The following is a 54,344-nucleotide window of genomic DNA, read 5'->3' as shown; positions in this document are numbered from 1 at the left end:
ACACAGTAGATCAACTCACACAACCCATCGACCCACACCACAACCCACACCACAACCCACACCACCACACCCCACATAAAACAAAACCACACAACACTCAACAAGAAGATGCATTCGGTCACATTGAGTTCTTTGATCCAAGCCAACCGGTTTTGATGGTCTGCAATCGCCAACTCGCATGGGTCGATACGTCGTGCGTAACGCAGATGTCAGACCGCATCGGCCAACTCGTCTTCGAGTTGGGCCCAAGTGGTGCGCTATGCAGGCAATGCGCCCATGTGTGGTATCAGACTATGGGCCCTCCCCGCCGATAGCATGCTCAATGTGTACCACTTGGGCAGCCATCGCGATCGCCACGCCGATTGCAGCCCGGCGCTGATGCATATAGATTCGGTTGTGGTGAAGTCGGTGGGTCAGGCACCGCCAGCTCGGTAGTGACAGTGATAAAGCTTTGCCGCAGGATAAAACTACCGGTCATCATATGGCGGCGTACTAGTACACCAAATCGCTGAGGGCCACTCGATTCTGCGGGTCAAGAATCAGGTCAGTCCATAGTGTCCGCAAGATAACCAACTGCTCGCCGACGCTGGCTGGCAAGTTCTACACCACAGGCCCCGAGCTTTTCTTTAAACCAGCCTACCCTCGCGCATAGCCGGAACCTCCTGCCTGAAAACACATAAACTGTGGCAGCAACATTTGGCAAGTGTGGCGGGATGGTGGTTAGGCAGTACCAGCACCGCAGTAGTCAACTCCAGTTGGTTCGTGCAGCCTGCTAAGAATACCAGCAGACTAAGGCTCGGGCAGTCAGCTGCCCAATCTGCTCGGCTGAAGCTATCGTAAAACTATAAACCCTATCGTATCGGGTGGCCAAGACAGTGTGCTCGAAGACGATTGATTCCAACCTACACAGTTCAAAATGACTGGCAAAGCTCACCATTCAGTTCGGACTCTCGGTGACGCTGTCGGCAACTGGTTGTGACGACCCCGACCTTCGAGCGGACAGTCATAGCACCCGAAGTTAGGCAGCTAAGCGCAGGAGTGAACTGAGGGCGCAGAGCCTCGGCCAAGGCGGCGGCCCTAATGATTCAGGTAAGCACGTCTTCAAACAGCAGCAGCTGGTCGTCGGGGCCGGTCAGCGGAACCCGCCAGTCGGATATGCGTCAGTGCACCCTACTGATTCTGCGTCCGGCGGTCATTGACTGTGTTGATCAGCGCCACCCCCAACAGCCACGAGGGTGTGTTACCCAAGATACCGATAGAGGACCAGAACAATCTGTTCCGGGTCGTTTGCCTGGTCTCCCAGTAGCCTGATCCGACGCCACTCAACATATCCAGGCTTTTCAGTTCGGCACCGTCGGGTCAACAGTCCCCGCGACTCTCGTAGCCGCACATGGTTGCTTGCCAGATAGCCAACGCTTGGGAACCGCTAGTTTCGTCTTTATCCATCTCAAGCCAGAGCATCGAGGTGTTCAACAGCCCCCGTGGTAAGTAGTCACGTACCCACGGTTCGACCGTGCCGGTGCCGAGTTCCTCTCCGACGATGAGCGCTCCGGCCCGGTGCGCTTTCAACGTGACGATGCTCATTGTCGCTTCGTCGATGCTCAATCATCGTTTCATGGTCTTAGCGCACGTAGGTACTTTGGGTTGGCGGTGCCTCTCAGGGATCACCACAGCCGGAACAACCTGATGATGTGGTCGATACGTACCCACCGGCATGGCGTAGTACAGCGCTGAATCAGCGCACGTAACGGTCAATACTCCAAGCTCATCTAAACCGATTGGGTCGCCATGGTAGCTGCAACCAGTTTTGGCCGAGTCGATTGAATTGTATCTAGATAGCATGCTTGTCTTTACGTCCCACGTAAGTATTCTTTACAGTGCTAATATATCGAACTATTCAGGTGTACGCCTACAGTCAGGTAGTGTATGACGCCCAACGCGGTATTTCGTTTCGCACTACATGCGACTATGCCGTGGCGAGTTGCTCGTCAAGCTGCCATTGCGCCCAGCGGTGGAAATCGACGGTATTGGAATGTCTTTCAACGAGACGAGGACACCGGCACTGGCCGGATGTTGCAGGTACCTCGGTCGACAGTGCCATTCGCTGCTGTAACGTTCGGCTAACGCGCACCGGGTGGCGAAGTTGTTACGGTTTACAAAAGGTGGCGTATGCCATCTGCTAGCCTGCTAACTGCGGTACTCAATGCAGCTAAGTTATAAGTTAGGAGCGCCGCCCGCTTTGCCATTCATGCGCTGTCACAATTGATAGTGTCGAGTAGGCTGGTGCTTTGCTGAAATACGGTCCGCAGTTCCCGTACTTGGTCGCAATTCTTCAGGCCGGGGAATTTCGGGATCGTTTCGACGCGAATTATGAAGATGCCAATGTGACCAATACGAATATACAGCGTATTCAAGAAGCGTTGCGAAGTCGGCAGATACGGTAACGGTTCCATGCGACTTGTTGGAGTGGGCCGCGTGCAAAGGATTGACCAGCACATAGTAAGCACCGTGCTGGGGTATCGGCTACACTCCGCGGTCTCTCATACCGGTGAGATCATCGATACCTCACGATTGCCTAGATTGCACACTAGTGGAGCCGTGTGCTGCTAGACCCCACGTCCGGCAGGTGTCAAGCTGCTCTGGCAGACCGACCCAGTTCTGTGTCACGATGAGCGCTGTGCTGGTTTGGGGATCGCTGGGACGTAGCTGCACGCGGTGGTAGTACAACGACAAGTTCGTGGGCGTTACGAAGCTTGCCTCGCCGATCCAGCGTCCGTCCAGGTCAAAAGGTGCAGTGAAGTTGTCGACCTGCTGTCGCCCGCCCTGTTTCGTGCTGTCTTCGAGCTGCACTCGCACATTGGTTGGGAGCGTCGTGGTTCACATGCACCCAGAATCGCATTTGCACATCGGCGTAGGCTGACGATCGTGGCCAGCATCGAATGTGCTCAATAGGACCTCAAATACGTGGTCAGAGCGGTGTTGCGTTCCTTCACTCGGTGTCGTCTGCCACACCGAGGGTGACAAGCGCATCTGCCAACGCCATCTCAGCTGATGTGCACTTGACTGCCGGTCCAGTTCGCATATGTGGTTGCACTGCTAAACCGCCTGGTGAGTCCGGGCGAGCAAAAGCGCGAAAGCTAAGCTATGCCTTCAGTCTTGTATCCCGGACGCACCCCATGACGGCTCGGCTCGTCCACTTGCCCCCAGTTGGCTTGGGATGGTCTAGCCTACGATTATTTTGCAGGTCAGCGAGGTGGAGACCGAAATGGACGCTCAATCAGGACGAGCTAACTATCCACGGCTACCTTGCTGGAAGGGCGCGAAAATCCAGTTGGGGATCTCCAATGGGAAACAGAGAAGGCGGTAATTTAGCAGTTGCTTTGGCAACCGTCCACTCCAACTTTTGGTGCGATCCCGTCAACCGGCAGGGTTCAAGAATGCCTCCGATGGGTGGATAGACCACACCATGGCCAAGTATGTGCAGGTGATTTACCGTTATCGATATGATCAGCGCATCGCCCTAAACCCGGGTCAATATGCAGGCGTTTTTTTAGACCAGAAGGTGATTTAACGTGGCTGAAGAGAGCCGCGGGCCGTGGGGGTCGGGGTACGGCCTCGGCTTGTCGACACGGACCCAGGTGACGGGTTATCAGTTCCTTGCCCGCCGAACTGCAATGGCGTTGACGCGCTGGTGCGTTCGCATGGAGGTGGAACCAGGTCGCCGCCAAACACTAGCGGTGGTGGCGTCGGTTTCCGCGGCGTTGGTGGGTTGCCTGGGAGCGCTGTTGTGGTCGTTTATCAGTCCATCTGGCCAGCTGAATGAGTCGCCGATCATCGCAGACCGTGACTCCGGTGCATTATACGTCCGGGTGGGTGACAGGTTGTACCCCGCTTTGAATCTGGCGTCCGCGCGGCTGATCACTGGGCGGCCGGACAATCCGCACCTGGTTCGGTCCAGCCAGATCGCCACGCTGCCGCACGGACCGCTGGTGGGCATCCCAGGCGCACCAGCGGAGTTCTCGCCTCAAACCCCGCAGACGTCGTCATGGCTGGTATGTGACACGGTGGCCACCTCGACTGGAGTTGGGGCACCGTCAGGGGTGACGGTCACCTTAATCGACGGATCCCCGGACCTGTCCGGCCATCGGCGGGTGTTGAACAGTTCGGACGCGGTAGTGCTGAACTATGGCGGGGATGCGTGGGTTATTCGGCAGGGACGCCGGTCACGCATCGACGCCATGAATCGGTCGGTGCTGTTGCCACTAGGTTTGACACCTGAGCAAGTCAGTCTAGCGCGCCCAATGAGCCGTGCGTTGTTCGACGCGTTGTCGGTGGGACCTGAGTTGGTGGTGCCGGACGTGCCAAACGTAGGCAATCCAGCTTCATTTCCGGGAGCTCCGGGTCCAGTGGGTACGGTGATCGTTACGCCGCAAATCAGTGGTCCGCAACAGTATTCGCTGGTGTTGGCTGACGGCGTGGAGACGCTCTCCCCACTGGTTGCCCAGATCATGCAGAACGCCGGTAACCCGGGGAGCACCAAACCGATCACCGTTGAGCCATCTGCGTTAGCAAAGATGCCGGTGGTCAACAAGCTAGATCTGTCTGCTTACCCAGATACCCCGCTGCAGGTGGTAGACCTCCGAGAGAATCCATCGACTTGCTGGTGGTGGGAACGGATCGCCGGTGAGAGTCGGTCTCGTGTTCAGGTGATAACCGGGCCAACTATTCCGATCAGTTCAGCCGACGTAAATAAGGTGGTGCCGTTAGTGAAGGCGGATACGACTGGATGCGAAGCCGACCAGGTCTACTTCGGTCCTAACTATGCGAACTTTATCGCGGTCACCGGTAACAATCCGGCGGCACAAACAACAGAATCGCTATGGTGGATCACGCGGGCAGGAGCTCGGTTTGGGGTGGACGACACCAAAGACGTGCGCGACGCATTGGGTTTGACCGGGACGCCAAGCTTGGCGCCCTGGGTGGCGCTGCGACTATTGCCGCAAGGCCCGATGTTGTCCCAAGGGGATGCATTGGTACAACACGACACGCTACCGATGGACATGACCCCTGCAGAGTTGGTGGTACCGAAGTGAAACGTGGCTTTGCGCGGCCGACGCCGGAAAAAGCTCCGGTTATCAAGCCGGAAAACATCGTTCTGCCAACACCGTTGAGTATTCCACCACCAGAGGGCAAGCCCTGGTGGATGATTGTGGTGGGCGTCGTAGTGATCGGCCTGGTGTGCGGCATGGTCGCCATGACCTTCGCCAGCGGTTCAAGGGTGTTCGGGGGCGCCGGCTCGATTTTCCCGCTCTTCATGATCGGCGGCGTCTCGATGATGATGTTCAGCGGCCGAATGGGCGGGCAGCAGCAAATGAGTCGGCCGAAGCTGGACGCGATGCGCGCTCAGTTCATGTTGATGCTGGACATACTACGTGAGACCGCGAGCGAGTCGGCCGACAGCATGGACGCCAGTTACCGGTGGTTCCATCCGGCGCCCACCACGTTGGCCGCTGCCGTGGGATCGTCTCGAATGTGGGAGCGCAAGCCTGACGGCAAGGACTTCCACTTCTGCGTTGTGCGAGTCGGTGTGGGCATGACGCGTCCCGAGGTTACCTGGGGTGAACCGCAGAATATGCCGACCGACATCGAACTAGAGCCGGTGACAGGGAAGGCGCTGCAGGAGTTCGGGCGCTATCAAAGCGTTGTCTACAACTTGCCGAAAATGGTTTCCCTGCTCGTGGAACCCTGGTATGCACTAACTGGGGACCGTGAGCAGACACTGGGATTGATGCGGTCAATCATCTGTCAGCTGGCGTTCTCGCACGGTCCTGACCACGTGCGGATGGTAGTTGTCAGTTCCGATTTGGAGCAGTGGGACTGGGTAAAGTGGCTGCCGCATTTCGGTGATCCCCGGCGTCAAGACGCGGCAGGGAACGCGCGGATGGTGTACAGCTCTGTGCGAGAATTCGCCGCGGAGCAAGCCGAATTGTTCGCCGGCCGCGGAGCGTTTACGCCTCGGCGCGCCAGTTCGTCGGCGCAAACCCCGACACCTCACCACCTGATCGTCGCGGACGTCGTCGACCCGCAGTGGGATTACGTGATTAGCGCCGAAGGTGTCGACGGGGTGACGTTTTTCGACCTGACCGGCTCTTCGATGTGGACAGCAGTCCCGGAGCGGACGTTGCGATTCGATGAAAGAGGTGTGATCGATGCACTGCCTCGTGACCGTGATACCTGGGTGGTGATCGACGACAAGCCTTGGTTTTTTGCCTTAACCGACCGCCTCAGCGTCGCCGAAGCAGAAGAGTTTGCACAAAGGTTGGCACGCTGGCGGCTGGCCGAAGCCTACGAAGAGATCGGCCAGCGCGTGGCTCACATCGGGGCTCGAGACATCTTATCTTATTATGGAATTGACGATCCAGCCGCGATTGACTTTGATGCGCTGTGGAACGGCCGTACCGATACTATGGGCAGGTCACGGTTGCGGGTACCGTTTGGCAATCGATCCGACAACGGTGAGCTGCTGTTTTTGGATATGAAATCGCTCGATGAAGGCGGCGATGGTCCGCATGGGGTGATGTCGGGTACAACTGGTTCGGGCAAATCGACGCTAGTGCGAACAGTGATCGAATCGCTGATGCTTGCTCATCCGCCGGAGGAGTTGCAGTTCGTGTTAGCCGATCTCAAAGGTGGGTCGGCGGTCAAGCCGTTCGCCGGCGTGCCGCACGTATCCCGGATCATCACCGACCTTGAAGAAGACCAAGTGCTTATGGAGCGCTTCTTGGACGCGCTGTGGGGCGAAATCGCTCGCCGTAAAGCAGTCTGCGACAGCGCCGGTGTAGACGACGCCAAGGAATACAACTCGGTGCGAGCCAGGATGCGGGCGCGTGGCCAGGATATGCCGGCGCTGCCGATGCTCGTGGTCGTCATCGACGAGTTCTACGAATGGTTCCGCATCATGCCGACGGCGGTCGACGTGCTCGACTCGATCGGACGGCAGGGCCGCGCTTACTGGATCCATCTGATGATGGCGTCGCAGACCATCGAGAGCCGAGCTGAAAAACTCATGGAGAACATGGGCTACCGTTTGGTGTTGAAAGCACGTACCGCCGGCGCGGCACAGGCGGCCGGCGTGCCGAACGCGGTGAACCTGCCGGCGCAGGCTGGTCTAGGGTATTTCCGAAAGAGCCTCGAGGATATCATTCGTTTCCAGGCTGAATTCCTGTGGCGAGACTACTTCCGCGGTGTCACCATCGACGGTGAGGAACAACCAGTGTTGGTGCACAACATTGACTACATTCAACCGCAATTGTTTACTAATTCGTTCACACCGCTCGAGGTGAGTGTAGGAGGACCCGAGGTTGATGCGGGGGCTGCCTTTACGAACGGCGAGATGTTCGACGAGGAAGGCGCTGAGGAAGAAGCCGAAGGAGGGGTTAGGACGCCCAAAATCGGTACGGTGATTATCGATCAGCTTCGCAGGATCGACTTTGAGCCCTACCGGTTGTGGCAGCCCCCGCTGACTCAGCCTGTCGCCATCGACGACTTGGTCAACCGGTTTTTAGGTCACTCCTGGCACCAGAATTACGGCTCGTCCGGGAGTCTTGTGTTCCCCATCGGGATCATTGACCGACCTTTCAAGCATGACCAGCCGCCGTGGACGGTCGACACCTCCGGACCTGGCGCCAACGTGTTGATCCTGGGGGCCGGCGGTTCAGGTAAAACCACTGCGCTGCAGACACTTATCTGTTCGGCCGCACTGACCCATACCCCTGAGCAGGTTCAGTTCTACTGTCTAGGCTATAGCAGCACCGCATTGACCACGGTGGCGCACTTGCCTCACGTCGGTGAGGTAGCCGGTCCTACGGATCCTTACGGTGTGCGTCGTACTGTAGCCGAACTGCTGGCATTGGTTCGCGATCGCAAACGTACCTTTCTCGAACACGGGATTGCCTCGATGGAGGTGTTTCGGCGTCGCAGGTTCGGCGGTGAGCTGGGCCCGGTGCCCAACGATGGGTTCGGTGATGTCTACCTGGTGATCGACAACTACCGGGCGCTGGCCGAGGAAAACGAAGTACTGATCGAGCAGGTGAACCAGATTATCAACCAGGGCCCCTCGTTCGGTGTGCACGTGGTCGTCACTGCCGATCGCGAATCAGAGCTGCGGCCTCCGGTGCGTAGCGGCTTCGGTTCCCGAGTCGAGTTGCGCTTGGCCGCTGTGGAAGACGCCAAGTCGGTACGTTCCCGGTTTGCTAAGGACGTTCCAGTCAAGCCGGGACGTGGCATGGTCGCAGTAAACTATGTCCGACTCGATAGCGATCCACAGGCGGGCTTGCACACGTTGGTTGCCCGGCCAGCGTTGGCCAACACACCCGACAATGTTTTCGAGTCCGACAGTGTGGCCGTAACGGTCAGCCGACTGACGAGCACCCAGGCCCCACCGGTGCGCCGGTTGCCAGCCCGGTTCGGCGTGGAGCAAGTGCGCGAGCTGGCCGCCCGGGATACCCGTCAAGGGGTTGGTGTAAGCGGAATCGCTTGGGCAATATCGGAATTGGACTTGCAGCCGGTTTATCTGAACTTCGCCGAGAATGCACATTTGATGATTACGGGTCGCCGCGAATGTGGGCGGACCACAACGCTAGCGACCGTCATGTCCGAAATCGGCCGGCTCTACGCGCCGGGAGGTACCAGCGCGCCGACAACGTCAAAACGCTCTGCGCAGGTATGGTTGATCGACCCACGTCGCCAGCTGCTGACCGCGTTGGGCTCGGACTATATGGAGAGGTTCGCCTACAACCTCGACGGCGTATCGGCTATGGTGGGTGAGTTGGCGGCGCTTTTGGCCAGCCGTGAACCGCCGCCTGGTCTGTCTGCGGAAGAGCTACTGTCGCGGTCGTGGTGGAGCGGCCCAGAGATCTTCTTGATCATCGATGATATCCAACAACTGCCGCCAGGTTTCGATTCGCCGTTGCATAAGGTTGTTCCCTGGGTGACCCGGGCCAGTGATGTCGGCCTGCATGTCATTGTCACCCGTACATTCGGAGGCTGGTCTTCGGCGGGCAGCGACCCGATGTTGCGGGCTCTGCATCAGGCAAACGCGCCATTGTTGGTGATGGATGCCGATCCCGATGAGGGCTTCATCCGTGGCAAGATGAAAGGCGGTCCGTTGCCCCGCGGCCGAGGCTTGTTGATGGCCGAAGATACCGGTGTGTTCGTGCAGGTGGCGGCGATCGAGGTGCGCCGATAATATGCGTAAGTTGCGTCGTCTTGGTTAGTGTGTTTGCGTCACCTGGGAGCCGACTAACTCCAGCGCAGCGGCAATGCTTTAGGTGCGCAGAACTTCGAGGAGAATTGAATTTTGGGCGGGAAACTCGGAACCAGTTCGAACTCGGATATTTTTCATTCAGCAATTGATCACGAGGATCAGTTCTAGATGCGCTAAATGTGACACCATGAATCGGTACGATCCACCGCTAAACCCTAAACCCTAAACCCTGGGTGCCTGTGTACTTTTCCGTCTATAGCTAACTCGTCGGTGCCGGCGCGGTTGATCGCAGCCATGCACAACCGTGCCGGTTAGCCTGGCAGCAGTGCTATTCCGCCAACGTTGATGAATTTGGTGGTAACGTTGGGAACCAATGCATCCAAAGGTGCGAGTCGGATGGTCGCTTCGATAAATACCCTGATCTGCTTATGTTTATCGCGAAACGTCACGCGCAGCCTTGGTCTGCGCAAGTTCGAGCAGGGAGAAACTCACGGCCGTCGTCACAGTGTCCAGCCCAGCTAGTATCAACAGGCGGCTCAAGCTCAACGCCTCGATCTCGCTGAGCGGGTCGTCGCCGATGAGAACCTGCGACAATATGTCCGACTCCCGGATTTTGCTTACGTTCGGCAATTGCGTTCACGAGATACTCGAGCAGTTCTCACTGTGCAGCGATGTTGGATTTGGAAGGAAGGGCTTGTTCGATGTGTCGATGACGGCGTCTTTTAAGACAATCAGGCTATCACGATCTTGCACTGGTAGCCTGTCAAGAACAAGGAACAGCTGAATAGGGGCCAGATTCGCGAAATCGGCCCCTGCCTCATACTCACCCCGGTCGGCGATGGCATTGATCATGGCAACTGTGTGGCTGTGCAATGCCGGCAGTGCTTTAATTTAAGGCGGCCGGACTGAAGTAAGGCTGCAAGATCTTTCGATACCTTGTGTGCTCCGGGCAGGTCGAATGTCAGCGGAAGCACCGGCAGCGGATTTCCGGGGGCAATATCGGTGGGGTTGGGCAATGCGGCCTCGATCGCGCGTCTGTCAGGATGGAGCGGCCCACTGCCGGGGCACATGCGGTTGCTCTGTTACCAATAAGCACCATCAGCGCTGTTCCGGAGTCCGGCGGGGCCAGAAACTTGCTGGCCAGTATGGGCCGCTGGCGTGGCCGGCTCTGGTCCCTGATACGGATTCCGCTTCACCGCTCTGGCTCGTCTACCCTTCGCCGGATAATTGTGTAAGCCCAACATCGATAATTGCTGCGGACAATTGGCCCGATAAAGTCACCTGCGTGTTCTCATTCGTTTTCCGGATTTTTGCTTCTGTCGACGGCTTAGTGGTCGGGTATAGCGCTGCTATATCAACGCTGAGTCCCTAGGTACACCGCTTGGTACCCATCCGTTAAGGTCGTTGCTGGACGGTACTGCCGCGCGTTAATCAGTGGTCCTATGGCTACTGGAGTGTTGTAACCGCCGCTACCTTAAGTGCGCTAGCCAGCGTGCTTTTGGTTGCTCGTAACGCGATTTTTCACAGGTTTAGTCTTAATCATCTTGAGTCGACCACAAACCACAAACAAGGTCAGCTGCTGTTACTGCGGCGTTACCGAAGGTGAATTCGTGGTGTCGTCCCGTGAACAGTTGTGAACAGGTGGACTCGAAAACAGCTTCTGGCTAGCTAGTCATCTATTCTCAGCGGATAGCGGTTGCTGAGAATGTCTATGAGTATCTGTGAGGAGGACCAACTATGCCGTTTGTGACTACACAGCCCGAGGCTTTGGCTGCGGCCGCCGGAAATCTACGGGCTATCGGTACGGTCATGAGCGTTCAGAACGCTGCTGCGGCAGCCCCAACAACGGGTGTAGTACCAGCAGCCGCCGATGAAGTGTCGGTGTTGACTGCGGCTCAGTTTGCCGCGCACGCCCAGGTGTACCAGGCGGTTAGTGCTTTGGCAGCGCAGATTCACGAGTCGCTCGTGACAAACTTGAGTACCAATTCCGTCTCTTACGCTGCTACCGAAGCCGCCAATGCGGCCGCTGCCAGGTGACCCGGCTGGCAATTGGAGGATTTGGAAAGGACTGCCCCAGACGTGGGCTTTAAGGCAACTTGTGAGCTGCCGATGATCTCGAGACTGTGTGGGCGGACGGTCAACGCATCCCAGAGAATCACGAGGGCTTAATCAACTCGGACACCGCGGTCAGGGTCTATTCTGCATTTCGCCGCGGTACAACGCCCGGAGGTTGTCGGCTGAAATAAATTAAGGAGGATCATTCTTAAACATATGGGTCGGCAGCTGCGCAGCGCGTAGTCGATCCGGTCACTGCCGTCCATCACAACAACAACTTAAACTAATTTCATTAATTAATTTGGAAAATAGCCGATATGGCACTATGTTTTATGATCGACCCACACGCAATGCGGGACATGGCGGGCCGATTTGAGATGCACGCCTAAACGGTCGAGTACGAGGCCAGCAAGGTGTGGGCGTTGTTGCTGAACATCGCAGGTGTGGGCTGGAGTGGGACCGTGCAGGCGAAGTCCTAAAGCGCCATGGGGCAGATGAATCAGGCATTTTACAATATCGTGAACATGCTGCACGGGGTGCGTGACGCCAGCAACTACGAGCAGCAAGAGTATGCCTCGCAGCAGACCGTCGGTAGTTAGCGTTGAAAGCCGCGGCTGCGTACCCTTTTGCCATTAGGAGAACACTGATATGATCAGTTATTAGTTCGTCGACGTTGACGCCCATGGTGCTGCTATCCGGGCTCAAGCCACATCAATGGAAGTCAAGTGCCAGGCCATAATTCCGTGGTGTGCTTGCTGCCGGGAACTTTTGGGGTTGTGCTGGTTTGGCGGCCTGCGAAGAGTTCATCACACAGTGAAGTTGTAACTTCGAGGTGATTTACGAGCAGGCCAATGTCCACGGATAAAAGTTGCAGGCTGCCAGTAGCGGTATGGCCAGCACCGATAGCGTCGTCGGCGTTAGCTGGGCCTAAACATCCATCCCCAGGCGCGGCAGCACACCACCGTCGGCGTGCTGCAATGTCCGACCACGTCGACCCCCGAGGTACTTTATGGACCAACAGAGCACCCACACCGATATCACTGTTAACGTTAATGGGTTCTGGATGCTCCAGGCACTCCTGGACATTCGACATGTTGCGCCGGAGTTGCGATGCCGGCCGTTTGTATCGACAGACTCCAACGGCTGGCTGAATGAACACCCCGGGATGGCGGTTATGCGTGAACAGGGCGTCGTTGTCAATAACGAGGTCAATGAGCATGTCGCAGCTCGAATGCGGGTGCTCGCTGCACCCGACCTGGAAGTCGTTGCTTTGCTGTCGCGGGGAAAGTTGCTCTATGGAGTTGTCGACGATGAGAATCAGCCGCCGGGTTCGCGTGATATCCCCGACAACGAGTTCCGGGTGGTGTTGGCGCGTCGTGGCCTGCACTGGGTGTCGGCGGTTCGGGTTGGCAACGACATTACCGTGGACGACGTCGTCATCGCGGACAGCACGTCGATCACTTCTCTAGTGATGGATGGCATGGAATCGATTCACCACGCGGATCCAGCGGTGATTAACGCGGTCAATGTACCTCTGGAAGAAATGTTGGAAGCGACAAAGTTGTGGCAGGACTCGGGTTTTAACGCGTTCTCCGGCGGAGATCTACGGCGTATGGGCATCAGCGCCGCTACAGTGGCCGCGCTGGGCCAGGCGCTGTCGGATCCCGCGGCCGAGGCCGCGGTGTATGCGCGACAGTACCGTGACGATGCCAAGGGCCCCAGCACTTCGGCGCTATCGCTAAAGGATGGTTCCAGTGGACGTATCGCACTCTATCAACAAGCGCGGACGGCGGGTTCGGGTGAGGCGTGGCTAGCAATCTGCCCGGCCACACCACAGCTAGTGCAGGTGGGTGTAAAGACCGTGTTGGACACGTTGCCGTACGGCGACTGGAAAACTCACAGCAGAGTCTGATGTCTGATGCGAAATGTAAGATGCTACAACGTTTTTGACTAGCGTATGCGGTCAAGCAGTAAACCGTGCATATTATCGTTATGAGCGGCAGCAAAGTTGAAAAAGTAGTGTGACGACAGCCACTAACCGCGAGGCGAGGTATATGGGTTCGGAATTGGTCGTGTTGTATCTCCCGGGGAGTCATGGCGCTTCAATTCGTGCAGGTGCACAGCACCCGTGCGCCCAGAGGTGCTGGATATCGTATTCACCACACCAGGGGGGTGCAGAACTATGACCGCGGTAGCTGACGTGTCACAGACCGACGTCGAGGGTGTTTCGTCGCCTCGAGCGGTCGTAGTTGGCATCATGGCCGGCGAGGGTACCCAGGTCAGTGTTCTGCTTGATGCCAACGCCCCAGTGTCGGTGATGACCGACCCACTGCTGAAAGTAGTCAACAGTCGGTTACGTGAGCTTGGCGAAGGTACGCTTAAGCCCACTGAGCGCGGCAGATGGGCATTGTGCCTGATTGACGGCACGCCTTTACGGCCCACGCAATCACTGACCGAGCAAGATGTTTACGACGGCGACCGGCTGTGGATTCGGTTCATCGCCGACACCGAGCGTCTATCCCAGGTGATCGAGCACATTTCCACCGCGGTCGCGGCAAATCTCAGCAAGCGGTTTGCCGCGATTGACTCGATTGTTGCCGTGCAGGTCGGCGCGTCGATGGTGGCAACAGGCGTGTTGGCTTCGTCAGCTTTGCTGGGCTGGTGGCGTTGGCGCCACGATTCTTGGTTATCGGTCATCTACGCCGCGGTGATCGCGTTGTTGATATTGGCAGTGTCCACGCTGGTGCTAATGCGGGCCACTACTCGCCAAGATCGACGCGCTGGTGACATTATGCTACTGAGTGGGATTGCGCCAGTGACTGTGGCTGCAGCGGCCGCGCCGCCCGGCCCGGTGGGGTCCCCACATGCGGTATTGGGCTTCGGTGTGATAGCTATTGCTGCGATGCTGGCCCTGCGGTTCACCGGTCGCCAACTTGGTACTTACACCGCTATTAGCACTATTTGCGTGGTTGCGGCGATCATGAGCTTGGCGCGGATGGTCGCGATGACCAGCGCGGTGACATTGCTTTCCTGCGCGGTGCTGGCCTGCGTGTTGCTTTACCACTGTGCCCCAGCTCTGTCCCGTCGCTTGGCCGGCATTCGGCTGCCGGTGTTCCCGTCAGCCACCAGCCGGTGGGTGTTTGAAGCGCGGCCCGATCTGCCCACCACGGTAGTGCACACCGACGGTGGCCCGCCAGTACTGGAGGGGCCGGCGTCAGTGCGTGATGTGCTGCTGCAAGCCGAGCGTGCCAGGTCCTATTTGTCGGGTTTGCTCCTGGGGTTGGGTGTGTTGCTGGTGGTTTCGCTCACCGCGTTGAGTAACCCCCACACCGGGCAGCGTTGGCTGCCGCTGTTGCTAGCTGGGTTTAACTCGGGTTTCCTGCTACTGCGAGGCCGCTCGTATGTCGACCGCTGGCAAGCGATCACGTTGGCCGCGACGGCGGTACTCATCGTCGCTGCGGTGGTGCTGCGGTACGCGCTAGTGTTGTCATCGCCGTTGGCGGTGTCACTCGGGGCGGCGATATTAGTTCTGCTTCCTGCCGCAGGGCTAACAGCTGCTGCGGTCGTACCCAATACGATCTATAGCCCGCTGTTCCGCAAGTTGGTGGAATGGATTGAATATTTGTGCCTTATGCCCATTTTCCCGTTAGCATTGTGGTTGATGGATGTCTATGCCGCGATCCGGTACCGGTAGTAAGAAGGCGCGACGCAGACACGCGCCTCGCGCGCTCGTCGCAACAGCGTTATTTACTTCCGGTGCGTTTACTGGATTGCCGCCGGTGTATGCGATTTCGCCTCCGACGATTGATCCAAGCGCGATGCCGCCGGACGGTCCACCCGGACCGGCCGCGCCGATGAAGCAGAACTCTTACTGCACCGAGGTTGGGGTTCTGGCCGGCACTGACTTTCGGCTACCGCCAAAGTATATGGATATGCTGAATATGTCCGACGCATGGGAATTCAGTCGCGGTGGTGGGCAGAAGGTCGCCGTCATCGACACTGGTGTGACTCCTCACCCTAGGCTCCCACACCTGATCGGCGGTGGTGACTATGTGATGGCGGGGGGCGATGGGCTGTCAGATTGCGACGCTCACGGCACTATCGTGGCGTCGGTGATCGGCGCGGCGCCGGCAACCGGCGTGCCCGTGCCTGTGGCACCGCGCAGGCCTGTCACTATTCCCACCACCGAGAAGCCGCCACCGCCGCAGACCGTGACCTTGTCGCCACTGCCTCAGACCGTGACAGTCATTCCCACCCCGCCGCTCTCAGAAGAGGGTCCGCCACCCCCGGGTGTGCCGTTGCCACCACCTCCACCTGGTCAGCCGGCTCCATCAGGCAGCCGGGGCGGCGGCACGGTGAAAATACCCAGCTACTCGGGTGGCCGACAGGTAGTTGTCATCGACAACCCGGCCAACCCACGCCCACGTGACCCGGCGCCTGCGTCACACCCCGATCCATATAGTGGGATCGCCCCAGATGTCGACGTTATCTCGATCCGCCAGTCAAGCCAGGCCTTTGGTCTTAAGGACCCGTATACCGGCGACGAAGATCCGCAAACATCGCAAAAAATTGACTACGTTCAGACCATGGCGCGGGCAATAGTGCATGCCGCCAACATGGGCGCCACGGTGATCAACATCTCCGATGTGACGTGTATGAGTGCGCGCAACGCCATCGACCAACGTGCGCTGGGGGCAGCTGTTCATTATGCGGCCGTCGATAAGAACGTCGTCATTGTGGCTGCTGCCGGTGACAGCAATAAGAAGGACTGTAAGCAGAACCCGCTGTTTGATCCTTTGCAGCCGAATGATCCCCGCGACTGGAACGGTGTTACTACAGTGGTCACGCCCTCCTGGTTCAGTGAGTACGTGCTGACCGTTGGTGCAGTCGATTCGAATGGTCAGCCGCTGAACCAAAGGAGCATTGCTGGACCCTGGGTGTCGATCGCGGCGCCAGGAACTGACATCATCAGCCTTTCACCGCGTGATGATGGCCTGATCAATGCAATTAACGGTCCAGACAATATATTGCTGGTGCCGGCTGGTACTAGTTTTTCGGCTGCGATTGTGGCAGGGGTAGTAGCGCTCGTGCGCGGAAGATACCCTCAGCTCACATCCTACCAGGTTATAAACCGGTTAATTCACACGGCTAGGCCCCCGGCTCGCGGGGTGGATAATCAGATCGGTTATGGTATTGTCGACCCATTGGCCGCGTTGACTTGGGACGTACCCGAAGGTCCGGCAAAGCCGCTGCCGCAGCTGTCGTCACCGCTGAGCCTGCCCAAGCCCCCTGCTCACCGCAATATGGTGCCTGTGTGGGTGGCTGCCGGAGGACTGACCGCAGCAGTACTGGTAGGCGGCGCGGCGTTCGGTACAGCGGTGCTGGTGCAGCGAACGCGGAAGCTGCGATGAAAGCGGAGCGGTAATGCAGGCTCAGCGCAGGTTGGGTTTGGCTTTGCCGTGGCCGCGTGTCACGACGGTGTTTGTGGTCGATATTGTCGTCTTGGTGTTGGCGAGCCATATTCCGGAGTCATGGCAGGCCGGTCAGCATGTCGCGTGGTGGGTAGGCGTAGGAATTGCCGTCGTGATCATGGTGCTTGCGTTGGTCAGTTACCACGGCATCACATTGGCGTCGGGTTTGGCCACGTGGATATGGGATTGGTCTGCCGATCTGGCTGTCGTACTGCCAGCGGGATGTACGCCCGCGATCGATCATCAGCGCCGTTTCGGACGCAATGTGGTTGGGGTGCGTGAGTACAAAGGCCGGCTTGTCACAGTGATCGCGTTGGACGCTAGTGAAGACAGTCCATCGGGGCGATATCGGCACCGGACAGCGTCGGCAAGTTTGTCGGTACAAGCCGTTGCCAATGGGCTGCGGCAGTTCGATATTTACCTCGATGGCATCGACATTGTCTCTGTGAAGATACGTCACGGTGACAGTGTGGTGCGTCCTACAGCGCCCGGTGGCCGGGAACCCGAAGAGTGGGGGCTGGTGGTGAGTGAGCGCCCACCCACTTATCAACGCTGTACCTGGTTGGTGTTGCGGATGAACCCGCAGCGCAACGTTGCCGCGGTAGCCGCTCGGGATTCGCTAGCGTCGACGTTGGTAGCGGCCACTGAGCGACTTGCTCAAGATCTGGACGGGCAAGACTGTGCGGCCCGGCCGTTGACTGCCGGCGAGTTGGCTGCGGTTGACGGTGCCGTGCTGGCCGATTTGGAACCAACGTGTAGTCGCCCGGGATGGCGCCATATCAAGTACTTCCATGGATTCGTAACTAGCTTCTGGGTTACACCGTCGGACATCGATTCCGAGACACTGACTGGGCTGTGGCTGTCTGACTTCCCCGGCATCGTGGCTACCGTGATCACGATCCGTATCACCAGTCGCGGCTGTCGGCCTCAATTGTCGGCGTGGGTGCGTTACCACAGCGAGAACCGATTGCCTAAGGAGGCATGGAGAGGACTCAACCGCCTGACTGGTCGTCAGTTAGCCGCGGTGCGTGCTAGCCTGCCGGCGCCGGCGACCCGACCGGTATTGGTCGTGCCCAGCCGAGAGTTGAACGACTATGATGGGCTGGTGCTGCCGGTGGGGGAGATGCGGGAAGGCCCTGCAAGTTTACCTGCAGGGCAATGACGCGTCCACAGTCAACTACCGAAGACACCCGCAACGCCATGGTTGCCGGCCTGCTGGCGTCGGGGATCTCCGTTAACGGACTGCAACCCAGCCACAACCCGCAGGTTGCGTTGCAGATGTTCAAGACGGCCACCACACTTGATCCAGGGATGTGCGATGCCTGGCAGGCGCGAATATTGGCAGGTGATCAGAGCATCGAGGTGCTGGCCGGCGCATGGAATTCAGTCAGGACGTTTGGCTGGGAGACACGTCGCCTTGGGGTCACCGATTTGCAGTTTCGTCCAGAAGTCTCCGACGGGTTGTTTTTGCGACTAGCGGTGACCAGTGTGGAATCGCTAGCTTGCGCTTACGCTGCTGTGCTCGCTGAGGCGAAACACTACGAGGAGGCAGCCAAACTGCTCGACGGTGTCGAGCCGCGGCATCCTTTCGACACCGAGCTAGTCAGCTACGTGCGGGGGGTGCTGTATTTCCGAACAAAACGTTGGCCGGATGTGCTTACCCAATTTCCCGAGGGCAAGCAATGGCGCCACCCCGAGTTGAAGTCCGCAGGCGCGGCAATGGCCACTTCGGCGCTGGCGTCGCTAGGGGTTTTTGAAGAGGCGTTCCGGCGTGGCCAGGAGGCCATCGAGGGGGACCGTGTGCCCGGCGCGACCAATATCACCTTGTATATCCAGGGCATGTGCTTACGACACGTCGGTCGTGAGGACGAGGCTGTCGAACTGTTGCGCAGAGTCTATTCACGGGACGCGAAATTCGCTCCAGCTCGAGAAGCGTTGGATAACAACAGCTTTCGTCTAGTATTGACCGATCCAGAAACAATTGAAGCCCGCACTGATCCGTGGGATCCAGACAGCGCTCCGACCCGTGCACAGACCGAGGCCGCTCGGCACGCTGAGATGGCCGCAAAGTATTTGGCTGAAGGGGATGCTGAGCTCAACGCGATGTTGGGCATGAAACAAGCCAAGCGGGAAATCAAACTCATCAAGTCGACGACAAAGGTGAACTTGGCCCGCGTCAAAATGGGTTTGCCGGTATCGGTGACATCGCGTCATACCTTGTTGCTTGGGCCTCCCGGTACTGGGAAAACCTCGTTAGCGCGCGCTTTCACCAAGCAGCTGTGCGGATTGACCGTGCTCCGTAAGCCGCTCGTGGTCGAAACAAGCCGCACTAAGCTGCTGGGTAGGTATATGGCTGATGCGGAGAAAAACACCGAACAGATGCTCGAGGGTGCATTAGGCGGGGCAGTCTTCTTCGACGAGATGCACACTCTACACGAAAAGGGGTACACCCAAGGAGACCCCTATGGCAATGCGATTATCAACACGCTGCTGTTGTATATGGAAAACCATCGCGACGAGCTGGTGGTGTTCGGTGCGGGCTACGCCAAGGCAATGGAAAAAATGCTCGAGGTGAATCAAGGGCTCCGAAGGCGGTTTTCGACGGTGATCGAGTTCTTCAGTTACACCCCCGAGGAATTGATTGCGCTGACCCAACTGATGGGCCAGGAGAACGAAGACGTCATTACCGAGCAGGAGGCGCAAGTACTATTGCCATCCTACACCAAGTTCTATCTTGATGAGACCTATTCCGAAGACGGAGATTTAATCCGTGGTATCGATATGCTCGGCAATGCCGGCTTCGTGCGTAATGTGGTGGAGAAGGCCCGCGACCACCGTAGTTTCCGCCTCGACGACGAAGACCTTGATGCGGTGCTGGCTAGCGATCTCACTGAATTTAGCGAAGATCAACTACTGAGGTTCAAGAAGTTGACCAGTGTCGATCTAGCCGAAGGCCTCAGTGCGGCGGTGGCCGAAAACAAGTCGTCGTAGCCGACGTGACGGGGCGGCCTGTGGAGTGTTCGCTGGGTTGTACGGGCCGCCGCGACGCTACTATGAATAGGCTCATTTGTTGTTGGCAGACCGCATTGTTGTGCTTCGATTCTTTTGTAGATGACCGTGCTCTGCTTAGTTTGCGGGGTAGTGCTATGAGAGTGGTGACCCCGAGGTCCGATCTTCTGCCCACCCTGGTCTGGTGTTGTGTGGTTTTGTTTTATGTGGGGTGTGGTGGTGTGGGTCGATGGGTTGTGTGAGTTGATCTACTGTGTGGATGTTCTGGTAGCCGTGAGTCCGTCGGTAAAGCGGGTGGTGTTGTGAGTTGTTTGTAGAAGGAGCTTGCCGCTATGGCTGGTGTGTCGTGCTTGGCGGTGGGTTTGTGGTTGTTGCGGTACGCGGCTGAGGAGATTGTGGGCCTGTTGGAATCTACATGTAAATGTAGATTGGGATACTGGCCGGTCAGACACCGTTATCAGGCGAACCGGAACCAGCGCAGTGCCCCGAGCGCTGCTAACGCTCCCCATGTCGCCAGAATAGCGACTCCGGGCCAGTCTACCGACAAAGTCATCGCCTGCGATAGCGCTTTGGTGAGTGCGCCTGAAGGGGTTAGGCAGGCCGCCCACTTGACCGCCGCCGGGATCATGTCCGTCTCGACTGTCAGCGCGCCGAACCCAGCGAACACGAACCACATCAGGTTGGCGACAGCTAGTACAATCTCGGCCTGTAAAGTGCCGCCGAGTAGCAGGCCGAGCGCCGCGAAGCCCGCGGTACCTAGCATTATGATTCCTGCGCCCAGTGTTAAGCAGGCCAGCGCCGGTCGCCAACCTAGCCCAACGCCGATGCTGCCCAAGATGATTGCTTGCAAGAACACCACGGCCACGACCGCCAGGGATTTTCCGGCGATGATTCCCCAAACTGGCAGCGGGGTGGCCCCGAGTCTTTTGAGTGCGCCGTAGCGACGATCGAAAGCAACCGCGATGGCCTGCCCGGTGAATGCGGTAGAGACCACTGCCAGCGCCATGATGACCGGGACAAACGTGGCGCTGCGATGGTGGCCGAACGAGCCGAGCGGTAGCAGTGTGAGCCCTACCAGCAAGATGATCGGGATAAACATGGTTAGCAGCAACTGCTCGCCATTGCGCAGCAGTAGTTTGAGCTCCAGCGTGAACTGTGCAGCCAGCATTCGGGGTATGGTGTTGGGTCGAGGGTCGGGGGCGAAAGTGTCGGCGGGAAACGATGGGCCGTTTGTTTTGTTGTTTTGCGTCACTGTCGCAACTTTCTGCCGGTAAGATCCAGAAACACGTCTTCGAGGCTGCGTTGCTCGACCCGCATATCGGTGGCTAGCACGTCGATTTGTGCGCACCAAGCCGTGACCGTCGCCAGCACCTGCGGGTTGATGGGGCCTTCGACCAAGTACTCGCCCGGAGTCAGCTCTGCGGTCTTGTAGTCCTCTGGCAGCGCGGACGCCAGGGGCGATAAGTCCAGACGTGGCGGCGCGCTGAACCGCAGCTGGTCCTTGGCGTCGGTGCGCGTCAGTTCGGTCGGTGTGCCGACGGTTACTATGTGCCCGTGGTCAATAATGACCAGCCTGTCGGCAAGTTCCTCAGCTTCTTTGAGTTGGTGGGTGGTCAACACCACCGTCACGCCGTCTCGGCGCAACGCATCGATCAATTCCCACACCAGCAGTCTAGCGTGCGCATCCATGCCCGCGGTGGGCTCGTCCAAGAACACCAGTTCGGGACGGCTGACCAACGCGCAGGCCAGGGCAAGCCGTTGCTGCTGGCCGCCGGACAGCCGCCGGTAGGTGGTGTGGGCAACATTAGTTAGGCCTAAGGTTTCCAGGAGCCACTCCGGGTCCAGCGGGTCAGCGGCATAGGAGGCCACCAGGTTGAGCATTTCTTCGGCGCGTGCCGCCGGGTAACCGCCCCCGCCCTGCAACATCACTCCGATACGGGGGCGCAGACGCGCGTTGTCGGTGATGGGGTCCAAGCCTAGCACCTCAATTGTGCCGGAATCCGGGCGTACGAAGCCCTCGCATATCTCAACCGTTGTTGTTTTGCCGGCGCCGTTAGGACCTAGCAGTGCTAGCACTTCGGCGGCATGGACGTTCAGGTCGAGATTGGATACGGCCGGTATGGATCCGTAGTGCTTGCACACCCCGCACAGCCGGACGACGACTTCGGAGGTTTTAGGGACCTTGTGGGCCGAGCTCACGTGGAATCAGCGTAGGCGTCGGGCGCGGCGGTCGACCACTGGGGCACCGCGGACGCGGCGTTCTGAGAAGCCTTCGGGTCTGGTGTGGCAACATTCATCGGTTGTTGATCGAGTTCGCGGCTCTCGGCTGGGACGGTCTGGAGTGGTCTCCACGGTAAGCGGGTATAGGTCAGCGCAATGAGCACCAACACGATGATGGTGCTGGCCACAGTGGCATCCACGATTTGGAACAGTGCGAAGCGGTCACCGTTGGCCGTCGGGCCGAAGACGCCCACAACAATAGTGACGGCGATTGCAGCCACACGGAAGCCGGTGCGAGTCGCCCAGGTGGCCAGCGGAATAATAGCCCACAGCAAATACCAGGGTTGCACGACGGGAAACAGCAGCACCGTGATACCTAGCGCGACGCCGAGGCCGCCGATCGGGTGCAGTCGGCCGCGGAACACAGCCAGCAATAGCCAACAGACCATAACCATAATGATCAGTACGCCGATACTGCGGGTCAGCGACAACACTGCAGTAGTGTGATCCCCCAAACCCAGCAGAATGCCCACGTGCCCGGTACCCAGAGCGAGCAGCGTTGGCGGTGACATCCAGCTGCGAACTACGTTTGCTGTGCCTAGCGTGTAGATCCAGCCAAACCCGAGCCCGCTGGCCCAGCCAACGATACCCATCACTGCCAGCGACAACTCTGCCATACTCAAGCTGACCAGTAGCAACGCTTTCGGAGTACGGCCAAGGCGGTAGGCCAGCGCCATTGCGACGAATCCCAGCGCCAATAGTGAGGGCAGCTTCACTTGTGACGACAGCACAATCAAGATCGAACCGGCCAACAACATGCCCCGCGGCTCCCAGTTTGAACAGAATCGGATTGCCTGGCTTGCCCGTGCACCGCTAGGCGGCCCACCGGTACTTCTACTTCGCCAGGAAGTAGGCATCAGTCGCATGGTGGGCGATAAGTTGATGCCACGCAGCGCGAATTCGACCCCGGTGAGCATCAGCCCGAGCATCAGTGCCTCGTTGTGGATACCGCCGACAAGATGCATAATCAGCAGCGGATTGGCCGCACCTAACCATAGCGCACTGACTTCGGCTACGCCGCAGTGTCGGGCCAGCCGTGGGGTTGCCCACACGATCAGACCGACGCCGATCAGCACTATCAACCGGTGGCAGAGTACCGCGGCGACGATGTTGTCTCCGGTCAGCGCTGAGATTCCGCGCCCGACCCACAAAAACAGTGGGCCGTAGGGCGCTGGTGTTTCCCGCCAGAGGCTGGGAACTGAAAGCGTGAATACCTGGCCGAGTCCTAGTGCGGACGCTGGACCGACCCGGTACGGGTTAAGTCCCTGCAAGGAAATCTGGCTTTGCGCCAGGTAGGAGTAAACATCTTTGCTGTACATCGGTGGTGCAATCAACAGCGGCAATGTCCACAGCAACAGGGTGCGGTCCAGCTCGCCGCGTGACATTCGTCTCTTGCCCAGCGTGAACCGGCCGAGCATCAGCCAAGCTAGTGCCATCATGACCGCCCCGGTCGTAGTCATCGTCAACGAAACCGTCTGGATTCGCGACGGTAGATTGAGTAGCCGGACTCCAAACGTGGGGTCCTGGATAACAGGCCTGGCCCCGGCTCCGAGTGCGCCAATCGCCATCAGGATGGTGCCGGTGGCCCCAAACAAGCGAGTGCGCTGCAATGCAGTGAGGTCGGTATTGGTCAGCGGCGAGCCCACCTCCTGCTCATCACCGTGTAAACTGGCGATCGACGAGCTCAGCGTGTGGTGACGGCGGGCTGCCATCAGAGCAGCGTAGCTCCGATGATGAGGCAGGCCACGGAATGCGGGCCGTGGCGGAGTGGGGTTGTTGGCATGACCGGGCCAGCGCTAGAACACTGTTGTTCGTGGTGTGACGAGCCCAATGGGCACCGAAGGTATCCTTGCTAGACTGATCGCCAGAATTGCGTCACACTGATGTTGTGAAAATCCGGGCAGAACAGGGTGTCGTTGCGGGCGCCGCGGTGCCGGATGGTCATACTCGTCGTGCGGTGGTGCGGTTGCTGTTGGAGTCTGGGTCGATCACCGCTGGTGAAATAGGCGACCGTCTGGGGTTGTCGACTGCAGGCGTGCGGCGTCATCTTGACGTGCTCATCGAGGCGGGTGACGCGGAGTCCGCGACTGCGTCACCCTGGCAGCAGGCTGGCCGCGGCCGCCCTGCCAAGCACTACCGGCTGACTGCGGCGGGCCGGGCCAAGCTCAACCATGCTTACGACACCTTGGCGTCGGCGGCCATGCGACAACTGCGGAAAATCGGCGGGGAGGACGCGGTTCGTACGTTCGCCCGGCAGCGTATGGACGCGATCTTGGCCGATGTTGAACCAGCCGGTGGTGTCGCCGATGTCGACGTTGAGGCAGCCGCCAACCGGGTGGCCAGTGCGTTGACCGACGCCGGGTACGTCGCAACCACCACGCGGGTAGGCGGACCGATCCATGGAGTGGAGATCTGCCAGCATCACTGCCCGGTGTCCTATGTTGCCGCGGAATTCCCCGAGCTGTGTGAAACCGAGCAGCAAGCTATTGCCGAGGTGCTCGGGACCCACGTGCAGCGGTTGGCGACGATCGTCAACGGAGATTGTGCTTGTACCACCCACGTGCCGCTCACGCCGGTACCGAGCAAGACCTAAATCATCGCGGTGCTCCGTCCGCACCGCAGCACGAGTATTAAAAAACCGCAGCACGAGTATTAAAAAGGAGCGCTCAGATGTCACTCGCGCCAGAAGCCGCGAAGTCGCCGGCTCTCGAACCATTGACCCAGCGGCAAGCAATCGATTCACTGGGTAGATACGGCTACGGTTGGGCGGACTCCGACGTCGCGGGCGCCAGCGCGCAGCGTGGGCTCTCTGAGGATGTTGTCCGGGATATATCAGCGAAGAAAAACGAGCCGGAGTGGATGTTGCAAGCCCGGCTAAAAGCATTGCGCATCTTTGAACACAAGCCCATGCCGCGTTGGGGCTCCAATCTGGATGGCATCGACTTCGACAATATCAAGTATTTTGTGCGCTCTACCGAGAAACAGGCTGCCAGTTGGGATGAGCTGCCCGAAGAAATTAGAAACACTTACGATCGGTTAGGAATTCCTGAAGCGGAAAAGCAAAAATTGGTTGCTGGAGTAGCCGCTCAGTATGAAAGTGAGGTAGTTTACCATCAGATTAGAGAGGATTTAGAGGCTCAAGGAGTCATATTCTTAGATACTGATACTGGTTTGCGGGAACATCCCGAAATCTTTAAGCAGTATTTTGGGACAGTAGTGCCCGCCGGCGATAATAAGTTTTCTGCGCTGAATACCGCAGTTTGGAGTGGCGGTAGTTTTGTTTACGTCCCACCGGGTGTGCACGTCGACATTCCGCTTCAGGCATACTTCCGAATCAATACCGAGAACATGGGCCAGTTCGAGCGGACGCTGATCATCGCTGACGAGGGCTCGTACGTGCACTACGTCGAGGGCTGTACTGCGCCGATCTACAAGTCGGACTCGCTGCACTCTGCAGTGGTCGAGATCATCGTTAAACCGCATACTCGCGTTCGGTATACGACCATCCAGAATTGGTCGAACAACGTCTACAACTTGGTTACCAAACGCGCCCGCGCTGAAATGGGTGCTGCCATGGAGTGGGTCGACGGCAACATCGGGTCCAAGGTCACCATGAAATACCCGGCGGTTTGGATGACCGGTGAGTACGCCAAAGGTGAGGTGTTGTCAGTGGCGTTTGCCGGTGAAGACCAGCACCAGGACACCGGTGCCAAAATGTTGCACCTAGCGCCAAACACGTCGAGCAGTATCGTGTCCAAGTCGGTGGCCCGGGGTGGGGGTCGCACCTCCTACCGCGGTTTGGTGCAGGTGAATAAAGGTGCACACGGGTCGTGCTCCAGCGTGAAATGCGATGCACTACTAGTTGATACAATTAGTCGTAGCGACACCTATCCGTACGTCGATATCCGCGAAGATGACGTCACAATCGGCCATGAAGCTACTGTCTCGAAGGTCAGCGAGAACCAACTGTTCTACCTAATGAGCCGTGGGTTGCCTGAGGACGAGGCAATGGCGATGGTGGTGCGCGGTTTCGTCGAGCCGATCGCTAAAGAACTGCCGATGGAGTATGCGCTGGAACTCAACCGACTGATTGAGTTGCAGATGGAGGGTGCGGTCGGATGACCACTCTCGAGGGGTCTTTACTTACCGCATTGAATAAGGGGGAGTTGTTCGCGTCATTCGATGTTGACTCCTTCGAGGTGCCTGGCGGCCGCGACGAGATCTGGCGGTTTACGCCGTTGAGGCGTTTGCGTGGCCTGCACGACGGCTCAGCCGTGGCCAATGGCAAGGTGCAGATTAATGTCAGCGCGGTGTCCGGCGTGCAGACCGAAACCGTGGGTCGTGGTGACAGACGGCTGGGGCAGGGCGGTATCCCCGCTGACCGTGTGGCGGCCCAGGCATTTTCGTCGTTTCAGTTAGCGACGGTGATGACTGTCGGGCGGGACACGCAGATCGCTGATCCGGTCAACATCGCTGTTACCGGTCCCGGCGACGGCGCTTTGGCTTACGGTCATTTACAGATCAGGGTCTGCGAACTCAGCGAAATGGTCGTGGTTATTGACCACCGGGGGAGTGGCGTTTATGCCGACAATGTCGAGTTTATTATCGAAGCCGCCGCGCGGCTTACCGTGGTGTGGATCGCTGACTGGGCCGACGATATGGTCCACCTTAGCGCGCACCACGCCCTGCTAGGCAAGGATGCGGTGCTGCGGCATGTCACCGTCACGCTGGGCGGTGAGCTCGTGCGGATGTCGGCCAACGTGCGGTTCTCCGGGCCCGGTGGCGATGCCGAGCTGCTGGGTCTGTGCTTCGCCGACGCGGGGCAGCACCTCGAGTCAAGACTGTTGGTCGATCACGCTTATCCCGACTGCAAGTCGAATGTGCTGTACAAAGGTGTGCTGCAAGGAGATCCGGCCTCGTCCGGGCCCGATGCACATATCGTCTGGGGCGGTAACGTATTGATTCGCGCCGAGGCGATCGGTACCGACACCTTCGAGGTGAACCGTAATCTGATGCTAACCGACGGTACGCGTGTCGATTCGGTGCCCAACCTGGAGATCGAGACCGGTGAGATCGTCGGTGCTGGACATGCCAGTGCTACCGGACGTTTCGACGATGAGCAGCTGTTCTATCTACGTTCCCGGGGGATCCCGAAGGAGCAGGCCCGTCGGCTAGTGGTCCGCGGCTTCTTCGGCGAAATCATCTCCAAGATCACGGTGCCTGAGGTACGGGAACGCCTGACCGCAGCTATCGAACACGAACTGACTATTACGGAATCGAGGTCAACAGCCCCATGACGACTCTGGAAATCAAAGATCTGCACGTCAGCATCGACAACCCCAACGCCGCTGACGGAGAACGCGAGATCCCAATCCTCAAGGGTGTCGACCTGATCGTGAAATCCGGTGAGAAGCATGCATTAATGGGCCCCAACGGCTCCGGCAAGTCCACATTGTCTTATGCTATCGCAGGTCATCCCAGGTACCGGGTTACCTCGGGATCAATTACGCTAGACGGTGCGGACGTACTAGCGATGAGCATTGACGAGCGCGCGCGAGCAGGGTTGTTTTTGGCCATGCAGTATCCCGTCGAAGTACCTGGCGTGTCGGTGTCCAACTTCCTGCGCTCGGCCGCGACCGCTATCCGAGGTGAGCCACCGAAACTACGGCACTGGGTCAAAGAGGTAAAGGTTGCGATGAGTGCGCTGGAGATGGATCCGGTCTTCGCTGAGCGCAGCGTCAATGAAGGCTTCTCCGGCGGTGAAAAGAAGCGCCACGAGATTCTGCAGCTGCAACTGCTCAAGCCTAGGATCGCCATCCTCGACGAGACCGATTCTGGGTTGGACGTCGACGCGTTGCGAGTAGTCAGTGAAAGGGTGAACCGCTACACTGAATCTGAGGGCGGTGGCATTTTGTTGATCACCCATTACACTCGCATCCTCCGTTATATCCATCCGGAATTCGTGCACGTGTTCGTCGGCGGTCGTATCGTCGAATCCGGTGGCTCGGAGCTGGCCGACCAACTTGAGCAAAACGGCTATGTACCTTTCTCCCAAGTGGCGGCAACCGAGGTTTGATCATGACTATCTCGCTGACCCCGCTGGATCTTTCGGCGATCCGTGACGATTTCCCAATCCTAAAACGTGTCATGCGGGGCGGAAACCAGTTGGTGTACCTGGATTCTGGGGCAACGTCACAGCGCCCGGTGCAGGTGCTCGACGCCGAGCGTAAGTTTCTCGTCACGTCTAACGGTGCGGTGCATCGTGGTGCGCACCAACTGATGGAAGAGGCCACTGACGCCTACGAGCAGGGGCGCGCCGACATAGCAGCATTTGTCGGTGCTGATGCTGATGAATTGGTCTTCACCAAAAACGCCACCGAGTCGCTCAACTTGGTGTCGTATGTCGTTGGTGACAAGCGGTTCGATACAACGGTGGCCGAAGGTGACATCATTGTCACTACCGAGCTCGAGCACCACGCTAACCTTATCCCATGGCAGGAGCTCGCCCGTCGTACTGGTGCGACGTTGCGCTGGTACGGTGTCACCGATTCCGGCCGTATCGACCTAGACTCGCTGCAGCTCGACGAACGCGTTAAAGTCGTTGCGTTCAGCCATCACTCGAATGTGACCGGTGCGGTGGCGCCGGTGCGCGAGATCGTTGCGAGGGCTAAGACGGTGGGTGCGTTGACGGTGCTGGACGCCTGCCAGTCAGTGCCGCATCAGCCGGTCGACTTGCATGAGTTGGACGTCGACTTCGCCGTGTTTTCTGGACATAAAATGTTGGGTCCCAGCGGGATCGGTGTGCTGTACGGGCGTCGTGAGCTGTTATCGGTAATGCCACCATTTCTTACTGGTGGTTCGATGGTCGAGGCAGTTACCATGGAAACCACGACATATGCGCTGGCGCCACAGCGATTTGAGGCCGGTACCCCGATGATTTCCCAGGTGATCGGATTAGCCGCAGCAGCGCACTATCTCGACGCCATCGGGATGGATGCCATCGAAGCACACGAACGCGAATTGGTGGCCGCGGCGGTTGAGGGGTTGTATGGAATCGATGGTGTACGCATCATAGGGCCGACGTCGATGGAGAACCGCGGTTCGCCGGTGTCGTTTGTCGTCGACGGCGTGCATGCGCACGATGTCGGTCAAGTGCTTGACGACGACGGCGTCGCCGTGCGGGTCGGGCACCACTGTACCTTGCCGCTGCATCGTCGATTTGCTTTGGCGGCTACTGTGCGGGCGTCGTTTGCCGTGTATAACAACATCGACGAGGTTAACCGCTTAGTAGCAGGTATACGACGCTCACTGGATTTCTTTGGGAGAAAATGACGTTGCGCCTAGAACAGATCTATCAGGAGGTTATCCTCGATCACTACGAACATCCCCAGCATCGCGGGCTGCGGGAGCCGTTTGATGCGCAAGTTTACCATGTCAACCCGATCTGCGGTGACGAGATCACTTTGCGGGTAACGCTATCCGATGATAGTGTGAGCATAGTAGACATTTCGTATGACGGGCAAGGCTGTTCGATCAGCCAGGCGTCGACCTCTGTGCTTGCCCAACAGGTGATCGGTCAGAGTTTGGTTGACGCACTGGACATCATCTCCGCGTTCACCGAGATGGTGTCCTCGCGTGGAACGATTGAGGGTGACGGAGAAGTCTTGGGCGATGGAGTAGCTTTCGCCGGAGTAGCTAAGTATCCGGCCCGAGTTAAATGCGCGCTACTTGGCTGGATGGCTTGTAAAGATGCGTTGGCGCAAGCCAGCTCGAAAGATGAAACCTTCGAGGAGGTCACGGATGAGCGAAACCACCGCGCCGGATGACGAGTTGCTCGCCGACGTTGAGGAGGCGATGCGCGACGTCGTCGACCCGGAATTGGGGATCAACGTCGTCGATCTCGGACTTGTCTATGGCCTGAGTCTTGAAAAGGGCAACGAAGGAACGGTCGCCCTGATCGACATGACGTTGACGTCGGCGGCTTGCCCGCTGACTGATGTCATCGAAGATCAGTCACGCAGTGCGTTGGTCGGTAGCGGTCTGGTCAGCTGCCTACGGATTAACTGGGTTTGGAACCCGCCGTGGGGCCCGGACAAAATCAGCGACGACGGGCGCGAACAACTGCGCGCCCTCGGCTTTACCGTCTGAAACTTGGGGTGTATGCAGGTTACGCGTGATCGGTCAGAACGCGTCTTCGGAGACGCGCATGATCTCGTCGTCGATGGACTCGATGATGCCGCGCAATGTGGTCAATCTCGGTAGTATGTTCTTGGCCAAGAACGCTGTGGTCGCGATCTTGCCTTGATAGAACGCTGAATCGATTTTGACGTCGTTACCGGTTATAATAGTGGTTAATGTGGCGTGTGCAATATCGGCTTGCACCAGTAATTGCCAACCGATCAACAGATCGCCGACGGCCAGCAGGTAGCGCACTGATCCGAGCCCCACTTTGTGAATATCGGTAGGGTGTTGCGCGGCGGATATGAAGTATCCGGTCAGCGCACCTGTCATCGCCGTGATGTCGTCGAGCGCGGTCCCAAGTAGTTCGGCTTTGGTTTTCAGCGACTCATCACAGTTTTCGATAGTGCGGCTGATCTGAGCTGTCACATGCTGCAATGCTTAACCGTGGTCGCGGAAGATTTTACGGAAAAAAATCCAGCGCCTGGATGGCAGTGATGCCCTCGTAGAGGGAATCAATCTTGACGTCGCGGACGTACTGCTCAATGGGATAATCAGCCAAAAAGTCAGAACCGCCTAGGGTCTGCAGCGACTCTGTCAGGATTTCATAGGCTCGTTCCGAGCCAACCCCTTTAACTATCGGTAGCAGTAGATCGTCCACACGATGCGCCATGGCGGGGGTAGATCACGAAATATGTTGTGCTACAATGGAGTCATTGGTGTGCTCCAGCATAAAGCTAGAACGCCTGCCGACCTTCAGCGTGGGCTTTTTGGGTCATCAGGCTGCGACGCATATCGGGATGGTGCATGATTATGACCTGTGGTGTGGTCTTATCGGCCATCTGGATTAAGTCCGCACCCTGGATCCGTTTCATGGTGTAGGCAAGCGCGTTTAGGTAGCCCGTGGACAGCGTGCCGGTTGACTTGACACCGATCGTCATGCGAGCGTGCATCAATGATGGTGAACATCTACGCGGTCCCATTGTGCACACTGCTGACAAGATAATCAACGGCTGGCACGTCGGTGGTGCCGAAAGTTAACTTGCAAGTGAGGGAGGACTTTAGCCCCATCTTGTGTTCCAACCCGGTAACGAAAACGCCGTTGCGGGATCCGATTTCGAAGGTTGTCGGGGTCGAAAAGATAGTTGGGGACATAGAACAGGCTCAACCTCTTGGTACTCGGACCGGCGCCCTCGGGCCGGGCGGCTACCAGATGGAAGATGTTCTCGGCGGTGTTACCGACGTCTCCGCCGGAGATGAATCGCTTAACATCTTCGAGGTGCCAAGTGCCGTCGGGTTGTTCGACCGCCTTGTTCCGGATTGCGCCCACATCGGAGCCTGTGTCTGGTTCAGTGAGCACCGTGGTGGCCTGCCATCCGCGCTCGATACCCCTTGCTGCCCATTGACGTTGTTGTTCCTTGCCTTCGATGTAGAGTGCATTAGCCATTACTGGACCCAGGTTGAAGAAACACGCTGAGGAATTAGCGCAGTAGATCATTTCGTTGACCGCCTAGGTCAGCGGTGGCGGTGCGGCCATGCCGCCAATCTTCTCAGCCCGACCCAGACACCACCATTCGGCCTCCTTGATTGCTTGCACCGACCTGGCCAACTCAGCGGGCACGCTGATAGTGTGGGTCGTGGGGTCGAACATTGGTGGGTTGCGGTCTGCATATGCGAACGACTTGACAACCGGTCCTTCCGCCAAGCGAGCGGCTTCGGTCAACATCGTTCGCACCGTATCAACGTTGAGATCACCATAGCGTCCAGTGCCGAGAACAGCTCCCAGATTAAAGACCTCGAACAGGTTGAACTCAAGATCGCGGACGTTAGCGATGTAGTGGCCCAATGCTGTTTTTTCCAGTCCCGATAGTCATGCTTAAGTGTGTCCAACGTAGGAAAATGTACGCAACCGTAACTTGGCTCGATACCGTGGCTATCACACTCTTTGCGACCTCTGACGTTGGCCTCGAGAGCTTGGGTGTCGTGATCACAAAAAACAGGTCCTAACCTCCGCTCGTCGCAGCACCTTGAAGCACAGCGTGATCTTGGATCCACGTACCTGTTCGTGCATCAGAATTTTTTGAAGTCACTCATTTTTAGGAGCATTTGCATCGATTATGTACTGATTTCGTCGGTGCTGCAGCCTAGATTGCGCAATGTGTTAGGTCGCTGCTCATGTAGCACGAGGTTGCGCAGCAGTCGAAGCTGATGTTCGTCTGGAGCCAGCTTCTGCACCTCGGATGTTGCGGCATAGGCTGATTCAGCTGCATACCGCAACACGATTGAGATACATGTAGATCTTTGCATCGATACATTTGGTCCCTGTTGAGCGCCCCCACCTGTCCCCTATGAGGTCGCCGGCATGACCTTGGTTTGTCCTCGAAATGGTCACCCACGCCGCTACTTTTGACCGTGATCCCGCCTAAATTCGTCGACCATTAAGCTGACACGCGGCGCTGTGATCGGTGGTTTCGGTGCGCTGAGCTGCTGTCTCGCTGGCGCTGTTTTTGATTGGGTTGACCGCTTAGCTCAACGGTGCGTACGATGCCATATGGTGGTCAATGTTCCTGGTCTACCACCTTAGTGATGGATGAGATTTTGGCCTGGTCCGGTGCACAGGTGTTGCGTAACAAGACCTTCGGCGTCGGTTTGCTGATAGTCGTTGCGGTAATTTGAGCGGTCGTGATTTGATAGATCTTCGACGACGCCTTATTGATCGTGATCTTTGCTACCTCGAATGCGCTCGACGATATTGCTATCAAACACACCGCCGATTCGGTCAAAAGTCTCATTAACCTCACGCTGGATCGAGCCGTCGTGCTCAATAGCGATGACAGTGGGCGGCTGGTGCAGATCACCGACCTGGTGGATGGATGACCGGGTGGTGGTGCGGCCGGGGAAGGATCTCCGCTAATGGCGCCGGAGCGTAAGGGTTCTAAGAGGTCGACCGATGTTCCATCATCGGCGAGTCGATGCCGGTGGTCAAGAGTCGAGATGGTGAGTTGTTCTCGGGCACCGTGAATGGTTCGGGATGTTGTAGCTGGAGGTGACTCGCGATCCGTCCCAGACCATCGTCGTCCGCATTGTGGCTTTGGTGGTCGAGGTTTCCGCCACCAAAGCCACAACTTAGCTCTATCATTGGAAAAATTTAGCACCACTACTCCGCTGGAGTAGTGGTGGCCAACATCGGCTTGATCGCCATTACCTCTGTTGCTGGGTGCCCAATTGCAGCCGGTATTGATGCGCGCTACCACGTACGTGATTGTGTCCTCATCATGCGCTGTCGTATGAGCAAGTATGCTTTCGCTACTGGCGGTGGTCGTCACCGCTGGTCGTTACGGAATACTCGTCGAATCCACAGTCGTTGTCAAACGCTTAGCGGACGCTAGTATCGTTGCCCTCGACAAGTCGAACTGTTGAGCACCGATGCTGTCGATGGCCGGCGATCCCCGCAATTAGCTGCTGTGGCAGAACAATTCAGCCAGCACTCACTGAGACGGGCGATCGTCGAGGAAGCGCGGACTCGCGGCATTGCCATCCCAGCGGCTGACGACTTTCACGCTCTGCCTCGCCGTGGGGCCCACATTAAGCATGGGACATAATGTCGTCGAGGTTTGCAACCCGCACGGTTGCTAAGGAGCGCCGCTAGTGCAACTGGCGTTTATCCTCGATGACGCCATCGTCTTGTTAGATGGCGACGTGGTGGGTGCGCTCGGGCGCACCGATCAGGTTCGTTCCAACACCGCACGTTCCGCTGTCACCGGTGCTGTTAACTGGCGACAACAGAGTAGCAGCCCAACAGGTGGCCGAGCACACCGGAAGTATCGACGTGTGGGCGGCGTTACTGCCGGAGCACAAGATCGAGGTGGTGCGTGGTCTGCAATCCAATGGTCACCGGATGCTCGTCGTTAGCGACGGTGTTAACGATGCCCTTCGCTATGGCTGCGGCTTACAAGTCCGGTCGCGATGGGTGCCGGTGCTGATCTCACGCTGTACACCGCCGACGGTGTCGCCGCCCCCGGTAAATTGCACACCATCCTGACCATAATCGGGTTGTCGCGACAGGCTCGCCGACCCGTGATGGTCAATCTCGCGATCGCGGCCGCCCTTATCACCGTCTTAGTGCTGTTGGACTTGTTTGGGCAGTTACCGTTGCCACTGGGTGTGGCTGGTTACGAAGGATCAGCCATCAGCGCAGTATTCAACGGTATGCGGTTAGTCGCCAACCGTTCATGGCGGGTGGCATCGTCAACAGTGCGTTGACGGCGCATAGTCAGGGAACACGGCGTCGGTGTGCGGCGTTAGGCCAAACGTGACCACACGAGACCTCACTGCTGAGCAGTTCAACGAAACCATCAACGGCAACAACATGGTGCTTGTCGATTTTTGGGCGTCCTGGTGTGGGCCATGTCGAGCGTTTGCGTCGACGTTTCAAGCGTCGTCGGAGAAACACCCTGACATCGTGCACGCCAAAGTAGATACCGAAGCCGAGCAGCAGCTGGCATCGGTAGCCCAGATTCAGTCCATTCCCACTCTGATAGCCTTCAAGAACGGTAAGCTGTTGTTTAAGCAAGCCGGGGCCCTGTCGATGGCGGAGCTGGAGGATTTGGTGCAGCAAATCAGGGCCTTCGACGTCTCCGATTATGGGGTCGCGCCAGCCGAACAGATCTAACCAGTAATGTGCGGGGGCGACGCCCAACTTGGATTTGCCATTACCGTGGGCGGGTGCCTTGCGGGCTAACTTCCAACGGTAACTTTACGTACTTTGTTGACCACCCGCGGTCGGATGTCGCGTTTATAACTTCGCAACCGGTCGGAGCGGATGAACTTCATGGCGTTCAATGCTATTATGGTGCCGGTCAAGAGAGTGCTCGAGAAGATCACTTAAGGCAATTCGGTGCGAGTGGTCGTGCTGACAGGGACAGGCGGCGGCTTTTCGTCGGGTGCCGATCACAAGTTTGCGGGAGCGGTGCCGAACGTCGGCGGATTGACTCGGTCGGTATCTGCGCTGCGCTTCATGGAGCTACTCGACGACGTCGTATTGATGTAATCCATCGGTTGCACCAACGGGTGATTGTCGCGATCACTGTCCCAGCCATCGGTGGTGGGCTACGCTTGGCGCTGGTGACCGCTATCTGGGTGTCCCTATCATTGCCTATTTCCGGGCCGCGGGCATTAACAACCGACTAACCGCCCCCGGACTGGGGCTGAGTTCTATATGGCCCCGGGCCATTGGATCCTTGCGTGTGTTCGCGATCATGCTGATCAGTTGCGATATCATCGCCGAGGAGGCTGAAAGGATCGATCTGATGTCTTTTGTCAAGTTCCGGACGAGCGGCTGCTAGACACCTGTTATGCGATCGCCACGCGGATTGCGGCATTCTCCCAGTGCGGAATCGAGTTGATCAAACGCACATTCTGGACTGGACTAAACACCGCTAGCATAGAAGATTACATGTACGGTGAGGGTCGGGGGCAGTTTTTCGCTTGATGGCTCACCGCCAACTTCGAAGAATCGGTTGTCGCGCATACAGAGAAGCGGCTGGCAGTGTTTTCCGACGACAAGTAACGACAACCAACAAAAAAGGGGAGCGAATGTGATCACTGCCACGGGCCTTGAGGTCCGTGCTGGTGCGCGCATCTTGCTCTCCCGCGATGGCCCGGATTTGCGCGTGCAGCCCGGTGACCGCATCGGGCTGGTTGGGCGCAACGGCGCAGGCAAGACCACCACCTTGCGCATCTTGGCCGGAGAAGTTGAACCGTATGCTGGGTTGGTAACCTCGACCGGCACAATCGGTTACTTGCCGCAAGATCCCAAAGAGGGCAATCTTGACGTGTTCGCCCGCGACCGGGTGTTGTCCGCCTGTGGGTTGGACGTGCTGCTGACCGATCTAGAGAAGCAGCAGGCATTGATGGCCGAGGTTGCCGACGATGACGCACGTGACCGCGCGATCCGCTGCTACGGCCAGCTCGAAGAGCGATTCGTTGCGTTGGGAGGTTATAGCGCCGAAAGTGAAGCCAGCCGGATCTGTGCGAGTCTAGGCTTGCCTGAGCGGGTGCTTACCCAGCAGTTGCACACGTTGTCGGGAGGTCAACGCCGCCGGGTGGAGCTAGCACGCATTCTGTTCGCGGCATCCGCAGGAGGAACTGGGGCTTCCGGCTCGGGAACCACACTGTTGCTCGACGAGCCGACCAACCACCTCGACGCCGATTCGCTTGGCTGGCTGCGGGGTTTCTTGCGGTCGCACACCGGCGGGTTGGTGGTGATCAGCCACAACGTTGAGCTAATCGCCGATGTCGTCAACCGGGTGTGGTTCCTGGATGCCGTGCGCGGCGAGGTCGACATTTACAACATGGGCTGGCAGAAGTACCTTGATGTCCGAGCTACCGACGAGCAGCGCCGCCGCCGAGAACGCGCCAATGCCGAACGCAAGGCCATCGCGCTGCGGACGCAAGCTGCCAAGATGGGTGCCAAGGCGACAAAAGCTGTTGCGGCTCAAAGTATGTTGCGTCGAGCCAATCGTATGATGGCTGCACTCGACGAGGAACGGGTCGCTGAGAAGGTAGCTCGGATCAAGTTTCCTACACCAGCGGCGTGCGGGCGCACGCCGCTGGTGTCCAAGGGACTAAGCAAGACGTACGGGTCCCTCGAAGTGTTCACTGGTGTAGATCTGGCAATCGACCGTGGCTCGCGTGTGGTCGTGTTGGGTCTCAACGGCGCTGGCAAGACCACGCTGTTGAGAGTGCTGGCCGGCGTTGAGAAGCCTGACGCTGGCACGCTGGAACCGGGACACGATTTGCGGATCGGCTATTTCGCGCAGGAGCACGATACGCTCGATAACGAAGACACCGTCTGGCAGAACATCCGGCATGCCGCACCCGAGTCCGGCGAACAGGATCTACGCGGTTTGCTCGGCGCGTTCATGTTCAGCGGTCAACAGCTTGACCAATCGGTAGGTACTCTCTCCGGTGGCGAGAAGACTCGACTTGCTCTCGCCGGTCTGGTGGCATCCGCGGCAAACGTGTTATTACTCGACGAACCGACCAACAATCTCGATCCCGCGTCGCGTAAGCAGGTGCTCGACGCGTTGCGTAGTTATCAGGGTGCGGTGGTATTGGTGACGCACGACCCCGGAGCGGCAGAAGCGCTGGATCCGCAACGCGTCGTATTGTTGCCTGAAGGCACCGAAGACTATTGGTCCGACGAGTATCGGGATCTCATTGAATTAACCTGACCAGTCGAAGGCGGAGTGGCAGGCCTTTTAGACCAAAGTGGCCCTGCCAGGGGCGACGGATTCTTACGCTATGAGCTTAGGATATGTCGATGTGTGGAGACGTAATTAGGAAATCGAAGAAGACGCGCGATGAATTGCTGCATGAGTTGCGGCACGCTTATAAGGGCGGGGCCCGCATCGGCAACATGGTGGTCACCCCGGCAAGTCGTACTAATCCATTCACAGCGTGCTGCGCGAGTCCGGCACCATCATGCGCAGCCGTGGCGGTCCCAATCACCATACTCAGCCGTGATAGATATGGCAATTGTGAACCTCGTGACGCGACATGGTATAGCATCGCGAGGTTTCTATTTGGCGCAAGCTAGTTGTGGCGCAACGAGTTCTCCACCAAATCGAGGACTGCGGATAGCCGTTGCGGGTCTTCGCCGGACGCAAGCCGAGCCACCAATCCGTCGAGCACCAGGTCCAGGTAGCATTGCAGTACGTCGCCCGGAAAATCGTCGCGCACTCTGCCGGTCTGCTTTTGTCCACGCAACCGGTCTGTTGTCGCCGTGGCCAACTCCGCGGAACGGTCCCCACCCATCCACGGCTGAATGCTGGGTCGGTGCGCAACTTACGGGCGATCTCCAACCTGGTGACTAGCCAGTCGCACTGGTTGGGCGCAGCGAGCATGTCACGCATCACCTGAATCAAACCTGCGTGCACCGCGACATCGGCCATCCGCTCAGCATCTTCGTAGGCCAAGGTAAAAAACAGGGTGTCTCTGTCCCGGAAGTGGTGGAAGATTGCACCGCGCGACATTCCGACCGCTTCTTCTAGCCGACACACAATAGCCTTGTCATAGTCATATTCGGCAAAGCAACGGCGGACGCCGTCGAGGATTTGACGGCGACGAGCCGCCAAATGGTCCTCGCTGATCTTAGACACGGGTGACTGAATATTAGGTAGGCTATTTTAGTTGAGATTAGCCCGACTTCAGCATGTTGCGCAGCACGTACTGCAGAATGCCGCCGTTGCGGTAGTAGTCAGCCTCACCAGGGGTGTCAATGCGCACCACCGCGTCGAACATCACGGTGGCTCCTGCAGCCTTGCTGGCCTTGACATGCACCATCTTTGGCGCCTTGCCGTCATTGAGCGCATCGATATTGCTGATATCGAACACCTCGGTACCGTCCAGCCCGAGCGACGAAGCTGACTCACCCTGCGGAAATTGCAGCGGGATCACGCCCACACCAATCAGGTTAGAGCGGTGGATGCGTTCGAATGACTCGGCGATCACCGCTCGGACTCCTAGCAGCAACGTGCCTTTAGCCGCCCAGTCGCGCGACGATCCGGACCCGTATTCTTTGCCTCCGAGCACCACCAATGGAATGTTTTCTGCCGCATAGTTTTGTGCCGCGTCGTAGATGAATGCCTGCGGAGCGCCGGGCTTGGTGAAGTCGCGGGTGTACCCGCCGACAACGTCGTCTAGCAGCCTATTACGCAGTCTGATGTTGGCGAACGTGCCACGGATCATGACTTCGTGGTTGCCGCGCCGCGCCCCGAAGGAATTATAGTCCTTGCGGTCGACGCCGTGCGCGTCGAGGTACTGTGCCGCCGGGGTACCCGGCTTTATGGTGCCGGCAGGGGAGATGTGGTCGGTGGTCACCGAGTCGCCCAGCAGCGCCAACACTCGAGCGCCGGTGATGTTACGCACTGGAGAAGGCTCCGCGGACATTCCCTCGAAGTAAGAGGGTTTGCGCACGTAAGTCGAGTTTGGGTCCCACTCAAAGGTATTGCCGCTCAGTGTTGGCAGGTTACGCCAGCGTTCATCACCCTTGAACACGTCGGCATAGTTCTTGGTGAACATCTCGTGATTGATTGCCGAGGCGATGGTGTCGGCGACCTCTTTTTGCGAGGGCCAGATGTCTTTCAAGTAGACATCCTTGCCGTCTTTATCTGTGCCTAGTGGCTGGCTTTCGAAGTCGAAATCCATTGTCCCGGCCAGTGCGTAGGCGATGACTAGCGGTGGCGAGGCTAAATAGTCCATCTTCACATCGGGGTTGATGCGACCCTCGAAGTTTCGGTTGCCCGACAGCACGGCGGCTACCGAAAGGTCGTTGTCGTTGACCGCCTGTGAAATCTCCTGGGGCAGCGGACCAGAGTTGCCAATACAGGTGGTGCAACCGTAGCCGACCAGATAGAAGCCGAGCTTCTCCAAATATGGCCACAGACCGGACCTCTCGTAGTAGTCGTTGACCACCTGCGAGCCTGGCGCCATCGTGGTCTTCACCCATGGCTTGGAGGCCAACCCCTTTTTGACAGCGTTACGGGCCAGCAGTGCCGCACCCAGCATCACCTCCGGGTTGGAGGTGTTGGTACACGACGTGATCGCGGCGATCACCACCGCACCGTGGTCGAGCACGAACTCACCGAGTTCTTGCGCCTTGACCCGGACCGGGTTGCTCACTCGACCGTCCGCATGTGCGGCAGCGGATTGCATTACAACTTCATCGTTATCGTTGTTGGCGAACAATAGTTGTCCGGTGTTGCTGGCTGGGAATGTCTTCTTAACCACCTCGTCCAGCTTCGAATGGTGCTTATGGGGCAAGCTGCCGGCATAGTTGGGAATCTGCTTGCGGAAGGTGGACTTGGCTTGTGTCAATCTGATTCGATCCTGCGGACGCTTAGGCCCGGCGATTGACGGCACTACGTCGGAGAGGCTTAGTTCGAGATGTTCGGAGAATGCCGGCTCCTGCTTGGGATCATGCCACATGCCCTGCTCTTTGGCGTAGCCCTCGACCAGAGCAACCTGCTCAGGCGTGCGGCCAGTGAACTGCAGGTAGTTAATTGTCTCTTCGTCGATCGGGAAAATTGCTGCAGTGGAACCGAATTCGGGACTCATGTTGCCTAGGGTGGCGCGGTTGGCTAGTGATACCTCGGCTACGCCCTCGCCGTAGAACTCGACGAACTTGCCGACAACGCCGTGCTTGCGCAGCATCTCGGTGACGGTCAGTACGACGTCGGTGGCCGTAACGCCTGGCTGAATCTCACCGGTTAGCTTGAAGCCCACCACTCGCGGGATCAGCATCGATACCGGCTGACCGAGCATCGCGGCCTCAGCTTCGATGCCACCTACGCCCCAACCGAGGACGCCAAGGCCGTTGACCATTGTGGTATGCGAGTCTGTGCCCACGCAGGTGTCGGGGTAAGCGACGCCGTTGCGATTCATCACCACACTTGCCAAATGCTCGATGTTGACCTGGTGCACGATACCGGTGCTCGGCGGCACCACCTTGAAGTCGTTGAACGCGCCTTGCCCCCAGCGCAGGAACTGGTAGCGTTCGCTGTTGCGCTGGTACTCAATTTCAACATTGCGCTCGAATGCGTCGGCACGGCCGAACAGATCGGCGATCACCGAATGGTCGATCACCAAGTCAGCCGGTACCAATGGGTTGACTTTATCCGGGTTGCCGCCGAGATCCCGAACGGTCTCCCGCATGGCGGCCAAGTCGACTATGCATGGCACGCCGGTAAAGTCCTGCATGATCACCCGAGCCGGGGTGTACTGGATTTCGATGTCCAGTTCCGTTTTGGGATCCCAGTTTGCGATCGCCTCGATGTGGTTTTTAATGATGTTGTTGGCGTCTGCATTGCGTAGCAGGTTTTCTGCGAGCACTTTGAGGCTGTATGGGAGTTTCTTAGCATTGGGTACGGCGTCGAGACGGTAGATCTGGTACCTGTTATCGCCGATTTTCAGGGTGTCGCGGGCTGAAAACGAATTCACCGAGCCTTTGCTACTCACATCAACTCCCTGGCATGAAATTCTCCCGCCGACGGGCCGTATCGACGGTGCACTGCCACTTTAACAGTACGCTTGTCCTGCAATAAGATGGCATTCGCAGTTTCCAGTTTCATGCTTCAGCGAGATTGCCGCTACGGTCGTTGTTGCGACCACGACGCACGATACAACCCTATATGGCAATCTTAACGTCGAGTGTCGCGTATGGTGCTTTTAGCGCTGGGATACGAAATGGTAGGAGGGACATCGATGAACGGGCAAAATGCTGTCGTCCAGCAACCCCAGACGATCCCCATGCTGCCGATCTACATTCCGCAAGATGTCGATATAACCGCGATTAAGTCTGAGGTCGCTTCAGCGGGCGTTAGTGCGCCACCGGCGACCATGCCGGGACTGCTCGAAGTTGTCAACCAGGCGCACGCCGAGGGCATCAACCTCAAGATCGTGTTGCTCGATCACAACCCCCCTAACGACACGCCCTTACGCGATATTGCCACCGTGGTTGGTGCCGACTACCCAGATGCCACAGTTCTTACGCTTAGCCCCAACTACGTCGGCAGTTACAGTACGCATTACCCGCGCGTCACACTGGAGGCAGGGGAAGACCTCTCCAAAACAGGCAATCCTGTGCAGTCCGCGCAGAATTTCCTGGGTGAACTGAACGCCCCTGAGTTTCCCTGGACCGCGTTGACCATCGTTTTGCTGATCGGAGTGCTGGCGGCAGTCGTCGGCACTCGATTCATGCAGCTGTACAGCAAGCGATCAACAACATCAGCTGACACCGCCAATATCCCGGTAGAGAACGCCAATCAGGCTGACTAGTCAGCTAAGTCCTGTTTTCCGGTATTGTTGTCGTAGTTCGCGGCAAGAGTTGCGGCAAACTCACTAGGTCACTGTTTGGTCACAGTAATCGCACATACAGAGTGCAGTTTGTGACTTACATTTCCTCAGCCCTAGATGTGACGTACGGTGCGAGTGATACTCATGTTGTCATCGGCGCTTTCGTGAAAGCAGTGGTTGGCGTCGTCCGTCTGTGTTGAGCCATAGGAGATCTGAGTCGAATGAGACGGCCCCGCCGTGGCTCTTTTTTGCGATCGACCGCAAGGTTTGTGCGGCTGGCCATTCCGTCACTCGTGAGTGCGACCCTACTGGCATATTCCCCGGGGCTGGCGACCGCTAATCCAGGTGCCGACAGTTTGGGTACTTTGATTGCCGACGTCGCCAAGGCCAACCAGCGCCTAGAAGACCTCAGTGCGGCCATCGAGACCGAAGAGCAAAACGTTAACAAGGCGCTGGTTGGTGTGGAGACGGCCCGGAACAATGCGGCAGCGGCCGAACACAACTTCGAGGTCAGCCAGCAGTCGGTCAAGGACGCGAATGTAGCGATCAATGCAGCTCAGCACCGGTTTGACAGCTTCGCAGCGGCCACCTATATGAATGGTCCGGCGGGCAGCTATCTGACCGCGACCAGCCCAGACGACATTATTGCCACCGCGACTGCTGCCAGGACGCTCACCGCCAGTTCCCAGGCGGTGATGACCAATCTGCAGCGGGTCCGGACCGAGCAGGTGAACAAGGAGTCGGCGGCGCGGCTGGCCAAGCAGGAGGTCGATAAGACCGCAGACGACGCAAAGGCTAGCATGGATGCCGCGGTTGCAGCGCTCACTGCCGCCAAGCGCAAGTTCGACGAGCAGCGGGACGAAGTCAATCGCCTGGCTGCCGAGCGTGACAAGGCCCAGGCCAGGCTCGAAGTGGCTCAACTGGCGGCCGCAACATGGGCGGCGAAGGTGGGTGAGCACGGCGCGCCACTGTCCGGCGGCCGGTGGGAACCCGGTTCACCGGCTTCAGCGGATCCCGTCGGGGGCCGCAAGTGGGACGGTTGGGATCCCACGCTGCCACAGGTACCCAGTGCAAACATCCCGGGCGACCCGATCGCGGTGATCAACCAGGTGTTGGGATACTCGGCGACCTCGGCGCAGATCACCGCCAGCATGGGGCGCAACTTCTTACAGCAACTGGGCATCTTGAAACCAACCGACACCGGTATCACCAACGCCCCTCCTGGTTCGACGCAGGGACGTATTCCGCGGGTTTACGGGCGGCGGGCCTCTGAATATGTGATCCGTCGCGGGCTGTCGCAGATCGGCGTGCCCTACTCCTGGGGTGGCGGCAACGCGGCTGGACCGAGTAAAGGAATCGACTCGGGTGCCGGGATTATCGGCTTCGACTGTTCGGGGCTGGTTTTGTATTCGTTCGCCGGAGTGGGCATCAAGCTGCCGCACTACTCGGGTTCACAGTACAACATGGGCCGCAAGATCCCGACCTCTCAGATGCGCCGCGGTGACGCTATCTTCTACGGCCCGGGCGGCAGCCAGCACGTGACGATCTACCTTGGTAATGGCCAGATGCTCGAGGCTCCGGACATCGGTTTGAAGGTGCGTGTGGCGCCTGTGCGTACCAGTGGCATGACGCCGTACGTGGTCCGCTATATCGAATACTAAAACGAGGTTGAATACTAGACGAAGAGCTATGCTCCGCAAGCTTTTTCACTTGATCAATTGGGCTGTGCTCACCGCGATTGGTGGCCGGTCTGATGCTCGTTGTCGCGACACCTGCTGCAGCGGACTCTGACCAATGGGATCCGACACAATACCGGTAGCGGTGAGTCCGAGCGCTCCGGGAGGTCCGCTCGCTGTTGTGAACGCTTCGCTTTCGGCTATCCAGACCACGCTCGATCTAGGTAAGCAATTTCTGGGTAGATTGGGGATCTAATCTCGGTGGCGATTCTCCCAACGCCGCGACTACATAGGGCAACCCGGGAGGCTGGATTCCAACGGGTCTACGGTCGCTAGGTCATCGAGTACGTGATCAAGCGAGGCGAGTCGCAGATAGGGATACCCTATTTGTGGGGCGGCGATTAGCTGCAGGGTCCCGGTACGGGTGTCGGTGACGACACCAACATCACCGGTTTCGACTGCTCGGATCTGATGCGATATGCGTTTGCTGGCGTCGGTGTGCTGATCCCGCGGTTTTTTGGCGGCCAAATTACAATGCCGGTCGCTATTTTCCTCCCAGCCAGGTCAAGTTGCGTGGTGGCCTAAATCTTTTACGGTCTGGGCGGGGACCAGCACATCACCATGTATCTAGGCAACGGCCAGATATTGGAGGCATCTGGAAGCACAGGCAAAGTCACCGTTAGTTCGGTGCGTAAGGTTAATATGACACCGTTGGTTACTCGGATTATCGAGTCCTGACTCGGTGCGTTGCCCAGCTGGCGGTCCTAGGACACCTTGATCACCGGCCTGCCCCGGTTGCTGCTCGGCTGGGGAAATTCCCACATCGGGCTGTTCTGACCTGTTCACGGGTTGGGGTTGCTCGACGGGAACCGCGGCGTCGACGGAATCCAAGAGGCCTGGAATAGTTGAACACGGGCACGCTGCAATAGCGGTCGTGTCCAATTGAGCTTTGTCGGTTGAGCCGAGAAAGGGATGCGATGACATCAGCAGGTGGGTTGACCGTCGGCGCTAGCGGTTATTCGGGCCCGGGTGGGCAATTAGGCCCGGGGGGTCATGATGGCCCTCCAGGTGGTGCTGACGGGTTAGCTGCAGAGGTGCACACCTTGGAGCGGGCGATCTTCGAGGTCAAGCGGGTCATCGTCGGCCAGGACCAACTTGTGGAGCGAATGCTGGTCGGCCTGTTGTCCAAAGGGCACGTGCTGCTCGAGGGTGTTCCAGGCGTGGCCAAGACGCTCGCAGTGGAGACCTTCGCGCGAGTGGTCGGCGGGACGTTCGCGCGCATCCAGTTCACTCCCGACCTGGTGCCCACTGACATCATCGGTACCCGCATCTACCGGCAGGGCCAAGAGGAATTCGACACCGAGCTTGGCCCGGTGGTGGTCAACTTCCTGCTGGCCGATGAGATTAACCGAGCTCCGGCGAAGGTGCAGTCAGCATTGCTGGAGGTCATGCAGGAACGCCACGTATCCATCGGGGGCAAGACTTTCCCGCTGCCCAACCCATTCCTAGTGATGGCTACGCAAAATCCAATTGAGCACGAGGGCGTCTATCCGTTGCCCGAGGCGCAGCGAGACCGTTTTCTGTTCAAGATCAACGTCGGCTATCCCTCACCTGAGGAGGAGCGCGAGATCATCTACCGGATGGGTATCATCCCACCCGTGCCCAAACAGATATTGAGCACCGGCGATTTGCTGCGGCTGCAGGAGGTTGCTGCCAATAATTTCGTTCACCATGCGCTGGTTGACTATGTGGTGCGCGTAGTCACCGCCACCCGCCACCCAGAACAGCTGAGCATGAATGATGTTAAGACGTGGATCTCGTTCGGCGCATCTCCGCGTGCTTCACTGGGCATCATCGCGGCATCCCGTTCGCTGGCTTTGGTGAGGGGCCGCGACTACGTGATCCCGCAGGACGTCATCGAGGTCATTCCCGACGTGCTACGGCACCGATTGGTGCTCACTTACGATGCGCTCGCCGACGAAATCTCCCCGGAAATCGTCATCAACCGCGTCCTGCAGACGGTTGCCCTGCCACAGGTGAATGCCGTTCCGCAGCAAGGCCATTCAGTATCACCGTTGATGCAGGCCGCGGCCGCGGCTAGCGGTCGGTGACTGAGACAAACCCCGCTTCGAAGCCAGGGGTGCTCCACCCGCCGTCTATGCAGCGCGGGCAAATCAACGATCCGAAGCTGTCGGCGGCGTTGCGCACACTCGAACTTACAGTCAAACGCAAGCTCGACGGCGTTCTGCATGGCGACCACCTCGGTCTGATCCCAGGCCCGGGATCAGAGCCGGGAGAATCGCGCGAGTATCAGCCTGGTGATGACGTTCGTCGGATGGATTGGGCGGTCACTGCACGCACGACCCATCCGCACGTCCGGCAGATGATTGCCGACCGTGAACTAGAGACCTGGATGGTGGTCGACATGTCGGCCAGCCTGGACTTCGGTACCACTACCTGTGAGAAACGCGACCTGGCGGTGGCGGCTGCGGCGGCGATCACCTTCCTCAACAGTGGTGGCGGAAACCGGCTCGGTGCGCTGATCTCCAACGGCGCGATGATGACCCGAGTACCGGCACGTTCCGGACGTCAACATGAGCAGACACTGTTGCGCACCATCGCTACCATGTCCAAAGCGCCGGTCGGGGTACGCGGCAATCTGGCGGTTGTCATCGACGCACTGCGCCGGCCGGAACGTTGCCGCGGAATGGCTGTGATCATCAGCGATTTCCTGGGCCCGATTAACTGGATGCGTCCGCTGCGCGCGATTGCGGCCCGGCACGAGGTGCTTGGTATCGAGGTGCTTGACCCCCGCGACGTTGAACTGCCCGATATCGGCGAGGTGGTCTTACAGGACGCCGAAACCGGTGTAATCCGAGAGTTCACCGTCGATGCAGCGCTGCGTGACGACTTTGCGAAGGCCGCTGCTGCCCATCGCGCCGGCGTCTCCCGTGCTTTGCGCAGTTGCGGGGCGCTGTTAATGTCGCTGCGCACTGACCGGGACTGGATCGCTGACATCGTCCGTTTCGTCGAATCCCGTCGGCGTGGGGCATTGGCGGGACGTCAGTGACGCTGCCGCTGCTGGGGCCGATGTCGCTGTCCGGCTTCGAACACTCGTGGTTTTTTCTGTTCATCCTTGTCGTTCTCGGGCTAGCTGCGCTCTACGTTGTGATGCAGGTGGCGCGTCAGCGACGCATGCTGCGGTTTGCCAATATGGAGCTGCTGCAAAGCGTCGCTCCCAAACAATCTGTTCAATGGCGGCACGTGCCGGCGATTCTGCTGGTGTTGGCGTTGTTGCTGTTAACCATCGCGATGGTGGGGCCGACGAACGACGTTCGGATTCCGCGTAACCGTGCTGTGGTCATGCTGGTAATCGACGTATCGCAGTCGATGCGTGCTACCGACATCGAACCCAATCGGATGACCGCGGCGCAAGAGGCTGCGAAACAGTTTGTCGGCGAGCTGACACCGGGCATCAACCTTGGACTGATCGCCTACGCAGGCACGGCAACGGTGCTGGTGTCACCGACTACCAACCGGGACGCCACCAAGAATGCGCTCGACAAATTGCAGTTTGCTGACCGCACCGCTACCGGAGAGGCCATTTTCACCGCACTCCAGGCTATTGCCACCGTCGATGCGGTGATTGGCGGCAGCGACACGCCACCACCGGCGCGTATCGTGTTGTTCTCTGACGGCAAGGAAACGATGCCGACTAACCCGGACAACCCCAAGGGCGCTTATACCGCAGCGCGCACTGCCAAGGACCAGGGCGTGCCGATCTCGACGATCTCGTTCGGCACCCCATACGGCTTCGTGGAAATCAACAGCCAGCGTCAGCCGGTGCCCGTCGACGACGAGACGATGAAGAAGGTCGCCCAGCTCTCTGGTGGGAACTCGTACAACGCGACAACTCTAGCGGAACTCGAAGCCGTCTACGCGTCACTGCAACAGCAAATCGGCTACGAGACTATCAAGGGTGACGCTAGCGTGGGCTGGCTCCGGCTGGGTGTGTTGGTGCTAGCGCTGGCGGCATTGGCGGCATTGATGATCAACCGTCGGTTGCCAACCTAAATTTTTTTGTTACAGTCGCATCCGTGTCGGGTCGGCCGGTGTCGGGCCTGCCGCGGTAAGGCGATAGGTTGGAGGAGTGACTGACACTACTACCAAGGCCCCGACAGCCCCTGAGGGGGGCAAATCTGCCTTTGTGTCTCGTTCAGTGCTGGTCACCGGCGGAAATCGGGGGATCGGGTTAGCGGTGGCGCGCCGCCTGGCCGCCGATGGGCATCGGGTGGCGGTGACTCACCGAGCGTCCGGCGCCCCTAACGGGCTGTTTGGTGTCGAGTGCGACGTCACCGACAACGATGCCATCGACGTGGCCTTCAAAGCCGTCGAAGAGTACCAGGGTTCAGTAGAGGTGGTGGTAGCCAACGCTGGCGTTACTTCCGACATGCTGATCATGCGGATGAGTGAGGAGCAATTCCAGAAAGTTATCGACGCCAACTTAACCGGTGTTTTTCGGGTTGCCAAGCGGGCGTCACGCAACATGATCAAAAAGCGGTTCGGTCGTTACATTTTTATGGGATCGGTTGTCGGGCTTAGCGGTGTACCCGGGCAAGCGAACTACGCTGCATCCAAGTCGGGCCTCATCGGAATGGCTCGGTCGCTGACCCGCGAGCTGGGATCGCGGTCGATCACAGCCAACGTCGTGGCGCCCGGCTTTATCGACACCGAGATGACCCGTGCTATAGACCAAAAGTACCAGGAAATCGCGTTGCAAGCGATTCCGTTGGGCCGTATTGGCACGGTCGAAGAGATCGCCGGTGCCGTTAGCTTCCTGGCATCCGAGGACGCAGGATACATCTCGGGCGCGGTGATCCCGGTCGACGGTGGTCTGGGTATGGGCCACTAAATTGGCGCCGGCTACCTCACAGGACATCGGGCGTGTATAGGACATACTTTAGGACGGACATGGTAGGATTGTTGGAAGGCAAACGGATCCTGGTCACCGGGATTATAACTGACTCGTCGATTGGGTTTCACATCGCTCGGGTAGCCCAAGAGCAAGGGGCCCAGTTGGTGCTCACCGGATTCGATCGGATGCGGTTAATTCAGCGCATTGTCGATCGGTTGCCGCAGAAAGCCCCGCTACTCGAACTCGATGTGCAAAACGAGGAGCACCTGGCAACGTTGGCTCAACGGGTGACTGAAGTCATTGGAGAGGACAATCAGATCGACGGACTGGTGCATTCGATAGGGTTTATGCCACGCAGAGGGATGGGTGAATTCCCTTTCCTGGATGCACCTTTCGAGGATGTAGCCAAAGGAATTCACATTTCGGCTTATTCGTATGCATCGCTGGCCAAAGCGCTATTGTCGATCATGAGCCCGGGCAGCTGCATCGTTGGAATGGATTTTGACCCAACCCGGGCGATGCCGTTTTATAACTGGATGACGGTGGCCAAGAGTGCGCTGGAATCCGTGAATAGGTTCGTGGCTCGGGAAGCGGGTCAATACAAAGTTCGCTCGAATCTTGTTGCAGCAGGGCCGATTCGGACGCTAGCGATGAGTGCTATCGTCGGTGCGGGCATTGCCGGCATCAGCGATCAGATGGTCTTACTTGAACAGGGCTGGGACCAGCGGGCGCCCATCGGATGGGATATGAAGGATGCTACGCCGGTTGCCAATACGGTATGCGCACTGCTGTCTGATTGGCTGCCTGCCACTACGGGTTCGATCATCTACGCAGACGGTGGCGCACACACTCAGTTACTCTGAGGCGGCGATGCGGTTTGATGCCGTCCTGCTGCTATCATTCGGTGGACCCGAAGGGCCCGAGCAGGTAAAGCCTTTCCTGGAAAATGTCACCAGGGGCCGGGAGGTGTCTGCTGAACGTCTCGACCAGGTTGCTGAGCACTACTTGCAGTTCGGTGGGGTGTCGCCAATAAACCGGATCAACCTCGATCTGATTGCTGCGTTGCGTGCCGAATTACTCGACAGCGGCCTGGACCTGCCGGTGTATTTCGGCAACCGCAACTGGGAACCCTACCTAGAAGATGCTGTCGTATCCATGCGAGACAACGGTATTCGCCGCGCAGCGGTATTCACCACCTCAGCGTGGAGTGGTTACTCCAGCTGCACGCAGTATGTTGACGATATTGCTCGGGCCCATCGGCGCGCCGGGCAGAATGTATCTGACTTGGTCAAATTGCGCCCCTACTTTGACCATCCGCTTTTCATCGACATGTTTGTCGACGCCATCACGGCGGCCGCCGCCAGCCTACCTACCGCGGTGCGCGACGAGGCACGGCTAGTGTTCACTGCGCATTCGGTGCCGGTGGCCGCCGACCGACGCTGCGGTCCTGCGCTCTACAGCCGACAAGTCGGTTATGCTGCCAGGCTTGTCGCGGGCGGCGCTGGATACACCCACTACGACCTGACCTGGCAGTCTCGATCGGGGCCGCCGCACGTTCCGTGGTTGGCGCCCGATGTCGGTGATCATCTCATGACGCTGACGGCCGCCGGTACTAAAGCCGTCATTGTCTGTCCAATCGGGTTTGTCGCCGACCATATCGAAGTGGTGTGGGATCTCGATCACGAATTGCGATATCAAGCTGATGCGGCGGGCATCGCGTTCGCCCGGGCCGCCACGCCCAACGCCGATCGGCGCTTCGCTCGGCTGGCAGTAGGTTTGATCGACGAACTCACACACGGTCGTGTTCCTGTTCGGGTGAATGGCCCCGACCCAGTGCCGGGCTGCCTGGCCAGCATCAACGGCGCGCCATGCCGTCCGCCGCATTGTGTTGCGCGGGAAAATCTCGGCGTGGATTTGTAGATGTGGTGCAGTCAGTGCATGTCGTCAGCGTGTCCAGCAATAGACTTTTCAGTGGCGTAGTATCAACACCGTCTTGTAGCTGCTCATCATGCGTTGCCTGTGCAGCGTTTGCGATGACGAAGAGCAACTTCGGTGCATGGTTGCTTGGCTGATCTATCAAACCCGACTTAGCTAGTTTAGTATTCACGCCGGTAGTGAATCGGTTCAGGCTACTGAGCAATATATATATATATATTGCTCAGTAGCCTGCTTCGGCGTCGGCACCGGTGATTGAATGTTGTTCATCGTGAGATTTGAGAATTGTCGAGTATTCCTCAAATTTTGGATGGGAAAATCGTATCGGTAAATGGCATCATGAGTCTTCAATAGCGCCTTCTAGAAAAGCATTTAGTGCATGTCTTTCAGTCTTCACGATGCTATCCGCGCGCCGCAAGTTACCGTGGGAAATTGTGAAGCTTTTCCTCCACATGAAAGTGAACTTGTGGGCATGGCCCTAGTTACCGCCACGATGATTCTACATCCTAGCTTTCGGTTACCTGTCCTTGGCGACCTCCTCGCGGTCGACTTCGTTACGTCCGTCCAGGAGCTTACCACCGAATTCAGCAAGTTCGGCAGCAGAATCCATCGAGCAACGTATTTTCGACCTATTGATTTGTCACGCTGGCTGATACCGCTTTGATCGACGAAGTCAACGACGAAACTCGATGGGAAAAATACATCAGACTTTTTGTATGCAAACTGCACCTTACTGTTGGCGACGGACTGTTCACCGCCTAATAACTTATGAATCTAATTGGCGCAAGACCCAAAACATTTTGATATCGAACTCCACCAAGGGCAATCATGATATGTTACTATAAATTGGCCCACCATCGAAATTACCGCACCACGTCGTACTGAATTATTGCTTCCAGTCAACTTTAGTGATACACAATAACAATGTATTTATCGCCATTGTCCTCCGTGAACTTCGCTGCACGTTACATGGCACCTAAGAGTATAATTAATTTTAGGCCATATTCTACCTATGACCAATTTCTTGGGTAGAAAAGCAAACGACAACACTTAGTAGGCAAGACCCACATTCGCCACCAGATTTCCGATATTGTTAAGATTCTCCGCCGTAACCTGACAGCAGGCCCCCGCGAAGACATGCTCGTCATCATGCTGTACAGCGCCGATCCCAACATTGCCATTGGTGAGTAGCTCGATACCAACAACATCATCAACCCGATCCTAACGCTGCTGGTCGTCGGTAGCGAAACCTCCGACAACGCTATCGCATTCACCTTACATTCCCTATCTATCCTCCCTGACATAGCGACCAAAACCCGCTGTGAAATCGACCAAAACTGGTCAGATTACGGTATTATCGACATATAGTTCATATAGTTTGGTGATATTGTTCAACTGTGCTACTTACGCCACGTTATTGACGAACCTCTGGAGCTGTGGCGACCGTCTACTTTGGACAAGACCTTCACGATATCGTCCTCGGAAAAGGAAAATACTCTTTCCGCAAAAGGCAGTGGGTGGTCGTTTTGTTCACCGCTGCTCACTATGCCGATGTCTAGAGTTCCGATACTAACGGATTCAACCCCGACCGCTTCCTGCCCGAAAGTCTGCGTAAACTTCCGCTACGTACTTACAAGTCTTTTGGAATCGGTGCTCGGGCTTGCATTGGCCGTCAATTCGCGCTCCACGAGATTCTTTAACCCTTGTCGACCGTATTGCACCAATACGGCCTAGAACCACGACCCGGATACTGCCTCTCAGCCTGTAAGGCCCTGGCACTTACAACCCACCGACTTGCAACTTCGGTTACATCGCCGATAGGTACCTGGTTAGGGTGAAGGGGCAGGCCAATATCAGCACAGCAGATGCCGACCCCCGTGGCCAGTAGTTACGAGCCGGAAGGAGTAACTGAACAAATAAATGCTACTGCCCGAAATTCTATCCGCCAAGGTGGATACGGCTGTGGGTCCTGACTCGATGTTCGCCGTCGCAGAGTGGTAGAACATGTGTTATGCGATGCGTCGCATGCTTAGGTTGTTCGGGCAAACGGTCACAGTGTTGCACGAGTAGTGGTTAGGTTCGTCGGTGATACGAATGGCCGAGGTGACTGAACCGTATCGGCCGTTGTTGGATCTCCTCTACTGGCAAGTCTATCGGACCGCCGAGCAAGCTTACCGTCTTGTGGAAGTGTATGGTGATGTGCATCAGATGGTGGTGCCCCGGACGCAGTTGACTGGGACCGCACCCAGTTTCATATGCTAATCGCTTGCAACTTGTTCAGAGAGAACGCTTCGACAATCGTGGCAGTTGAGGGCCAATACCGCCAATTCTGGACCTGGAATATCAAGGCAATGAAGGATTATGCGGCTGTGTTGGCGTATGGGTTGTCGGAGATGACTGCGTTTCAAAAGTAGCCAGAGGCTACCAGTGAGGTCAGAGGTGGCGGACCCGGGAGGTGCCACCGTCCTCTACGACTCTTTATTGACCGATCGTACCATCAGACCTCACCGTGGGCTCGAAGCGCATTCCAACTCCTGAAGTCACGTTGATATGACTAGACCGTGATCATGTAGCCACTGTTTGACGCTAATGCCTGCAGTACTTTCGTCGAGGTCGAGAATCCTGCGGGTTTGGGTGTTAATGCGCCCGATAGCCGTTTCGCTAGTTGTTTCTAAGTCACGGTGGGCTGATGCGATTATCTGATTTCGTCCAGCATGATCGGAGGGATCAAGCGCTTCGATTCTGATCTTTGCGTGCTGAAGGATCTCGTGCGTCCTCTGTTCGCATCGCCGAAAGATGGTGCTAACAGAGAAGAATCTATCAGCTAGGCTCCTATGTTTTCGGGCTCTTTCTGCGTCGCGTAGTTGTGGCCAACGGAAGATGAGTTCGAGTGTCGTAAGCATCGTTTCGTACTGATCGGTGTCAAGACCACAACGTTTTTTAAGAGTGGGTCGGGTGTCTCGCGTCATTTCCATGGCGACTAACCGAGTATGCGAAACAGGGTGGCTCTGTAAGCGCTTACGCCATCTCTGTAATATCTGCTGCCGCTTCTGCCAATCCAACACGGCTCGAGCGTAGTCGGCTTCAGCTATCGCGTTCGCAGCCAAATATAAGCCAGTTGTGGCATGGGCAAGTGGAAAAGAGCCATCTGGGACTTGATACGGTTCAAACGGCGCAGGTCGTGGTTCATTTAGCAACGCATCCACCACCGTAATTAATGGATGGCTGGCCTGTTCGAACGCGTCAATCGGGCTCATGGTTGCCAGCATCTGATGATACGAGGGCCTATTGCGTCAGCATAGATGCGTATCTGTGGCTTTAACGGCACGTAGATCTTCGGCCGCCCCTAACTCGATCTTAGCCCGGTCGGCGGCCGTTGACCTGGACTTATCGATAACAGTACAGCAATTCGGGTAAGAGAAACGCAGAATGCGTGTATGGCATTCGGATGTACTATGCAGGCTCTGGTTCATCGTGCGAATGATGTGAAACATTCGGATCGCCCTGTGTTGGCTAGCTCAGATGTGGTTGCAGCAAGCCGAACCGATGCCAGCGCTAACTTGCAGCATCATACGATTGTCTGGCTATCCTCACTGTCGCCACCATGTTCGGTGGCCTATATCCACGCAAATATCTCACCTAATGTGTTGTTTTGTGTTGTTTTGTGTTGTTTTGTGTTGTTGGTTGGTGGTGTTGAAGCGAGG

The 54,344-nt window shown here is 57.8% G+C and carries 41 protein-coding genes and 8 pseudogenes; 40 read left to right on the top strand and 9 right to left on the bottom strand.

Annotated elements, in window-relative coordinates; genetic code table 11:
- Positions 1 to 1,359: 1,359 nt before the first annotated feature.
- Together MUBE_RS16335 and MUBE_RS16330 are read right to left on the bottom strand one after the other, a co-directional pair.
- Positions 1,360 to 1,584, bottom strand: a complete 225-nt coding sequence (locus MUBE_RS16335) for a hypothetical protein (protein WP_207801679.1) — start codon at positions 1,582 to 1,584, stop codon at positions 1,360 to 1,362.
- 981 nt (positions 1,585 to 2,565) lie between these two features.
- Positions 2,566 to 2,856: a hypothetical protein gene (locus tag MUBE_RS16330; RefSeq protein ID WP_207801678.1), complete on the bottom strand. Its 291-nt coding sequence runs from the start codon at positions 2,854 to 2,856 to the stop codon at positions 2,566 to 2,568.
- 716 nt (positions 2,857 to 3,572) lie between these two features.
- On the opposite strand from MUBE_RS16330, the gene eccB reads away from it, so the two are divergent.
- Both eccB and eccCa read left to right on the top strand, forming a co-directional pair.
- On the top strand, positions 3,573 to 5,093 hold the full coding sequence (gene eccB, locus MUBE_RS07935) for a type VII secretion protein EccB (protein WP_116540123.1): 1,521 nt from the start codon (positions 3,573 to 3,575) through the stop codon (positions 5,091 to 5,093).
- A complete protein-coding gene (gene eccCa / locus MUBE_RS07930) occupies positions 5,090 to 9,247 on the top strand; it encodes a type VII secretion protein EccCa (protein WP_116540122.1) in 4,158 nt (1,385 codons plus the stop codon). Before eccB ends, eccCa begins: the two co-directional genes overlap by 4 nt.
- 450 nt (positions 9,248 to 9,697) lie before the next feature.
- On the opposite strand, the gene MUBE_RS15160 is transcribed toward eccCa, so the two are convergent.
- Positions 9,698 to 9,859 carry a hypothetical protein gene (locus MUBE_RS15160; protein ID WP_165849769.1) on the bottom strand — a complete coding sequence of 54 codons (162 nt, stop codon included), beginning with the start codon at positions 9,857 to 9,859 and terminating at the stop codon, positions 9,698 to 9,700.
- A 1,143-nt stretch (positions 9,860 to 11,002) separates the two neighbouring features.
- Here MUBE_RS15160 and MUBE_RS07920 point away from each other — a divergent pair.
- The 8 genes and pseudogenes from MUBE_RS07920 to eccA all read left to right on the top strand — a co-directional run bounded on the left by MUBE_RS07920 (position 11,003) and on the right by eccA (position 19,782).
- Positions 11,003 to 11,302 carry a PE family protein gene (locus MUBE_RS07920; protein WP_116540120.1) on the top strand — a complete coding sequence of 100 codons (300 nt, stop codon included), beginning with the start codon at positions 11,003 to 11,005 and terminating at the stop codon, positions 11,300 to 11,302.
- A gap of 335 nt (positions 11,303 to 11,637) precedes the next feature.
- A pseudogene (locus MUBE_RS07915) lies at positions 11,638 to 11,919 on the top strand (WXG100 family type VII secretion target).
- 94 nt (positions 11,920 to 12,013) lie between these two features.
- A pseudogene (locus tag MUBE_RS07910) lies at positions 12,014 to 12,251 on the top strand (type VII secretion protein EsxI).
- 78 nt (positions 12,252 to 12,329) lie between these two features.
- A complete protein-coding gene (locus tag MUBE_RS07905; protein WP_116540119.1) occupies positions 12,330 to 13,232 on the top strand; it encodes an ESX secretion-associated protein EspG in 903 nt (300 codons plus the stop codon).
- Positions 13,233 to 13,502: 270 nt separating this feature from the next.
- A complete protein-coding gene (gene eccD / locus MUBE_RS07900) occupies positions 13,503 to 15,014 on the top strand; it encodes a type VII secretion integral membrane protein EccD (protein WP_116540118.1) in 1,512 nt (503 codons plus the stop codon).
- Entirely contained in the window at positions 14,992 to 16,731 is a 1,740-nt protein-coding gene (gene mycP, locus MUBE_RS07895) for a type VII secretion-associated serine protease mycosin (protein ID WP_116540117.1), read from the top strand. The genes eccD and mycP overlap by 23 nt, the downstream gene beginning before the upstream one ends.
- Before the next feature lie 13 nt (positions 16,732 to 16,744).
- A complete protein-coding gene (eccE, locus tag MUBE_RS07890; RefSeq protein WP_116540116.1) occupies positions 16,745 to 17,953 on the top strand; it encodes a type VII secretion protein EccE in 1,209 nt (402 codons plus the stop codon).
- A complete protein-coding gene (eccA, locus tag MUBE_RS07885; RefSeq protein WP_116540115.1) occupies positions 17,950 to 19,782 on the top strand; it encodes a type VII secretion AAA-ATPase EccA in 1,833 nt (610 codons plus the stop codon). Before eccE ends, eccA begins: the two co-directional genes overlap by 4 nt.
- Before the next feature lie 475 nt (positions 19,783 to 20,257).
- On the opposite strand, the gene MUBE_RS07880 is transcribed toward eccA, so the two are convergent.
- The 3 genes from MUBE_RS07880 to mptB form a co-directional block, all read right to left on the bottom strand.
- Positions 20,258 to 20,968, bottom strand: a complete 711-nt coding sequence (locus tag MUBE_RS07880; protein WP_243632933.1) for an ABC transporter permease — start codon at positions 20,966 to 20,968, stop codon at positions 20,258 to 20,260.
- Between the two features lie 80 nt (positions 20,969 to 21,048).
- Positions 21,049 to 21,999 carry an ABC transporter ATP-binding protein gene (locus tag MUBE_RS07875; protein ID WP_116540113.1) on the bottom strand — a complete coding sequence of 317 codons (951 nt, stop codon included), beginning with the start codon at positions 21,997 to 21,999 and terminating at the stop codon, positions 21,049 to 21,051.
- Complete coding sequence (gene mptB, locus MUBE_RS07870; RefSeq protein WP_116540112.1) at positions 21,996 to 23,792, bottom strand: polyprenol phosphomannose-dependent alpha 1,6 mannosyltransferase MptB; 1,797 nt, start codon at positions 23,790 to 23,792, stop codon at positions 21,996 to 21,998. The genes MUBE_RS07875 and mptB overlap by 4 nt, the downstream gene beginning before the upstream one ends.
- Before the next feature lie 158 nt (positions 23,793 to 23,950).
- Between mptB and MUBE_RS07865 the strand changes: the two genes are divergently transcribed.
- The 7 genes from MUBE_RS07865 to MUBE_RS07835 all read left to right on the top strand — a co-directional run bounded on the left by MUBE_RS07865 (position 23,951) and on the right by MUBE_RS07835 (position 30,228).
- Positions 23,951 to 24,673: a helix-turn-helix transcriptional regulator gene (locus MUBE_RS07865; RefSeq protein WP_207801677.1), complete on the top strand. Its 723-nt coding sequence runs from the start codon at positions 23,951 to 23,953 to the stop codon at positions 24,671 to 24,673.
- 77 nt (positions 24,674 to 24,750) lie between these two features.
- Positions 24,751 to 26,202 (top strand): Fe-S cluster assembly protein SufB, encoded by a 1,452-nt coding sequence (gene sufB / locus MUBE_RS07860; protein ID WP_116540111.1) that lies wholly within the window; start codon positions 24,751 to 24,753, stop codon positions 26,200 to 26,202.
- Positions 26,199 to 27,377: a Fe-S cluster assembly protein SufD gene (sufD, locus tag MUBE_RS07855; RefSeq protein WP_116540110.1), complete on the top strand. Its 1,179-nt coding sequence runs from the start codon at positions 26,199 to 26,201 to the stop codon at positions 27,375 to 27,377. The genes sufB and sufD overlap by 4 nt, the downstream gene beginning before the upstream one ends.
- A complete protein-coding gene (gene sufC / locus MUBE_RS07850) occupies positions 27,374 to 28,156 on the top strand; it encodes a Fe-S cluster assembly ATPase SufC (protein WP_116540109.1) in 783 nt (260 codons plus the stop codon). The genes sufD and sufC overlap by 4 nt, the downstream gene beginning before the upstream one ends.
- 2 nt (positions 28,157 to 28,158) lie before the next feature.
- Positions 28,159 to 29,412 (top strand): cysteine desulfurase, encoded by a 1,254-nt coding sequence (locus MUBE_RS07845; RefSeq protein WP_116540108.1) that lies wholly within the window; start codon positions 28,159 to 28,161, stop codon positions 29,410 to 29,412.
- The gene (gene sufU, locus MUBE_RS07840) at positions 29,409 to 29,906 is read left to right on the top strand and encodes a Fe-S cluster assembly sulfur transfer protein SufU (protein ID WP_116540107.1); all 498 of its coding nucleotides are present in this window, start codon (positions 29,409 to 29,411) and stop codon (positions 29,904 to 29,906) included. The genes MUBE_RS07845 and sufU overlap by 4 nt, the downstream gene beginning before the upstream one ends.
- Positions 29,881 to 30,228, top strand: coding sequence for a metal-sulfur cluster assembly factor (locus MUBE_RS07835; RefSeq protein WP_116540106.1), 348 nt, complete (start codon positions 29,881 to 29,883; stop codon positions 30,226 to 30,228). Before sufU ends, MUBE_RS07835 begins: the two co-directional genes overlap by 26 nt.
- Positions 30,229 to 30,261: 33 nt before the next feature.
- On the opposite strand, the pseudogene MUBE_RS07830 reads toward MUBE_RS07835, so the two are convergent.
- A pseudogene (locus tag MUBE_RS07830) lies at positions 30,262 to 32,104 on the bottom strand (acyl-CoA dehydrogenase).
- A 698-nt stretch (positions 32,105 to 32,802) separates the two neighbouring features.
- On the opposite strand from MUBE_RS07830, the gene MUBE_RS18985 reads away from it, so the two are divergent.
- The 11 genes and pseudogenes from MUBE_RS18985 to MUBE_RS17740 all read left to right on the top strand — a co-directional run bounded on the left by MUBE_RS18985 (position 32,803) and on the right by MUBE_RS17740 (position 37,785).
- Positions 32,803 to 32,934 (top strand): hypothetical protein, encoded by a 132-nt coding sequence (locus tag MUBE_RS18985; RefSeq protein ID WP_279386695.1) that lies wholly within the window; start codon positions 32,803 to 32,805, stop codon positions 32,932 to 32,934.
- 42 nt (positions 32,935 to 32,976) lie between these two features.
- On the top strand, positions 32,977 to 33,135 hold the full coding sequence (locus MUBE_RS18980; protein ID WP_279386694.1) for a hypothetical protein: 159 nt from the start codon (positions 32,977 to 32,979) through the stop codon (positions 33,133 to 33,135).
- Between the two features lie 95 nt (positions 33,136 to 33,230).
- The gene (locus MUBE_RS20730) at positions 33,231 to 33,308 is read left to right on the top strand and encodes a hypothetical protein (RefSeq protein ID WP_481318833.1); all 78 of its coding nucleotides are present in this window, start codon (positions 33,231 to 33,233) and stop codon (positions 33,306 to 33,308) included.
- A 366-nt stretch (positions 33,309 to 33,674) separates the two neighbouring features.
- A complete protein-coding gene (locus tag MUBE_RS18975) occupies positions 33,675 to 33,860 on the top strand; it encodes a hypothetical protein (protein WP_279386693.1) in 186 nt (61 codons plus the stop codon).
- Positions 33,861 to 33,906: 46 nt separating this feature from the next.
- Entirely contained in the window at positions 33,907 to 34,170 is a 264-nt protein-coding gene (locus tag MUBE_RS18970) for a hypothetical protein (protein ID WP_279386697.1), read from the top strand.
- On the top strand, positions 34,061 to 34,300 hold the full coding sequence (locus tag MUBE_RS18965) for a hypothetical protein (protein WP_279386696.1): 240 nt from the start codon (positions 34,061 to 34,063) through the stop codon (positions 34,298 to 34,300). The genes MUBE_RS18970 and MUBE_RS18965 overlap by 110 nt, the downstream gene beginning before the upstream one ends.
- Complete coding sequence (locus MUBE_RS18960; protein ID WP_279386692.1) at positions 34,225 to 34,521, top strand: hypothetical protein; 297 nt, start codon at positions 34,225 to 34,227, stop codon at positions 34,519 to 34,521. The genes MUBE_RS18965 and MUBE_RS18960 overlap by 76 nt, the downstream gene beginning before the upstream one ends.
- A gap of 49 nt (positions 34,522 to 34,570) precedes the next feature.
- A complete protein-coding gene (gene trxA, locus MUBE_RS07815) occupies positions 34,571 to 34,930 on the top strand; it encodes a thioredoxin (protein ID WP_116540105.1) in 360 nt (119 codons plus the stop codon).
- 53 nt (positions 34,931 to 34,983) lie between these two features.
- A pseudogene (locus MUBE_RS07810) lies at positions 34,984 to 35,827 on the top strand (enoyl-CoA hydratase).
- 28 nt (positions 35,828 to 35,855) lie between these two features.
- The gene (locus MUBE_RS07805; protein WP_116540104.1) at positions 35,856 to 37,493 is read left to right on the top strand and encodes an ABC-F family ATP-binding cassette domain-containing protein; all 1,638 of its coding nucleotides are present in this window, start codon (positions 35,856 to 35,858) and stop codon (positions 37,491 to 37,493) included.
- Positions 37,494 to 37,597: 104 nt separating this feature from the next.
- Positions 37,598 to 37,785 (top strand): annotated as a pseudogene (locus MUBE_RS17740) (helix-turn-helix domain-containing protein).
- A 69-nt stretch (positions 37,786 to 37,854) separates the two neighbouring features.
- On the opposite strand, the pseudogene MUBE_RS07795 reads toward MUBE_RS17740, so the two are convergent.
- Positions 37,855 to 38,420: pseudogene (locus MUBE_RS07795) on the bottom strand (TetR/AcrR family transcriptional regulator).
- 37 nt (positions 38,421 to 38,457) lie between these two features.
- On the bottom strand, positions 38,458 to 41,277 hold the full coding sequence (locus tag MUBE_RS07790) for an aconitate hydratase (protein ID WP_116540103.1): 2,820 nt from the start codon (positions 41,275 to 41,277) through the stop codon (positions 38,458 to 38,460).
- 246 nt (positions 41,278 to 41,523) lie between these two features.
- Here MUBE_RS07790 and MUBE_RS07785 point away from each other — a divergent pair, with 246 nt between their 5' ends.
- The 12 genes and pseudogenes from MUBE_RS07785 to MUBE_RS16325 form a co-directional block, all read left to right on the top strand.
- The gene (locus tag MUBE_RS07785; protein ID WP_116540126.1) at positions 41,524 to 42,096 is read left to right on the top strand and encodes an Rv1476 family membrane protein; all 573 of its coding nucleotides are present in this window, start codon (positions 41,524 to 41,526) and stop codon (positions 42,094 to 42,096) included.
- 239 nt (positions 42,097 to 42,335) lie between these two features.
- Positions 42,336 to 43,775 (top strand): NlpC/P60 family peptidoglycan endopeptidase RipA, encoded by a 1,440-nt coding sequence (gene ripA, locus MUBE_RS07780; protein WP_116540102.1) that lies wholly within the window; start codon positions 42,336 to 42,338, stop codon positions 43,773 to 43,775.
- A gap of 28 nt (positions 43,776 to 43,803) precedes the next feature.
- Positions 43,804 to 44,528: pseudogene (locus tag MUBE_RS19405) on the top strand (NlpC/P60 family protein).
- 239 nt (positions 44,529 to 44,767) lie between these two features.
- On the top strand, positions 44,768 to 45,901 hold the full coding sequence (gene moxR1 / locus MUBE_RS07770) for a chaperone MoxR1 (protein WP_116540101.1): 1,134 nt from the start codon (positions 44,768 to 44,770) through the stop codon (positions 45,899 to 45,901).
- A 47-nt stretch (positions 45,902 to 45,948) separates the two neighbouring features.
- The gene (locus tag MUBE_RS07765) at positions 45,949 to 46,860 is read left to right on the top strand and encodes a DUF58 domain-containing protein (protein WP_116540100.1); all 912 of its coding nucleotides are present in this window, start codon (positions 45,949 to 45,951) and stop codon (positions 46,858 to 46,860) included.
- Complete coding sequence (locus MUBE_RS07760; RefSeq protein WP_116540099.1) at positions 46,857 to 47,864, top strand: VWA domain-containing protein; 1,008 nt, start codon at positions 46,857 to 46,859, stop codon at positions 47,862 to 47,864. The genes MUBE_RS07765 and MUBE_RS07760 overlap by 4 nt, the downstream gene beginning before the upstream one ends.
- 76 nt (positions 47,865 to 47,940) lie before the next feature.
- Positions 47,941 to 48,702: a 3-oxoacyl-ACP reductase FabG1 gene (fabG1, locus tag MUBE_RS07755; protein ID WP_116540098.1), complete on the top strand. Its 762-nt coding sequence runs from the start codon at positions 47,941 to 47,943 to the stop codon at positions 48,700 to 48,702.
- Positions 48,703 to 48,761: 59 nt separating this feature from the next.
- Entirely contained in the window at positions 48,762 to 49,568 is an 807-nt protein-coding gene (gene inhA / locus MUBE_RS07750; protein ID WP_116540097.1) for an NADH-dependent enoyl-ACP reductase InhA, read from the top strand.
- A 7-nt stretch (positions 49,569 to 49,575) separates the two neighbouring features.
- Entirely contained in the window at positions 49,576 to 50,625 is a 1,050-nt protein-coding gene (locus tag MUBE_RS07745) for a ferrochelatase (RefSeq protein ID WP_116540125.1), read from the top strand.
- A gap of 1,610 nt (positions 50,626 to 52,235) precedes the next feature.
- Positions 52,236 to 52,340 carry a hypothetical protein gene (locus tag MUBE_RS20160; protein ID WP_116540124.1) on the top strand — a complete coding sequence of 35 codons (105 nt, stop codon included), beginning with the start codon at positions 52,236 to 52,238 and terminating at the stop codon, positions 52,338 to 52,340.
- A 531-nt stretch (positions 52,341 to 52,871) separates the two neighbouring features.
- Positions 52,872 to 53,054, top strand: a pseudogene (locus tag MUBE_RS20155) (PPE domain-containing protein); the annotation flags it as partial.
- 1,041 nt (positions 53,055 to 54,095) lie between these two features.
- A partial coding sequence (locus MUBE_RS16325) for a hypothetical protein (protein WP_207801676.1) occupies positions 54,096 to 54,344 on the top strand: 249 nt, incomplete at its 3' end.

Origin of the sequence: Mycobacterium uberis (genome assembly GCF_003408705.1) — a bacterium.
Taxonomy (GTDB): domain Bacteria; phylum Actinomycetota; class Actinomycetes; order Mycobacteriales; family Mycobacteriaceae; genus Mycobacterium; species Mycobacterium uberis.
The sequence above is the reverse complement of the archived record's forward strand: the minus strand, read 5'-3'. Positions and strand labels throughout refer to the sequence as shown.

Coding starts and splice junctions, on each gene's coding strand:
- MUBE_RS16335 (WP_207801679.1), bottom strand. CDS start 1,584: ATGAGCATCGTCACGTTGAAAGCGCACCGGGCCGGAGCGCTCATCGTC.
- MUBE_RS07920 (WP_116540120.1), top strand. CDS start 11,003: ATGCCGTTTGTGACTACACAGCCCGAGGCTTTGGCTGCGGCCGCCGGA.
- MUBE_RS07905 (WP_116540119.1), top strand. CDS start 12,330: ATGGACCAACAGAGCACCCACACCGATATCACTGTTAACGTTAATGGG.
- eccD (WP_116540118.1), top strand. CDS start 13,503: ATGACCGCGGTAGCTGACGTGTCACAGACCGACGTCGAGGGTGTTTCG.
- mycP (WP_116540117.1), top strand. CDS start 14,992: ATGCCGCGATCCGGTACCGGTAGTAAGAAGGCGCGACGCAGACACGCG.
- eccE (WP_116540116.1), top strand. CDS start 16,745: ATGCAGGCTCAGCGCAGGTTGGGTTTGGCTTTGCCGTGGCCGCGTGTC.
- eccA (WP_116540115.1), top strand. CDS start 17,950: ATGACGCGTCCACAGTCAACTACCGAAGACACCCGCAACGCCATGGTT.
- MUBE_RS07880 (WP_243632933.1), bottom strand. CDS start 20,968: ATGCTGGCTGCACAGTTCACGCTGGAGCTCAAACTACTGCTGCGCAAT.
- mptB (WP_116540112.1), bottom strand. CDS start 23,792: ATGGCAGCCCGCCGTCACCACACGCTGAGCTCGTCGATCGCCAGTTTA.
- sufB (WP_116540111.1), top strand. CDS start 24,751: ATGTCACTCGCGCCAGAAGCCGCGAAGTCGCCGGCTCTCGAACCATTG.
- sufD (WP_116540110.1), top strand. CDS start 26,199: ATGACCACTCTCGAGGGGTCTTTACTTACCGCATTGAATAAGGGGGAG.
- sufC (WP_116540109.1), top strand. CDS start 27,374: ATGACGACTCTGGAAATCAAAGATCTGCACGTCAGCATCGACAACCCC.
- MUBE_RS07845 (WP_116540108.1), top strand. CDS start 28,159: ATGACTATCTCGCTGACCCCGCTGGATCTTTCGGCGATCCGTGACGAT.
- sufU (WP_116540107.1), top strand. CDS start 29,409: ATGACGTTGCGCCTAGAACAGATCTATCAGGAGGTTATCCTCGATCAC.
- MUBE_RS07835 (WP_116540106.1), top strand. CDS start 29,881: ATGAGCGAAACCACCGCGCCGGATGACGAGTTGCTCGCCGACGTTGAG.
- MUBE_RS18985 (WP_279386695.1), top strand. CDS start 32,803: ATGCCATATGGTGGTCAATGTTCCTGGTCTACCACCTTAGTGATGGAT.
- MUBE_RS20730 (WP_481318833.1), top strand. CDS start 33,231: ATGCCGGTGGTCAAGAGTCGAGATGGTGAGTTGTTCTCGGGCACCGTG.
- MUBE_RS18960 (WP_279386692.1), top strand. CDS start 34,225: ATGGGTGCCGGTGCTGATCTCACGCTGTACACCGCCGACGGTGTCGCC.
- MUBE_RS07785 (WP_116540126.1), top strand. CDS start 41,524: ATGAACGGGCAAAATGCTGTCGTCCAGCAACCCCAGACGATCCCCATG.
- ripA (WP_116540102.1), top strand. CDS start 42,336: ATGAGACGGCCCCGCCGTGGCTCTTTTTTGCGATCGACCGCAAGGTTT.
- moxR1 (WP_116540101.1), top strand. CDS start 44,768: ATGACATCAGCAGGTGGGTTGACCGTCGGCGCTAGCGGTTATTCGGGC.
- MUBE_RS07765 (WP_116540100.1), top strand. CDS start 45,949: ATGCAGCGCGGGCAAATCAACGATCCGAAGCTGTCGGCGGCGTTGCGC.
- inhA (WP_116540097.1), top strand. CDS start 48,762: ATGGTAGGATTGTTGGAAGGCAAACGGATCCTGGTCACCGGGATTATA.
- MUBE_RS07745 (WP_116540125.1), top strand. CDS start 49,576: ATGCGGTTTGATGCCGTCCTGCTGCTATCATTCGGTGGACCCGAAGGG.